Consider the following 56,830-nt stretch of genomic DNA (forward strand, 5'->3'; position numbering starts at 1 on the left):
TCGACTAAACGTGCAGCGTGCGCGGGCCCTCCCGACGGGAAACGAAAAAGCCCGGTTTAAAACCGGGCTCGAACAAACACGCCTATTGACAATGGCTTTCTCATATTAAAAGGGGAGGTGCCGGCTTTCGCAAGGCGCGAACCTACGAAAATCGCCGCACGGCAACGCGGGGCGATGAGCTCAGTCGGGGGATAGGGCCCGCTTCGCCCGCCGGCCCGTAAATTGTATCATCCAGTGTGGAACGAGAGCGCCCGTTTCCGTGTGCGACGGGCTTGCAATAAGAGGAGAGCCATGTCGAAGCAAGCGGTCGTTGGAATCTTGGCGCATGTCGATGCTGGCAAGACCACGCTGGCCGAGGCCATGCTGTTCAATGCGGGTCGCATTCGTAAGCGCGGCCGCGTGGACGATGGCGATTCGCATCTGGACACTAACGCGATCGAGCGCGAGCGCGGCATTACGATTTTCTCGTCGCAGGCCGTGCTCGACCACGGTGATACCCGCGTCATGCTCGTGGATGCACCGGGGCATGTCGATTTTTCTGCCGAGGCGGAGCGCACGCTGCGCGCACTCGATTACGCGATTTTAGTTGTGGGCGCCAACGACGGCGTGCAGGGGCACACCGAAACCCTGTGGCGCCTGCTTGCACGCTATGACATTCCGACGTTCATCTATATCAACAAAATCGATTTGGAGAATCCCGGCCGCGATGTTTTGCTGGCACAACTTGGGCGGCGTCTTTCCGAAGGCTGCCTGGATGCCAACGAACTGCTGGAGGGCGGCGCCGTTCAGGAGGACGCTGCAGCGTTGGACGAGGCGGCGCTCGAGGAGTTTCTTGAGGCAGGTGAGCTTTCCGTCGCAACGCTGTCGCGCATGGTTGCCGAGCGCAAGCTCTTTCCCTGCTTTGTCGGCTCGGCGCTCAAGGACCAGGGCGTGAGCGAGCTGCTGGATGGTATATGCGTGCTGATGCGCGAACAGATATGGCTTCCGGAGTTTGCCGCGCGCGTCTATCGTGTCAGCCGCGGGGATCGCGGCGAGCGCTTGGCATGGGTTAAAGTGACCGGCGGCACGCTGTGTGCAAAACAGATGATCAGCGGACGTTCCGGTGCCGAGGTATGGGAGCAGAAGGTCGATCAGGTGCGCATCTATAACGGTGAAAAGTATGAGCTTGCCCAAGAAGTTGCTGCTGGCGGTATTTGTGCCGTGACGGGTCTTGCGCACGTTCGCCCAGGGGACGCCTTGGGTGCGGAGCCCGTGTGTGATGCGCCCGTCATCGCTCCGGTCCTCACCTATACGGTGCTTCCGGGCGAACACGATGTCCATGCGGTGTTTAAAGCGCTGACTGAGTTGGCGGACGAAGACCCCATGCTCGGCGTAAGCTGGAATACTCATCTGGAGCAGATTCACCTGCAGCTGATGGGCGCCGTGCAACTCGAGGTCGTGCAGCGGGTGTTGGTCGATCGCTTTGGCCTTTCGATTTCGTTTGAGCCCGGCGGCATTCTCTATAAGGAGACTATTTCGCAGCCGGTCGAGGGCGTGGGCCACTTTGAGCCACTGCGCCACTATGCCGAGGTGCATCTGAGCCTGGAGCCGTTGCCAGCGGGTTCGGGCGTGCAGTTTGGCACCGTGACTTCGACCGACGAGCTCGATCTTAACTGGCAACGCCTGGCGCTTACAAACGCCATGGAGCGAGATCACCTGGGCGTGCTGACCGGCTCGCCCATCACCGATGTGCGCATTACGCTCACAGGTGGCCGTGCGCATGCCAAACACACCGAGGGCGGCGACTTTCGCCAGGCCACGTACCGCGCGATTCGCCAGGGGCTCATGCAGGCGCGTGAGGCCGGCGCGGCGGTGCTGTTGGAGCCGTGGTATCGCTTTGAGCTCGAGGTGCCGGGGGAGTGTGTGGGCAGGGCGTTGTCGACGCCACGCGCATGGGTGCCGAGTACGAGCCGCCGACAATGGCGGACGAACGGGCAAAGCTTGTGGGTCGCGTGCCGGCATCCGAGGTCCAGGATTATGCGCTGGAGGTGGCCGCCTACACGAGCGGTCGCGGGCATCTGTACCTGGAGTTTGCCGGTTATGCGGCATGCCATGATGCCGAGCGCGTCATCGAGACTGTCGCCTATGAGCCCGAGGCCGATCTACCCAACACGCCCGACTCGGTCTTTTGCTCTCACGGCGCCGGCTACACGGTCAAATGGTACGACGTGCCCGCCGCGGCGCACGTAAAGGTCGATCCCGCCACCTTCCGCCCCTGGCGAGCGGCGGACGTCGAGTTTTTCGGCCATAGGTGATGGAGGGTCAGTCTCTTTGTCGCATCCTGTTGGTATAACTCGGTATAAGTTGGTATAACTGTTACCAGGGTTTGCCAATCCGAGGAGGCCGACATGAATCCAAATCCCTTTAAGCCCACGGCTGGTAAGCGGCCTCCGATACTCATCGGCCGCGAGTCGGTCATCGAAGATTTCGAGGAAGGGCTCGATAACGGCGCCGGAGCTCCGGGCAGGCTCATGCTCATTACGGGAAACCGCGGCTATGGCAAAACGGTTCTCTTGCGGGAGCTGCAGCGTTTAGCTAGCGAGCGCGGATGGGCGGTTGTCTCTGATTCCGCCTCGCTTGGCCTATGCGACCGCCTGGCCGATGCGCTTCGCTCGAATATGTCGGTTGCGACGTCAATGGAGTTCGGGCCGTCACTTGGCCGGATGTCGGTCGAGGCGGCGCGGGCAAAAGGCGAGACGTTGCGCGGGTTAGTCAACGAACGCCTCGAGAAACTCGGGCCGGGAAAGGGCTTACTGTTTGCGATTGACGAGGCCCAATCGGCATCTATCGAGGAGCTGGCGGCGCTGGCCGTTCTCTATCAGCAGGTGCTCGGAGACCAGGATGCTACGGGCTTGCCCGATAGAGACCAGCACGGTCTTGCGCTGGTTTTTGCCGGCTTGCCCAGCATGGTTGATGACTTGCTCGAAGAGCCGATCGTAACGTTTTTGCGCCGCGCCCAGCAGCGTACGCTGGGTGCGATTTCTTTGCCCAAAGTGCGCGATTCATATATCCAGACGGTCAAAGGCACTGGTCTTTTCGTTGATGCGGAGACGGCGGACCTTGCGGCGCACAAGAGCATGGGGCATCCCTATATGGTTCAGCTGGTGGGATATTACATGTGGAGGTCTGCTGTCCGGCGTGACTCGCGGGTCATTGAAGTGTGCGATGTCGAGGCTGGCTACGCGGATGCCATCTCCGAGTTCTATGAAGCAGTGGACGCTCCCTTGTATTACGGGTTGCGCAGTCCGCAGCGCCTCTTTACCGAGGTCATGGCGGCTGATGGGGGCAAGCCGACGCGCATGGCGGCCATCATTGAGCGCTGCGACCCACCCAAAGCTGAGCGAGCAAATATCGCGCAAGCCTGATTCGCGAGCGCGTCATCGAGGCTGCCGGATACGGTCTCGTCCGGTTTACCGTGCCCATGCTGGGCGAGTGCATCCGCGACCGCGTTTTATGGCATGAGTAGGGTGATAAAGGTGACGGAACAGAAGATGAGCCCGCAGGCTATAGAGGTACGTGGCGCGCGTGTGCACAACCTCAAGGACATCGATATCGATATTCCGCTGGGAAAGCTCGTGGGTATTGCTGGCGTATCGGGTTCGGGCAAGAGTTCGCTGGCACTGGGCGTTCTTTACGCCGAGGGCTCGCGTCGCTACCTGGAGGCGCTTAGCACCTATACCCGCCGCCGTCTGACGCAGGCCGAACATGCCCAAGTGGACGAGGTGCTGCACGTACCGGCGGCGCTCGCATTGCATCAGCGCCCCAGCGTGCCGGGTGTGCGCTCGACCTTTGGTACCATGACCGAGCTCAACAATAGCCTGCGTCTGCTCTTTAGCCGTTGCGCCCATCACGTGTGCCCGCACTGCGGGGCGCGCGTGGAGCCGAGCCTTAACGTGGCCGCGGGTCTGTCGCTCACGTGCCCCGTGTGCGGCCGTGAGTTCTGCGCGCCGGGTGCCGAGGACCTTGCCTTTAACAGCGGCGGCGCGTGTCCCACCTGCGGCGGCACCGGTGTCATGCGCGAGGTGGACGAGGCGAGCCTGGTGCCCGACGAGTCCAAGACTATCAACGAAGGCGCGGTGCTTCCTTGGGGCACGCTCATGTGGGATCTGATGAAGCAAGTGGCAGGCGAGATGGGTGTGCGTACCGACGTGCCGTTTAACCAGCTCACGCCTCAAGAGCGCGACATTGTGTTTCACGGTCCGGCGGTTAAGAAGCACATTCTCTACGTTCCCAAAAACGGCGAGGGCGCCACGCCGCTCGACTTTACCTATTACAATGCCGTCTATACCGTCGAGAACGCGCTCGCCAAGGTTAAGGACGATAAGGGCTTAAAACGTGTGGCGCGCTTTTTGCGCGAGGGGCCATGTCGTGACTGTGGCGGCACGCGTCTCTCCGAGGCTGCGCGCCAGCCCCAGGTGCGCGGTATCAATCTGGCGCAGGCCGCGGCCATGACGCTTGGTGATGCGGTTGAGTGGGTGCGCGGGGTGCCCGCATCCTTGCCGGCCGAGATGCGGCCCATGGCGGCGGATATCTGCGATTCGTTTTTGAGCGCGGCCCGTCGCCTGGTCGATCTGGGTCTCGACTACCTTTCGCTCGATCGCGCTGGTGCCACGCTCTCCACGGGCGAGCGTCAGCGCGTGCAGCTCGCCCGCGTGGTGCGCAACCGATCGACGGGCGTGCTCTATGTGTTGGACGAGCCTTCGATTGGCTTGCATCCTGCCAATGTCGACGGCTTGGTGGGCGTGATGCGCGATCTGGTGGATGACGGCAACACCGTGGTTGTTGTCGACCACGATACACGTGTGCTGGCGGAAGCCGACTATCTGGTCGAGATGGGCCCCGTTGCCGGAGCTGGCGGCGGCAATGTGATTGCCGCTGGCACGGTGGACGAGGTCGAACAATCGAAGGGCAGCCGCATCGCCCCGTTTTTGAGCGCAGACCCCAAGCGTATGCGTCCGCAGGTGACTGACGACGAAATGTTCGACCAGGGCCACATCCGCATGGCAACCGATGCCATCCATACCGTCAAACCGCTCGAAGTCGATATACCGCGCGGTCGTCTCGTTGCGGTGACGGGCGTTTCGGGTTCGGGTAAGACGACGTTGGTGCTCGAGACACTCATCCCGGCGCTTAAGGCCCAGGCAGCTGGCGAGCGCGTGCCAAGCCATGTGCGCTGGGTCGACGCCGAGGGTATCGCACGCGCAAACCTGATTGACGCTACACCTATCGGCGCCAACGTGCGCTCGACGGTAGCGACCTATGCCGACATCCATGATGAGCTGCGTCGCGCTTTCGCCCGTACGCCCGAGGCCAAGGCAGCCGGCTACAAGGCGGGTGCCTTTAGCTACAACACTGGCGCCTTGCGCTGCCCTACATGCGATGGCACGGGCTCGATATCGCTCGACGTGCAATTTTTGCCCGACGTCGAGATCATCTGCCCAGCATGTCGAGGCTCGCGCTACGCCGAAGCCGCCTCGCATATCCATCGCGAGGGCAAGGACGGGAGCAAGCTTACGTTGCCGCAGCTCATGGACATGAGCGTGGACGAGGCTCTCGACGCCACGGTGGGGCTCAAGAAGGTTCAGGCGCGCTTGCTGACCTTGCACGACCTGGGCTTGGGCTATCTTACACTCGGTGAGCCCACGCCGGCGCTTTCGGGCGGCGAGGCGCAGCGTTTAAAGCTTGCGAGCGAGATGGGCCGCGTGCAGGACGATGCCGTATTCGTATTCGACGAGCCCACGATCGGCCTGCATCCGCTCGACGTTCAGGTGCTGCTGAACGTGTTTGACGGCCTCGTCGCCAAGGGCGCCACGGTTATCGTGATCGAGCACGATCTCGACCTTATCCGCAATGCCGATTATGTGATCGACATGGGGCCGGGCGGTGGCGATGCGGGCGGGCAAGTCGTCTGCGCCGGCACTCCGGCGGATATCGTTGCTTGCTCCAAGAGCATTACCGGCCGCTACCTATAACCGAATGTGACAAAGGGACAGTCCCTTTGTCACATGCCGGCAAAGCCTGTCAGCATCACGCTTTTCTTTTCTAGCCAATTCTAGTTAAAAGCAGTTAATTACCGTTAAAAGCTAGCATGTTGTCGACGTAGCACTTGAACAGCTTGTGTCCGAGGGCCAAAATGACCTCAGCCCATTCGCGAAATTTGCACGCCCTATAGTGAGTGGGTTCTCGCTTGAGCCGATGCTGCCAAGAGGCGGCCGATAGGGGCAATTATGGACAATCGAATCTTTGGGTATGTGCGTGTCTCTTCCGCGGACCAGAACTTGGACCGCCAGTTAGGCGCACTGGGAAGGTTTCCCGTTCAACAGGGTCAGATTTACGCTGACAAGGCAAGCGGTAAGAACTTTAGACGTCCCCAGTACCAGCGTCTTCTTCGCAGGTTGCGCGAGGGTGACGTTCTCGTGATCAAAAGTATCGACCGTTTAGGTCGCGATTATCGTGAAGTCCTCGATGAATGGCGACGCATCACGGTGGATAGGCGTGCTGCCATCGTGGTGCTTGATATGCCGTTACTCGATACGCGCGAGCAACCCGATGGCATCACGGGAACGTTCATGGCGGATCTGGTCCTTCAGATCTTGAGCTACGTGGCGCAGCTGGAGCGCGAGAACATAAAGCAGCGCCAGGCGGAGGGTATCGCGTCGGCGCGCCTGCGTGGCGTGAGATTTGGGAGGCCGGCGCTCGAACGCCCGGATGGCTATAACGATGTCATCAAATCATTCGAAGGGGATGAAGTTACGAGGCGAGAGGCCGCAACGCCCCTGAACGTCAGCGTATCGACGTTCGATCGTTGGAGACGGGCGGACACGAACTGATATGACCGTTCGCCGTCTGTCCGTCCTCTTTAACTAGACATTTTGAAGAGGGGAGTTTATTGCACAGAGCCACTCCTTCCCTCGATGTTTATCCAGTTCACGCCCTGGAACCAAATAGTGCCACCGTGTTGCCAATTCGTCTGCTTTTTGACGAGGGGTTATGAGCTGTAACGTCAATCGAAGGGAAATAGTCATGAAACGAAATATTACTAAAAAGATGCCCATGATGGGTTTGCTTGTTCTGCTCACCTGTTCTCTGGGGTTCATTTCGGCCTGTTCACAGAATGATGCAAACGCTGCAAAGTCGAAATATGTCGACGATAAGGCGATGAATGTTATCGCCGCCGGGTTCGAGAGAAGGTTCGACGTCATTGAATCTAATGCAAACGATGATGATCCTCATTCAACCGAGAACATCCAGGAAGCTATTGAGGCCGAAATCAAGAACGACAAGGAACTCAAGAACGCTAGGTTTAAGGATTCCAAGATGCAACAGGACGTAATCACATATCTGAATCTGCTTGATGACCAGCTTAAGGTGACCGAGGACTACTCGCAATCGTCTGCGGATTATTACGAAGAGTGGAATAAAGTCTACGATAAGCGGTCTGCGCAACTCAAGAAGCTTGTTGATAATTACGGGCTGGAAGTAGGGGAAAAATATAAGGATGATTTCAACGACTTAATTAAGAATGGAAAGTCCGTAACAGAGAAGACCTGCTATGAGGATGCCATCAACAGTTTGATTCAGGGAGCAAATTTCGAAAAATCGGATGACGGTTACGGTCTGTATACGTATACGGCGGTAGTTGAGAACACCTCTGGTATATCGTTCTCTAACGTCAGCCTGACACTTGCTCTCTATGATGCAGATGACATCAAAGCGGAGGAGACCTATGCGGACACTTCTTCGTGGGCGCCGGGTGAGAAAGTCAAGTTCGAGGCAATGTCCGATGTTGACGCTGCGCGCGTTGTCGCATCTGTTTCCAGCTACGATGTAAATAAATAAGTTCTGCACGGAAGGGGCGGGTTAATCGGCAATGAATGGTTGACCTGCCCGTTTTATGCCAAATATTGAGCAACAAGTGCTGCGAACGAATGTGTATTATTTCGGATTGCAAACAACTGCCCTCGTCTAAAGACATGCTGAAAACGACAATTAAGGCATGAGGTATAACCCACGGCAGTTTCTTAAATAACAGGGATTTTGAAAGGAATAGGGGATGGATGAGATGGAGGAAGGCATGGGGGCGCTGAAAGCGAAACTCGGGAGAATCCTGACAAAGCCCAAGGTATTCTTTGCGGGCCTGGCGCTTGGCGGAGTGATTGTGGCTGTACTTTTCATTACCATCTTTAGTAACGGCAAAGCTGCGGGCGCGAAAGAAACGACCCCCAATACGCTTTCCCCGTCGGTCGTGTTTGAACGCATCGCTTCCCAGAACGAGATGGTTTCTGCATCGCAGAACTATGCGATTGTCGATAAGGTGACGGATACCAAGAGGTTCTTCGATTGGTTTGATATCCCGTTTACGGAAAACAGCTTTTGGTACCGCTATGTGGGAACCATTAAGGCGGGTGTGAATCTCGAGACGGCAGAGATACATACAAACAAGAAAAAGCTGACCATTACGATGGATGAGCCTTATGTAATCTCGAACACGCCGGATATGAATAAGTCGGGTGCTCTCGAGGAACGCAACAACATCCTCAACCCCATTGAGGTCAAAGATGTCACGGCGTTTGAAGCGCAGTGCAAGGAGCGGAGTGAAAGCGAGGCCATCAAGGATGGCAAGCTGCTCGAAGAGGCTCGAGTGAACGCCGAAGCAAATATCCGTGCGATGTTCAACTCGGCATTTGGCGATGAATATACGGTTGATTTCGACTATCGGAAATAGGAGGTCACTATGGAGGATAAAGACGATCTAGCTGTTGTCGAAAGGGAGGAGCTGTCGCGACATAAGCAGAGCTTTGATATCCGTAAGGCCGCTGCCGGGTTGGTTGATGGCGCCGGAAGCGCGATGGCGGGCGCGGTTGCAACCGTACAGAAAGTTGCCGATGGTGTAATGTGTGCTGCAACTCCGATGGTCGATGACGCCTTGGCGGCTATTGCTGATGCGGCCGATGGTGCGGCAGGTGCTGCTGCGGATATCGGTGACGCCATCAACGATTGGGCATACCAGCAGCAGCTTAATAGATACAGGCCGGTAACCAAGGAGACCTATCAGAGTCCTTCATTTTATTTGCCGAATATGATTCGAATTGTTGACGGAAATGAGCGTCGTGGCATCGACGCCTGTAGGGATGCCATTGGTTGGCTGGATACCGTTAAGGGTACGCAGATTTTCAATCTGTACCGCGAGGCAATCGGGGATAGCGAATTGTCTTTCTACCCTAAACCATCTCTTTATTCCACATATTACATAGATGCTTTTGATCGGTCTCGCTTTGTTGATCTTGACTCTTATTTCGCAACCATGCAACAAGACAAGATGGCCGAGTTGAGACGGATTGCGTTCATGCTTGGCGCGAAGCGCTGCAAGTTGGAGGTGACGGAGTACGAGGAAACTCGGAGAGGCCACCAGGTTAAGGGAAATGCCAAAGCGGGAAAGAAGGGCTCGGCTCGAATCAACGGCTCTTTGAGCGATTTAACGAGAAATGAGAAGAAAATCCTGTTTACACAGGAATTTGAGGGAGACATGGTTCCACAGCGCCCTGAACTCCATTGGTATGCCCATGACTCTGACATTCTCTTGTTAATCGAAACGAGATGCGGTGGAGAGGATAAAAACAAGGCGAAGAGCTATCGGGTTGAATTGAAAAGCGAGACGACCATGACCATGTCCGTATCGCTTGCTATGGCTATCGATGAGGCATGCAGCAAGCTGAACATAAGGGCGAATTCGAGCCTGACAAGCCAAGCTAAGCGAGAACTTCGGCAGTCATTTGTATTTGAAGTTGAATTCTGACGTGAATTGCTAGCAGCCAAATGCGGCAAAGGGACTGTCCCTTTGCCGCATTTGATGTCAAAACCATTTTGTCAAGGACTAGAGAGTTTGAAAGTCTACCATTTCTGCCCCGTCCCCTAATGGCAGGTTTTTACATGCCGGCAAAGCCTGTTTGGCGCAGGGCTTCGTAGAGGACGATGGCGGCGCTGTTGGAGAGGTTGAGTGCGCTGATGCGGTAGTCGTCCGGATTGACGAAGTTGCCGCAGATATCCTGCCGAAGGATGGCCTCATGGCCGTTCTCGGTATGTCCGAGCGATTCCTCGTGGGCTTCCCAGGCCTCGGCGTTGTCGAGTGAGTCACAATCGCGCAGCATGGGGATGCGCTCGCAGCGCTCGGGCGCTGCGGCGAGCAGCCCTTCGGGAATCCCCGAGCTTTCGCTGCCAAAGACCAAATAGTCGCCGTCACGGTAAGTGCTTTGCGCATAGGTTCGGCGTGCCTTTTTGGTCAGCAGATGCAAGCGGTCGTCGGCGGGGGAGAGGTCATTGCGCGCAAGGAAATCCTCCCAGCTGGCATAGGTCGTCACGTCCAAGTTTTGCCAGTAGCCCAGGCCGGCGCGACGCACCGTTTTGTCGTCGAGCGAAAAGCCCAGTGGCTCCACCAGATGCAGGCGGGCGCCGGTGACCACGCAGGTACGGCCGATATTACCCGTATTGGCCGGAATCTCGGGAGCATACAGCACGATATTGAACATGAATCTCCTTGGCATAGAACGAAAAACCACCACGAAGGGTACCTTCGTGGTGGTTTGATGGTTACGTGGGCGGAAAACGCCCACTTGGATAACCTAAGCGCGGTGCCAGTCGGTCAGGCAGGCATCAAGGGCGGCGATGAGCGCATCCTTGTCCATGTGACGGCCGATGATGCACAGGCTCGTCATGCGGTCGCCCGTCTCGTCGTCCCAAATCTGCATGATCTCGGGGTTCTCGTCGATGATCTTCTGCTTCTCGCCCTCGGGCGCCGAGTCAACGAACAAGCCGTTCTCCATCAGGCGCATCTGGCGGCCGGCCTGCTCGAACATGTAGCACATGTCCGGATCGCCGGTCTGCCACAGCGGACCCTTGACGCGAATGACCTCGTCGGGCCACTCCTGCTCAACAAAATCGGTGAACTTCTGCAGGTCAAACGGCTTACGGCGCGAGTACACAAAGGTCTCGATGTCGTACTCGAGCACCTCGGGGTCGTCGTGCTCCTCGGGATGCTCCATGGCCTCGATCCAGGCGGCGGAGTTGTAGGCGCGCATAAAGTCGAAGCGATCGGTATCGAGCAGCTCCTCCATGGGGACCTCGCCGTTTTGAGCCTCGACAATCGCGGCGTCCTTCTGCAGACTGCGCACGATGGCCTTGAGCTCGGCGATCTGCTCAGGGCTCACGGTATCGGTCTTGTTGAGGATCAGCGTGGAGCAAAACTCGATCTGCTGGATGAGCAGGCTCTCGATGTCGTCCTCGTCGATATCCTCGGCCAGCAGGTCGCGACCGCCGTTGAACTCGTCGTACATGCGGGCGCAGTCGACCACGGCAACGATGTTGTCGAGCGCGAGCTTGGGTTCGCCGCCCACTTTGGCCTCGTCGCAGAAGCTCGAGATGGTGTAGGCGATGGGGATAGGCTCGCAAATACCGGAGGCCTCGATGATGATGTAGTCGAAATTGCCCGAATCGGCAATGCCCTGCAGCTGGTTGGCCAGGTCGTCCGAAAGCGTGCAGCAGATGCAGCCGTTGGTGAGCGGGATGAGGTCGTCGGTCTCGGAAAGGCCACCGTCGGCGATAAGGCTGGCGTCGACGTTGATCTCGCCGATATCGTTGACGATCACGGCGGCGCGGATACCGCCGTCGTTGGCGAGGATATGGTTGAGCAGCGTGGTCTTGCCGGCACCGAGGTATCCGGTAAGCATGATGATCTTCACGGGTTTGTTGGGCATGTGCCCTCCTTTGTTAGACATGGCTTACAGTAAAATCATATGCCAAACGCCTGCTCTTATACCCACGCGCCGGCAAATAACACAGGCTACTCCCAGGCTCCCCATACATCGGGGCAATAACCGACGGTGGCCTTTTTGCCGTTGCGCACGATGGGCTCGGCCAGTACCTGCTGATTCTCGAGCAGCTTATCAAAGCGCTGGCTGGGAGTGAGGTGCTGGATAAGTGCGAGTGTCTCCTCGTCCTTGGCTTTGGGGTTGAGCAGCTTGTCGATGCCGCCGACCGCCTGCATCACGCTCGTGAGCTCGCCTTTGCTCATCTCCTTTTCCTTAAGGTCAATAAACTGCACCTTAATGCGGCGCTCCTTAAAATAGCGCTGGGCCTTCTTGGTATCGAAGGACTTTTTGGTGCCGAAGATTTGCACGTTCATAGCATGTTCCGCCGTTCTAACGAACGGCGGTCACCTCGACGCTGCAAAGCCATCTGATGGGCAATCTGCCTTTCAATCGTCGGGCGCGGGCAACAGCCCAGCGCCCTCCTCTTTCAAGGCACCTTGCCTCATCAGCTGGCTTTTCGCTGACATTGATAGAACATCGAGGTGACCACCGCTGGACTTATCGAATGAAGTTGGTGCGCTCGCGATCGGCTTCGGGCGCGCTGATGCCGGCGGCCTGTCCTGCTTCGATACATTGCAGGAGCCAGGCCATGTTCTTGCCGATGTTGCGCATGGTGGCAAGGCCCTCGGCATCCCCATCGGCGTCGCCGGGTACGCGACCAAAGACGTTGTTCCAGTACGTGGAGGCGACCACGGGCATCTGGTTGATGGTGAAGTACTTGTTGAGCACATCGAAGGTGGTCGACGTGCCACCGCGACGGGCGACAGCGACCGCGGCGCCGGGTTTGTGCGCAAAGGCGTGCCCGCCCGCATAGAAGGCGCGATCGAGGGCCGAAAGGATGCGTCCGCTGGGGTGCGCATAGTAGACGGGTGAGCCAAAGACAAAGCCGTCTGCCTGCTCAGCGGCAGCGATGAGCTCGTTCACCACGTCGTCGTCAAAGGTGCAGCGACCGCCAAGCTTGCCGCACTGGCCGCAACCGATACAATCGCGAATGGGCTTGGCGCCCAGCTGAAACACCTCGGTATCAATGCCTTCGGCATTGAGCTGCTCGGCGACTTCGGCGAGTGCGCGGGCGGTGTTGCCGTTTGCCTTGGGACTGCCATTGACCAAAAGAACCTTCATCACAAACTCCCTCTGCTGTCGGTGACTTCTGCGGAGGATTATCGCACGAGAGGGGCAGATGGCGTGGGGAGCGATGTGAAACGGCTTGTGTTTCACATCGCTCCCCACGACGCTAGTCCAGCTTGGTGCCCGGTACTTGCGGCGCCTCTTCAAGCAGCGCTTTGAGCTCGTTCAAAATGGAAACGGGCTGTCGGTCGACAGCGTCTAGATGAAGTGTCGCCACACGAATGGGCGGCTGATATTCAAATGAGCCAAAGAGCACGGGCGACCCCAAGAATCGCTCGATTTCGTCTGCGATTGCGTCGGTCTCTTCGGGATCAAAGTCGTCGAAAAGCGCCACGAACATTGGTCCCGTCGAGCGGAACAGACGACCCTTGCCGCGCGAGCATTCCATAAGGCAGGCGGCACTTTCTGCCAAAACACGGTCGCCCGCATCAAAGCCAAAGCGGGCATTGACCTGAGCGATATCGTTGATTTTAATGGCAATAAAGCCTGCCTCGCGCGCCACGCGACGCATTTCACCAATGGCGTTGACCAGGGCGTGAATATCGCCCAGGCCAGTCACGGAATCTGTCGTATCTGCCAAGCTTCGGTTGATGATAATGCCCACATACATGCTGGGCTCGGTATCGGTGCCGTCCAAGCGGTAGCCCGTGCAGTCGCAAAGCGCGTATTTTCCGGTGGCATCCATTACGCGATACTGCATGTAATGGAAGTGCCACGTACCGTTTATCACCATGTCGAGCTCGGCGCGCACGTTGTCGCGGTCCTCGGGATGAACGCGGGCGAGCCACATGTCGAGTGAGTTAAAAGGGTGCTGGGAGGGCAGGTCAAAATCGCGCATGGCGTTAACCGACCATTGCGATTCTCCCGTATCGAGGTTAAGGATGAACGGATAGCGCGTCTCGGAGCTCATGGAGATCGCTTGGAACACCCGGTCGTTGCAGGGAAGCTGATCGACGATTGGGCGTTGCGGCGCATCATTGTCTTTCGGTTGCTGCACACGATGCATAAGCTTATAGCGATACATCTTGCGATCGGCATCCATCGTCATCTGGCGACGCGTGTCGCCGGCAAGCGGATCGACGCGCGAGCAGCCAAAGCTAAAGCTGGCGATCATGTGCGCCTTGCCACCTGAGCTCGCCTCGATCAGCCCGGCACGTACCTGCTCCAAGCGCTGCTCGAGTTCAGTCTCGTTTGCGGAGAGCGAGATAAGCACAAACTCGTCTCCACCGATACGGAACAGCATCTCATCGTGCTCCATGGTTTCGGAGAGTGTGCGGCAGATACTCAGAATATAGCGATTGCCTTCGGCGTGGCCAAACATATCGTTGCAATGCTTGAGATGGTCGATGTCAATATAGGCGCAGGTGAAGGGGTCGCCTTTGCGCCAGAGCTGCTCGACGTGACGGTCGAGTCCGCTGCGGTTGCCCAAGTTGGTGAGCGGATCGATATAGGCGTTGCGCTCAAGCAGCTGGCGCTCTTGTTGCAGGATGGCATACGTCTTTTGCAGTTGCTCACCAACGGCGCGTAGCCCAGCGGGCAGCGCGGCAACATCGAGTTCGGCGGTCGAGATGCCATTCGCAAGTCGCTGAAGATAGGCAATAATCGATTGCTCGCCCATGCGGTACGACTCGTTCATGATGGATAACCTCCTTGGGCAGGACAACGGTTTGTATCATATCCCCAATTCGGCTTGGATTGGGTATATGAGTTAGCCAATGGGGACAAATGCTTCCTTCGACGGTGGCGTTTTGCGCGCGAGCGTATCAGTTGTTATTGCTGCCATCGAGCAATGCCTCAAAATCCTTTGCCTGCATGGGTCGGTAGTAGAGGAAACCCTGAGCGTAGCGGGCGCCCATGTGGCGTAGCATGTTCGCCTGCTCATTTGTCTCGATGCCTTCGATTACAACGGGCAGATGGAGCGACTGCGCCATCTCGAGCATCGATGACACGATCCGCGCGCTGCGGCCTTGATCGCGGTCGGTGGGCACAAAGGTGCGGTCGAGCTTGATGACGTCAACATTCACGTTTCTGAGCATCGCGAGCGTGGACTGGCCGGTACCAAAATCGTCCATATAGGTCGAGAAGCCGCGGGTGTGCAGATCCGCGGTCAGCTTATCCACGGCCTCGGACTCTCCGGTATAGGCGGTCTCGGTGATCTCGATACGCATGAGCTCGGGCGGCAGGTTGTATTGGGCGGCGAGCGCCCCCATATGTTCGGCAACGTCGCAGGCAAGAATGTCCACGCGCGACACGTTGAGGGAGATCGGAACCACGCGAAGACCGCGATCGAGACGCTCGCGAAGCCATGTGGCAACGCCCTGCCAAACATATTTGTCGAGCGTTACCACAAAGCCGCTTTCCTCGAGAGCGGGGATAAAGGTGACAGGTGAAATGAGGGATCCATCCTTGTCAATCCAGCGTGTGAGCGCCTCGGCGCCAATGATCTCGCCGGTTTCCATATCGACCTGGGGCTGCAGGTAGTAAGTGATGCGGCCGTTTGAGAGCGCATACTGGAACTCGGTTAGCGTGTGGTGGAACGCAACCTCATGCTCGTATTCCTCGGGGCGGAAAACGGCAATGCGCTCCTTAAAGTCGTTTTTGGCGCGTCGATTGGTAAACATGGCCTTGGCCTGGGCATCAATGGTGATTTCCTCGCTCGCGTCGATGGGGCATACGCCCATGGACGGCCAAAAGCCTACGCCGTCGTCGTGCTTGGCTACAGCCTCGCGCACGCGCGCATAGACTCGGTGAACGAAATCGCGCTCAAAGGGTATGAGCAGACAAAAGTCGTCTTGCCCCCAGTATCCCGCGACACCCATGTCGGCGTTCTCGATATCCTTGAGCACCGTGCCCACATCGGCAAGCATACGGTCGCCTTCGGCCTGTCCATACCATTCGTTAAATAGGCGCATGTGGCCCATGTCGACGGTGGCGATACACCAAGCGCCGTCGCGCTTTGCCTTGATGAAGGCATTGGCACGGCGCATAAACTCGCTGGGTCGGCAGAGGCCGGTGAGCATATCGATGCGTTCGGCGATTGCGCTTTTGCGCTCGATCTCGGGTATAGGGAGGCTGTCGTTGGGGACAAGCCCGCCAGCCGTGCGAAGGCGACGGTCGAGTTCGCGCAAAACAGCAGATGTTTGGTAGTCCAGGCGCTCGTAAAAGACCGGGGCGACAATGCAAACGGGAGTGATGGTGTCGCCCGCGATCTGAACGGGGGCAAAAATGGTCTCTTTTAGACGATGGGTCAGGAGTTCAAATGCCCCGTGGTCCAAAGCGTTGCTGAGCACGACGAACTGGACACTTCGTGAACGGAAGACGCGACTCCTACCGCGGGTGATCGACAGCATACGGCTTGCGTATTCGGCAAGCATGCTGTCGACCGCCTCGGCTCCATAGAGCTCGTTGAGCTTCGTCGTGCCGCGAACGCGCACGGCGATGAGTCCTGTTTTGCAGCGGTCACGGCGACAGGCATCGATAGCGTTGACCAGCATACGCTGCGTTCCAAGCCCCGTGGCGGCGTCGACGGTCTCGGCAAGGGAATGATTGACGAGCTCGCCGACATAGAGCGAGGGCTCGTTTTCGCTCCCATCGATGCGAAAACCGCGAGCACGGCAGAGCACGTAGTCGCCTGTGGCGTTGCGTACACGATACTGCATGACTCGATGGTGCTTGGAGCCGTTATAGACTTGGTCGAAGTCGTCGGTAAAAGCCTCAAGGTCATCGGGATGGACGCGCTTTTTCCAGTAATCGCGACAGTTGTCTATGTGCTCTGAAGGAAGTCCGAGATCGCGCAAGGCACCTTGTGACCAAAGGGTGCGATGTTTGTCCAAGTTCTCGATAAAGAAATAACGACCTTCGTTGAGCATCGAAAAGGCGTCGAAAACACGGTCGCTTATTTCGAAGTCGTCGGTATGGACTTGCGTGATATTGCGTCGATCGAGGTGCAAGGCATGGCGTAGTTTGTAGTCGTACATGCGATGGTCGGCATCGAGCGTCATGCGATTGGGGGCTTCGCCCAGGGCGGGGTCGGCGTGGGACACTCCGTAACTAAACGAGTGGGGCATCCCGGAATCGTTGTTGTTGAGCAAGATTGTTCGGCAGTGTTCCAGACGATCGGCGAGGTCGTCCTCGGTTGCAATCGTAGAGAGGATGGCGAACTCATCGCCTCCCAGTCGAAACGCCGCCTCGTCCACCTTCATATACAGCTTGAGATAGAGGCTTACCTGCAAGATGTAGCGGTTGCCCTCGTCATGCCCAAAGACGTCGTTGCAGTGCTTAAGGTTATCGATGTCGATAAAAGCCATGGTGACGGGCAGTTCCTGCTCCCAGAGCTCCTCGAGGGAACGGACAAAGCCGCCGCGGTTGCCAAGTCCGGTAAGCTGGTCGGTAAAGGCGGTCCTGATCAGATCGTCCTGACGTTCAAGAAGGTCGCGGACGGTCTTTTCGAGCGTCTCGGTGTAATTGCTGACAGTATCCATGTCGTAAGCGGCTTTCTGAGGTCGGGCGAATTGCGTCGGGCGAGCTCGTTGTGCACACGCGTTGTTGTTCGGCGCTTTGCGTGTATCCAGGCCCCCGCCTCGCTGCGTTGTTGGGTTAATTTACCGGCTAATGTTTGCAGTTGATAACTGCTGAATAGTATAAACAACAGCGCAGAATTATATATGGGTGCCCATGCTGTGCGCGGCCATTATTCGCTAAACGGTACCGCAATGATGAGATGTCCGATAAAAATGCGACTGAGACGCTATATGTTGACGGGTATACTTGTCCCGGTTTTAAACGCAGGAACGGAGATGGTCGCATGGCACAGCCGGATACGACGCGCACGGTGGGGCTTGCGCTCGAGGGAGGCGGCTACCGCGGTATGTATACGGCGGGCGTACTCGATGTCTGGATGGAGCACGGCTTAACTTGTGACCATATGGTGGGTGTCTCGGCGGGTGCGGCGTTTGGGTACAATTTTAAGTCACGCCAGATCGGTCGCGCCATTCGGTATAACAAGGCCTATTGCGCCGACAAGCGCTATGCGAGCGTGACAAGCTGGTTGCGAACCGGTGACATGTTCAATGCCGATTTTGCCTATCATGAGGTGCCGCTTGAGCGCGATCCTGTCGACTTAGAGGCGTATCGTGCCTGTCCTATGCGGTTTACGTGTGTGTGCACCGATATCGAGACGGGTGAGGCCATCTATCACGACCTGCCGTATGGCGATGAGCGCGATATCGAGTGGATTCGGGCATCGTCGGCGATTCCCGTGGCGACCAAACCCGTTCGGATTGACGGACATCGATATCTGGATGGCGGCGTGGCCGATTCCATTCCCAGTGCGTGGTTATTCGAACAGGGGTATGACCGCAACATCGTGGTGCTGACGCAGCCGGCAGGCTTTGTAAAACAACCCAATAGCTTGATGCCTATGCTGCGCCGCGTGTTTCGCCGCTATCCAGAGTTTGTCGCGGCGCTTGAACGCCGGCACGAGGTATATAACGCTGCACTCGACGACCTGGCGCGTCGCGAGGCCAGCGGCGAGGTTTTCGTGGTGCGTCCGAGCGAATCGGTGAAGGTGCCATCGCTGTGTCGCGAGCCGGAGGAGCTCGAGCGCATCTACCAGGTCGGTCGTCGTGATGCGGCCGCGACCTTGTCGGCGTTGGAAGCATATCTGGCAGAGTAGGGCAAACTGCAGAGCTCTCGGCGGAAAGTGCGTCCCAGAATTTGCGTCTGGAATGGGATGCAGTTTCCCAATGGAGTCGCATGCGGAAAACGCATCCCAGAATGGAGGTCCAAACTGGGATGCGCTTTGCGCTATTGAAGATATGAGGCTGCGAATCAGCTGCTCGGCCTATGCCTATGCCTGCTGCCAGGTGTCGACAAGCTCCTTGGCTGCGGCGTGGGGGTCGTCAGCGCTGCAGACGGCGCTCACCACAAAGAAGCCCTCGACGCCGGTGGCCTTGAGCTGCGGCAGATCGGCTTTTTTGACGCCGCCGCCGACCACGATGGGAACGGGGCTTGCCGCATGGAGCGCGGCCAGGTCCTCAAAGCTCTTGGTGATGATGGAGCCATCTGCCGCGCGTCCACAGTCGCGCTTGGTCTCGGTCTCGTGGAGCGGGCCGATGCCCAGGTAGTCGACTAGGCTCATGTCGGCGGTCTTGACGTACTCGAGCATTTCCTCGCAACGGGCCGAAAGGCCCACGATGGCATCGGGGCCCAGAAGCTTGCGGCAGACCTCGACAGGAATATCGCTCTGGCCCACATGCACGCCGTCGACGGCGATACCCTGTTCGCGTGCGGCGAGTACGCAGTCCAGACGGTCGTCGATAAGCAGGGCGACCTTGCCGGTCTTGCCGGCGCGAGCGATTGCCTGCGCGGCGTCGCCCGTCAGCGCGATGATCTGGCGGGCACTTGCCACCTTGGAGCGCACCTGGATGCAGGTAAAGCCGGCATCGAGCGCCTGCGCTACCACATCGCCCACGGGACGTCCCAGCGTGTTTTCGGGGCCGAGTACCAGATAGGCCGAGATATCAAGGTTGTCGCGGATGCTCATCGTGCTTCCTCCTGCTTTTTGATCTGCGCTTCCATGCGCTCGAGTTTGCCGGTCATGGTGTCGGTAAAACCGGGTCGAATATCGGCTTTGAGCACGACTTCGGTGCGGATGCCCTTGCTTGCCAACACAAAGGTTGCATCGCGTACGACCTGCATGACCTCGTCCCAGTCGCCCTCGATCTCGGTGAACATCGAGGTGGTGCGGTTGGGAAGGCCGCTCTCGCGAATGACGCGCACGACCTCGGCGACCTCGGCGGACAGCTCGTCGCCTGTGCCGCACGGGGCGATGGCTACGGCGACGAGCGTGTTCATGTCGGCAGCGGTTGCGGGTTCGGACATGGCTTATGCCTCCTCGAGCTCGAGGTGGTTATTCGCAATATCCTGAGCGGTCGCGCGGTAGAGTTCGTCGATAAAGGCGACCTTAAAGCTTGCCGGGGCATCAGCGACAGCGGCGGCACGCGTGCCGGCAACGTTGTAGACAGCGGTACCGCAGATGGCTGCCGTAAACGGATCGGCGGCGCAAGCGTACACGGCCAGGACGCCGCCCTGCGAGCAGCCACAGCCGGTAATCTTGGACATGAGCGGGCTGCCGCCGTGGGACTTGGCCACGGTCGTGCCGTCGGTAATCAAGTCGACTTCGCCCGAGACCACTACGGCGCCGCGAGTGTAGCGGGCGAGTGCCACCGCAGCGCCGCGGGCGGCGTCGACCGTATCGGTGGTATCGACACCGCGCACGCGGCTCAGGTCAGCCGCCTCGCCTTCAAGACCCCACAGGCCGGCGAGCGCGATGATCTCGGAGGCGTTGCCGCGCACGATGGCGGGCTTGTACTGCTTGAGCTCGTTTACCAGCTGGGTGCGCAGGCTACCGATGCCCAGGCCCACCGGATCGAGCACCCAGGGTTTGCCGGCGTCGTGTGCCGCTTTGGCCGCACGGGGAATCGTCTGCTCGTAGATGGGGAAGAGCGTGCCCATGTTGAGATAGATGGCGCCGCCGCCGGCAACGAGCGCCTCGCCCTCGTCGGGCAGATAGACCATGGCGGCCGAACCGCCTACGGCGAGCTGCGCGTTGGCAACAAAGTCGATCGTCACCGTGTTGGTGATGGAGCCGGCCATCGGGTTGGTGGCGCGAATCTCCTCCACGGCCTTGACCACATTTTGTTTAAGCTGTTTCGAATCAATCACTGCACATGCCTCCTTGGCATAGAAAAGGGGCGCTGTGCATAGACAGCGCCCCTGTAAAGGCGGCATGCTCCCTACGCCAGCATTAACTGACAGGTTCAAAGGATTGGGCCCCATGCCCTCTCAGCCTTGTGGTTTGCACCGCCGGCACTCCCGCATCGAATCTGTTGTTCCCTATACTAGCGCACCTGCCAAAAAGGGACAGGTTTATTTTGGCAGGTGGCAACTGGGGCGTTGCATTTTCCCAGATAAAACCTGCCAAAATAAACCTGTCCCTTATTGGCAGGTCGCTACAATGGATACGGTGAAAATGACTGGGGGCCTTATGATTAAACTTGTGCTGACCGATATGGACGATACGTTGATTCCAGCCGGGCATGACGGCGCCAGCGACTACGCCATCGAGGGCATTCATGCCATGCAGGCGGCGGGCCTGCACTTTGGCCCGGTTTCGGGCCGTCAGCCTTCCGCGATGGGCTGGATGTTTCGTAATCGTTCCGAGTGCTTCTCGACCGGTGCGTTCTGCAACGGCCAGGTCATGTTTGTCGACGGCGAGGTGGTAGCCTCGCATGCGACCGATAACGCCGCCCTTATTCGCTTGGCTGACTACTTGGAGCAAGAGACCGATGATACCTATCTGAAGGTCTACAGCTTGGGTGATGACTTTTGGGATAATGACGCCTATTGCATGACGAGCGACCCCGAGCGCGTGCATCGCGCTATGGAGTCGGGCGGCAACGCGTGGCTCAAAGGCGAAGAGGCCCCGTGCCGTCCCGTTGTCGGTGACGCGCCGGTGTTCAAGGCGAATATCTGGAGTGCCCGTTCGCGTGAAGGGCTCGCGGAGCTACGCGAGCGCGTTGCCGCCGAGGTGCCGGAACTCTCGCTCGTGTTTCCCAACAACCGAGTGCGCCTTTTCGATATCTTGCCGGCTGGTTGGGACAAGGGCTGTGCCACGCTGGAGCTGGTGCGTGCTTTGGGCCTAACGCCCGACGAGGTGGCGGTGTTCGGCGATTCCGATAACGATCTGCCCATGATTAATGCCGTTCCCAACTCCGTTGCAGTCGCCAATGCCAATGAGGCCGTCACGGCTGCCGCGCGTTGGCATATCGGCGCTGCGGCAGACGATGCGGTTGCCGGGGCTCTGCATCAGATTGCCGCCTGCGCCGCGACGGGGGAGATGCCGTCGTTTATGCGCCAGATGGACGCGACGGGTCTTGGCGTCACGAACGTCTAGGGAGAAAGTCATGAAGCTTCAGCAGCTCAGGTATGTTGTTAAGGTTGCCGAATGCGGCAGCATCACCGAGGCCTCGCGCCGGCTCTTTGTGTCGCAGCCTTCGATTACCGCCTCGATTCGCGATCTCGAAAACGAGATGGGTGTGCACATCTTTGAGCGCACCAACAAGGGCGTCATTGTGTCCGAGGAAGGCGAGACATTCTTGGGCTACGCGCGCCAGGTACTCGATCAGGCCGATCTGCTCGAGGATAAGTACAAGGGTGCATCCGAGCAAGTGCCGCACTTTAGTGTGAGCTGTCAACATTATTCCTTTGCCGTTAATGCGTTTGTCGACGTGATCCGTGAGTTCGATGCCGCGCGCTACGACTTTACCCTGCGCGAGGAACAGACTCACGAGATCATCGAAGATGTCGCGCACATGAAGAGTGAACTGGGCATTCTGTACTTATCCGAACATAACCGCGAGGTTATCGAGCGCATGCTGGCGGCCAACGAGCTCGTATTCGAAGGACTCTTCTGCGCCACGCCGCACGTCTTTGTATGCGCCGACCATCCACTGGCGGACCACGCCAGCGTGACGCTCGAGGACTTGGAAGACTATCCGTTCCTATCCTATGAACAGGGCAGCTACAACTCGTTTTACTATTCCGAGGAACTGACCTCGACGTTTGAGCGCCGCAAGAATATCCGCGTGCGCGACCGTGCGACGTTGTTCAACCTAGCCATGGGTCTCAACGGCTACACGGTGTGTTCGGGCGTGATTAGCCACGAGCTTAATGGCCCCGGTATTATCTCGATTCCGCTCGATGTGGATGAATACATGGAGATTGGCATTATCACGCGCAAGAATACGACCCTCACGCGCTATGGACAGGCTTATGTCGAGGCCATCCGGAGGCATATCTAACCGGTAGCGTTTGATGTTGCTGTCTTGGGCTGTCGAAATTGCTATAGGAAAACTATATGGCAAACATATATAAACGCATATTTTACGATAACCAGGAGTGCGCTCATACTCTTGCTCGCCAAAGTATTCCATGCAAAAGGAGATTCCTATGAGCAATTCCACCCAGCTCAAAGCGCCGTTTCGCGCCGATATCGTCGGCAGTTTTCTTCGTCCGCAGGCCGTAAAGGACGCCCGCGCTGCCTATGCGGCAGGCGCGCTTGATGCCGAGGGACTTAAGGCAGTCGAGGACGAGGCCATTCGTGATTTGGTGGCAAAGCAAAAGGCCGCCGGCCTGCAGGTCATCACCGACGGCGAGTTCCGCCGCAGCTACTGGCACCTCGATTTTATGTGGGGTCTCAACGGCATCGAGCGCCGCACCTCGCGTACGGGCTATATGTTCCACGATGAGGAGACTACCGCCGACACCGCCGTGGTGACCGGACCTATTAGCGGCGAGAACCATCCGTTCGTCGAGCACTTCAAGTTTGTCAAGGCGCTTGAGGGCGAGGGCCAGGTTGCGCGGCAAACCATTCCGGCGCCGATCCAGACGTTCTCCGAAGTCACGCTCGACCGCTGCGATGGCCAGCAGGAGAGCCTGCGTGCCGTCTACAAGACCGACGAAGAGCTCGCCGATGCCATCACCGCAGCATACCGCACCGTGATTGCCGATCTGTATGCCGCGGGTTGCCGCAACATCCAATTTGATGACTGCACCTGGGGCATCTATTGCGATACTGACTTTGTGTCCAAGACCGGCATGAGCCCGGTTGACCTGCAAAAGGTGAGCGAGCTGGGCGTGGCGCTCAACAATGCTGCCATCGCGGGCAAGCCTGACGACTTGGTGATCAATACGCATGTATGCCGTGGCAACTACCACTCTACTTATGCCTTTGAGGGCGGCTATGATCCCATCGCCCCGTACCTGTTTGCGCATGAGGACGTTGACGCGTTCTATCTGGAGTTCGACACTCCGCGCGCCGGTGGTTTTGAGCCGCTCAAGTACGTTGCGCCCGGTAAGAAGGTCGTGTTGGGTCTGGTGACCACCAAGGCAGCCGAGCTCGAGGACGAGGACGCGACCGTCGAGCGTATTCATGAAGCAGCAAAGTACGTGCCGCTTGAGAATCTGTATCTGTCTCCGCAGTGTGGCTTTGCCAGCTGCGAGATTGGCAACAAGCTGACCGAAGGCGAGCAGTGGGCAAAGATCGCGCTGGTCAAGCGTATTGCCGAGCGTGTTTGGAAATAGCGGTACCGTTTGCAAGTGACGGCGCGTGCGAGACTTGGCGTATCGCGTACAATGGTTCGGACCGTATCGTTCGGGCAGGTTATCCGCTATGCCCGAGCGCCCTTCCATTCGAAAGGACATCCATGTCCCAGTCCTCGACGCCCGCCGTCACCGATGCCATCTACGACGCTTCGTCGCTCGGCCGCCCGCGCATGTTCCTGCTTGGTCTGCAGCACCTGTTTGCCATGTTTGGTGCCACGGTGCTGGTGCCCGTGCTCACCGGCCTTTCGGTATCGGCAACGCTTTTGTTTGCCGGCTTGGGCACGCTGCTATTCCACTTCCTGTCACGCGGTAAGGTCCCCGCATTTTTGGGCTCATCGTTTGCCTTTATTGCCGGCTATGCCGCAATCGCGCCCAACGGCGAGGCCGAGCTCTTGCCCTACGCTTGCCTGGGCGTTGCCTGCGCCGGTTTGCTCTACCCGGTGCTTGCGGCGCTCTTCCGCGCGTTTGGCGCCAAGCGCGTCATGCGCTTCTTCCCGCCGGTGGTGACTGGCCCCATTGTCATTTCGATCGGTCTGATCCTGGCGAGTTCCGCTATTGCCAACTGCCAGACTAACTGGCTCGTTGCCGTGGTTGCCGTCGCCGTAATCGTCATCTGCAATATTTGGGGTCGCGGCATGGTCAAGATCGTGCCGATTTTACTGGGCGTCGTGGTGAGCTATGCCGTTGCGGCTGCGCTGGGCGAGGTCGATTTCTCCGGCGTCGCAGCCGCTCCCTGGCTTGGCTTGCCTGTCGTGTGGGACAACACGGTGTTTGCACTCTTTGGGCCGCAGTTCGATAGTGGCCTTGCCACGACGGCCATCATCACCATCATGCCGCTGGCCTTTGCAACCATGATCGAGCATATCGGCGATATATCCGCTATTGGCTCCACCTGCGAGCGCAACTACATCGCCGATCCCGGCCTGCATCGCACGCTGCTCGGTGATGGTTTCGCCACGATTCTGGCTTCGCTCTTTGGCGCTCCGGCCAACACCACGTATGGCGAGAACACCGGCGTGCTCGCCCTGACGCGTGTGTTTGACCCGCGCGTGATTCGCATTGCCGCGTGCTGCGCCATCGTGCTTTCGTTCTGCCCCAAGTTCGCTGCCGTGATCGCCGCCATGCCGGCATGCGTTATCGGCGGCGTGTCGCTCGTGCTCTATGGCATGATCAGCGCCGTGGGCGTCCGTAACCTCATCGAGAACCAGGTCGATTTCCAGAACAACCGCAACGTGCTGGTGGCCGCTCTGGTTCTCGTGCTTTCACTCGGCATTGCCTACAGCGCCGCCGGTGCCATCGTGCTGGAGCTGGGCGGCGTGACGATTTCGCTTTCGGGCCTTGCCGTGGGCTCGCTGGTGGGCATCGTGCTCAACGCGATTCTGCCTGGCAACGACTTTGAGTTCGCCGTTTCTGAACTCGAGGAGGCTGTCGAGTAGTAGTTGTGTTCAGCTAAATCAAAAAAATGGCGCCCGTGCGTACGCGTGGGCGCCATTTTTAATGCGTCAGTATCCAGTGTATGCCGCGGGCCATGCGCAGACCGGTTTGGGCAAAGTGGTTACCGGGGTTGAGCTCGAAGGTCGCGGGGATGCCTCGGTCGCCGAGTAGTTTTTCCATTGCGCGTGTGTCGTCGAGTACGTGCCGCATCATGCGGTTGGGCGTCTTGGTCTCCTTTTTGCCGAGTGATAGATAGACGGCGTTGGGCGCGGCTGGCATCGTGTGCCCGTGTGCGTAATCGAGAAATCCGGGAAACCATAGGGACCCCGATGCGCTTGCGGCGCGGTCAAAGGCATCGGTCTGCCAGAGCGACCAAAGCGAAAAGAGGCCCGCCAATGAGTAACCGGCAATGCCGCGCCAGGTAGGCGGGCAGGGAAGTGATGGCTCGACCTCTGGGATTATCCGATTCAGCAGTTCATCGAGAAACTCGGACGCCTGTCCACCAAAGGGCTCGGCATCGTGCACGGTTCCGTCGCATTCCCAAGGGCTCAGCTCGCGATTCCAATCGAGCCCGCCAATGGCGACCAGGGTGAATGGCGGGCAATCAAGCTCAAGACAACGGCTATAGACCTCGGTGCCGTCACCCATGACCGCGGGAAGGTAAATGACGGGCGCGCTTCCGACATGCTTTGAATGAATGGTTATCTGCTTTTGACGCGCTTCCATGACAAGCTTCTCTCTGCATTTCGACATCTACAAATATGATTGTCGCACGTCGGCGTAGGGACCGTCGCTAAAAGAAAGGCGCAGAGCCGCTTGATGCGACTCTGCGCCTTGAGGTTTTGCTTTGGCAGCTTTGCCCTTACGCTACAAAGAAGTAGACGAGGAAGGCGAGTGCTGCGATCCACATGAGCGGCTTGATCTTGGAGGCCTCGCCCTTAAAGAGCGCGACGACCACGAAGGCGATAAAGCCCAGACCGATGCCGGCAGAGATGGAGTAGGTGAAGGGCACGCCGGCGACAATCATGAACGCTGGGAAACCCTGCGACACGTCGGACCAGTCGATCTCGGAGGCCTCGCTCATCATGAGGTAGCCGACGTAGACCAGAGCACCGCAGGTGGCGGCGCTGGAAACGATGGTGACGATGGGGGAGAAGAACGCGGCGAGAAGGAACAGCACGCCGGTGGTGACGGAGGTGAGGCCCGTGCGGCCACCGTCGGCAGCGCCAGAGGTGGACTCGACGAAGGTGGTGATGGAGGAGACGCCCATAAAGCCACCGGCAGCGGCGGCCACGGAGTCGACGACCAGGATGGGACGGATGTCCTCGACATTGCCGTCCTCGGTCAAGAACTCGCCCTGCTTGGCGACGGCCATCGCAGTGCCCATGGTGTCGAAGAAGTCACTCATGAGCAGCGAGAAGGCAACGACGAGCAGCATCGGGTCGGTCAGGACCTTCACGATGGCCATGTTGCCATCAGCAGTGCTGGCAAACGGGGCGCCAAAGGTCGAGAAGTCGAGCGGTGCGATGAGACCCTCGGGCGCATGGGTGACGCCCAGCGGGATACCGGCGATAACGGCGACGATGATGCCGATGAGCAGCGAGCCCGGCACGTTGCGGGAAGCAAGGGCAACCGTTACGACGATGGAGATGATGCCGACGATAAAGGTGGGGGAGGCGATGTCGCCCAGGCCGACGAGCGTACCGGTGCCAGCGGTGATGATGCCGGCGTCGCACAGGCCGATCATGGCGATAAACAGGCCCAGACCCACCGAGATTGCGTGGCGCAGGACCACGGGGATGGCGTCCATGATGGCCTCGCGCAGGCCGCAAAGGACGAGCAGCAAGATGATGATACCTTCGAGGAAGATAACACTCATGGCAACGTGCCAGTCACCGCCGCACATGGTGGCGGTGATGCCCGCAATCATGGCGTTGATGCCCAGGCCCGACGCACAGGCGAGCGGGCGGTTGGCGAAGATGCCCATGCAGATGGTCATGATGCCGGCGCCCAGACAGGTGGCGCAGGCGAGCGCTCCCGCATCGATGCCAGCGCCCGAGAGCACCGCAGGGTTGACGGCGATGATGTAGGCCATCGCCAGGAATGTTGTCAGTCCAGCGCGAAGTTCGGTCCCGATTGTGGACTTGCGCTCGCTGACGTGAAAAAGTTCGTCCATGCATACCCTTTCCTTGTTCGGCCCCGAGTTTAGGCCGATTGACACGAACTTACCTACTATATCGCCTTTGGAAGGTCGATGTTCCTCGCATGTTGAAGTTCGGCGCTTTGTAACAGGCGGACGGTATTTTTCGCATGAAAATGTGTAGGTACCGTATACTTAAGCAGTTACATTGAACTCTTTGGAGGAACGTATGATTAAAGAGCTCTGCCGCGACGAGGCTATCCTGTCCCAGCGTTGCGAGGTTGCGACTGTTGAGGACGAGTCGGTCGCACAGGACCTGATCGACACCATCAAGTCGCTCGAGGACGCCGGCTGCCTTGCCGCCAACCAGATTGGCGTCACCAAGAAGGTCTGCGTCTATCTGGACGACGCCGGCGAGCCCCACGTGCTCTACAACCCCCGTCTGGTGTTTGGCCTGGGCGCCAGCAAGATGGAGGAGAGCTGCCTGACGCACGACGAAATCACCAAGTCCACGCGCTATATCAAGTGCAAGGTTGCCTTTGACCAGATCGTCGACGGCAAGATGAAGGAGTGCCGCCGCGACTACACGGGCTTTGAGGCACAAATGATCCAGCATATGATCGATCACTGTCTTGGAAAGTTGGTCTAAGGGGACCAAAGCCCGCACCTTGCCGCTCAAGCGTCGCTCGCGTACCTTAAGTACGCTTCGCTCCTCTTTCGTGACAATCTGCGGTATTTTGACCCCTTAGACGACCTGCGAGGTTGACTTGGTTGAGTTTATCTTGCTTGTGTGGTCCGGACGTGACGTTATTGTCATGTCCGGACCTTTGTGTTTAGCGCCTATTTGTTTGGTAACAATGAGCTTAACAAGGACGTATGGCTAGGAGGCGCCATGTGCACGAGCATTCGATTTACCGATAATTCCGGCAACATGTATCTGGGTCGCAACCTCGACTGGAGCTTTAGCTACGGCCAACAGGTTCGCGTGATGCCCCGCGGGTTCCATATCCCGTATTCGTTTATCGACGATGCGTCGGCGGCACACGCGGTAATTGGCATGTGCATCGATTACAAGAACTATCCTATGTTTTTCGACTGTGGTAACGATGCGGGTCTGGCTGTGGCAGGGCTCAACTTTCCCGGTTATGCCGAGTATGCCGAGGACCCGGTTGATGGCAAGACCAATATCGCAGCCTATGAGTTTCCCCTGTGGGTGGCAGCGACGTTCTCGACGGTCGACGAGGTCGAGGCTGCGCTGCGCGACACGGTGATTGTTGCCAAATCTGCCGGAGAGGGGCTGGGTGTGTCGCTGCTCCATTGGATTATCGGCGACAGCCGACGCAGCATCGTGGTCGAGATGATGGCTGACGGTTTGCATGTATACGACGATCCGGTCGACACCCTTGCCAATCAACCGACCTTCCCGTGGCACATGGAAAACCTGCGCACCTATATCACCGCCACAAGCGATTTTCCTCAGACGGCGACATGGCGTGGCGCCGAGCTCAAGCCCTATGGCGCGGGTGCCGGCATGCGCGGTATTCCGGGTGACTGCTATTCGCCGAGCCGTTTTGTAAAGGCGGCATACCTCAATGCCAATTACCCGCAAAAAGACAGCGAGGCCGAGAACGTCATTCGCATGTTCCGCTCGCTCGAGGGGGTGGCGATGATCGAGGGTGCGTCCAAGATGGGTGACGGCAAGTTCGAGAAGACTATCTACACCGGATGCTTTAGCGCGCGCACGGGCAATTACTATTACTCAACGTATGAGGATCCGTCGATTCGCTACGTGAGCCTGATGGATGCTGAGGGCGCGAGCCCCGATAGGCTCGTGGTTCCCGAGCCGCGTCGTTCGTAGCCGGCGTTTTTACTGCAATGCAAAGCGGCCCTGCGCCTCCTGTGAGGCGCAGGGCCGCTGTCGTCGACGCGCGACGTCGTTAGAAGTTGGCGTCGTTGAGTTGTTCGCTCTCGAGGCCGTCGAGCTGTTGCTGTTCGGGCGTATCGGCGACGCTCCTGAGCAGCTCGGTGGGGTCGACGTTCATGTCCCTACCGGCTTCGTTGCCGTTGACAAGGTCGTTCGAGAAGATATCGACATCCATTTCCTCGGCTTCCTCGATCTGAACTTCGAGCTGGAGTTATGGGCGAGCAGCGCCGCGCCGCCGATCATGGCAGGTAGGATCAGCCACGGCGCCACTTTGCGCACCAGGCTAAACAGGGCGAAGATGCCGCTCTCGTTGTGGTTGTCGGCCTTCATGGCGATTACCACGTACTTGACCGTGCTGGTCTTGGAGGTTTGCCTCCAGTTTGGCGTGCGCCACGTGGACTCCCTTGGACATCCGGTTATCTGTCTTGGACAGATAACTTTTATGCCGTCTTTATACATACAAGAGCTGTTTGGCACATCGGGTAATTTTAGACAATAATCCCCATCTGGGGATTATTTATGTACGCAGGTAGCATTTCAAAACAGGGGCGCATCCGCTGTATGGCTTTGCTGCAATGTAATAACTGCGGACGCGCTCCTGCTTTGAAACTGAAGAGGGAACTTTTAGACGCGTGCTGCCTGAGCGATACCGGTCTTGGCGCCTGAGCGTTTACCGGCGAGTTCGCAAAAGATCGCGCCGCCGATGATAAGCACGGCGCCCATCAGGCGGACCGGTGTTATGACTTCGCCCAAAAGGGCGGACGAGAACACGACGGCCGAAAGCGGCTCGAGGTAGCCGACGACAGCGACGGTCTGCACGGGCAGTTTGGCGACGGCGCTAAAGTAGAGCAGGCAACCGATGCCGGTGTTGACGACGCCGAGCATAGCGACGGCGCGCCAATCGATGGTTGCGGCGATGCTGGCGGACAGGAATGAGGGGGTGCCTTGGGTGACGAGTGTAAGGACCAGCGCGGTCACAAAGGCGGCGCTCACCTGGAGCGCGGAGTTCTCGAGGCCTTCGATGTGCGGCGCGCCCTTGCTGGCGATGACCATCAATGCATAACAGAAGGCCGAGGCGATTCCGCAGACGATGCCCGCAATGGGCATATTGCCGCCTAGACCTTGCGCTGCAATGAGAAAAGCGCCGCAGGCGACTGCGATAAACCCGGCGATTTTGCCACCGGTTAGTTTTTCGCCAAAGATAAACGGCGAGAGAGCCATGACGATGATGGGACCGCAGTAGTACAGCAGCGAAGAAACGCCGACGCCGATCGTCTGATAAGCACGGAACAGAAAGATCCAGCTGGCGCCCAGCGCGGCTCCCGAGAGGAGGAGGGCTGCGGCTTCGCGGGGGCGAGAAGGCGCCTGCAGCTTATGGCGCTGGGTAATGGCGAGGATGGCGACAAGCGAAAGGGCTCCCAGAAAAGTGCGTAGCAGCACGATATCGGAGCTCGGGAGTGCGATGGCCGCAGCGATGATGCCGTTGGAGCCAAACAACAACAATGCTGCTAAATACGTAATCAATCCGTTGTTCATGCGCTGCCGCCCCCTCTATATCCGTGCATATTCACTATGGTTGAACTGGCTTTAGAAGAAAAGCGAATATAATGCATGGAAAACATGACAAAAACTCGTGCAAAGGTGGAGGCATGTCGTGGAAACGAATATTCAAAAGATGCAGGTGCTGCTGGAGACCGTGCGCGCTGGAAGCTTTACGCGTGCTGCCGAGCGCCTGAGCTACTCGCAATCGGGCGTGAGCCGCATGGTGGCCGATCTTGAGGCCGATTGGGGCTTTAAGGTACTCGACCGCAGTCGTGAAGGTGTTGCTCTTTCTGCCGACGGGCGGCAGGTCATGCCGGCTGTCGAGGCGCTCTGCGAGGAATTCGTTCGCTTGCAGCGACGGGTGGATGAGATGCGAGGGCTCATGCGCGGCAAAATCTGCATCGGTACGTTTTCGAGCGTGGCGACCCACGTGCTGCCGCCGGTGATTGCGCGTTTTCGTGCTGATCATCCAGACGTCGATTACGAGTTGCTGATGGGCGACTATTCAGAGATTGAACAATGGGTGGCAGAGGGTCGCTGCGATCTGGGCTTTATCCCTCGTGAGCCCCGAGAAAACGGCATGACATCGCTGCCTTTGGTGCGTGACGAGTTAATGGCGGTAGTGCCGTCAGGCTCGTTGTTTGCCACGGCGGAGGTCGTCTCTCTTGCCGACTTGGCCAACGAGCAGTTTATTCTGCTAGAACGCGGCACCGATGACGAGATTACGCCGCTGTTTCGTCGGGCGGGACTGGCAGTGCACTCAAAACTGTCGACCTGGGATGACTATGCGATTATGGCTATGGTCGAGGACGGCCTGGGTGTGAGCATACTTCCCGCTCTCATCATGCGCCGCTGTCAGTTCGATGTTGCCGTGCGTCCGCTCGAAGAGCATCCCCATCGGCAGATCAACGCCATATATCGAACGGCCGATGTTTCGCTTGCCGCCGCCCGTTTTCTCGAATACCTCTAAATGGGCGCACGTCGTTACCGCCTTGGGATAAATCTTGAGGTTCGGGTCATGTTATTTTTGAAATTGAACTTTTAGAAATAGCACGGCGCTATACTGCTTGCTAAATTGAACCTTGGTTCAATTCGTGTACTATAAATTGAACTTTGCCAGCAAGGAGGTTCCTGTGACCCAAGAGACGTTTAGCGATCGCCTGCGACAGGCTATGTCCGATCGCGACGTTCGCCAGTCGGACGTAATCCGCGCATCGGAGATGCTCGGCAAAAAACTCGGCAAGAGTCAGATGAGCCAATATGTGAGCGGCAAGACGATTCCGCGGCGCGATGTGGCAGAGCTGCTCGCCCGCATTTTGGAGGTCGATGTTACCTGGCTGCTCGCCGGTGACGCCGATCAAGGCGAGACATCATCGACCCACAACGTTTCCAAGCCCGAACCCCATCCCTCAGATCAAATTGCAAGGAGCACCACCATGCGTACTTTTTCTAAATCCACCAAACTCGAGAACGTTCTGTATGACGTGCGCGGCCCCGTTGTCGACGAGGCAGCCCGTATGGAGGACGAAGGCGAGTGCATCCTCAAGCTCAACATCGGTAATCCGGCGCCCTTTGGTTTCCGCACGCCCGATGAGGTCATTAAGGACATGCGCCAGCAGCTGCCCGACTGCGAAGGCTATTCCAACTCGCGCGGTCTGTTCTCTGCGCGCAAGGCGATCATGCAGTATTCGCAGATCAAGGGCCTGCCCAATGTTCAGATGGAACATATCTACACGGGCAACGGCGTGTCCGAGCTCATTCAGCTTTCGATGAACGCGCTGCTCGACAATGGCGACGAGATTCTGATTCCCAGCCCCGATTATCCGCTGTGGACGGCGTGCGCAACTCTTGCCGGTGGACATCCCGTGCACTATCTGTGTGATGAGCAGGCCGATTGGTATCCCGATCTGCAGGATATGGAGTCCAAGATCACGAGCGCGACCAAGGCCCTCGTCATCATCAACCCCAACAACCCCACGGGCTCTGTCTATCCGCGCGAGGTGCTCGAGGGCATCGTTGAGATCGCGCGCAGGCACCAGCTCATGATTTTTGCCGACGAGATCTATGACCGCCTGTGCATGGACGGCTACGAGCACGTCTCCATTGCATCGCTCGCCCCCGACCTGCCCTGCATTACGTTTAGCGGCCTGTCCAAGTCGCATATGATCGCGGGCTATCGCATTGGCTGGATGGTGCTTTCGGGCAACCAGCGCTGCATGAGCGACTTCATCATGGGCATCAACATGCTCTCCAACATGCGCCTGTGCTCCAACGTGCCGGCCCAGTCGATCGTCCAGACGGCGCTTGGCGGCCATCAGTCGGTTAACGACTACATCCGCCCCGGCGGTCGTGTCTACGAGCAGCGCAACTTTGTGTATGAGGCGCTCAGCAAGATCGACGGCATCTCGGTGGTCAAGCCGCGTGCGGCGTTTTATATCTTCCCCAAGATGGATGTTAAAAAGTTCAACATCACCGATGACGAGCAGTTTGCCCTCGACCTGCTGCACGAGAAGAAGATCCTCATCACGCGTGGCGGCGGCTTCAACTGGGCTGAGCCCGATCACTTCCGCATCGTGTACCTGCCGCGCATGGAAGTGCTCAAAGAGTCGCTCGAAGACCTCGCCGATTTCTTTGATCACTACCGCCAGTCCTAATTGGTTCCGCCGTTCTACCGAACGGCGGACCGCTTGACGCTACGCGAGCCGCATTCACGCCAATCTGACGTTCAATTTCGAGGGCGCGACCAGAAGGTCAGCGCCCTCTCATTTCACGTCACCTTGGCGCAAATGCGGCTCGCTCGCTGTCGTGTGCTCAGCCTGCGTCGTTACCATGATCCAAAGGGGACGGAGGAAAACAGATCATTTTCCTTGACTCGCGGAACTATATAACGACGCCGTTGCAGTGGTCGATTTCGTGCTGGATGATCTCGGCGGTGTAGCCCGAGAAGTTTTTGATGCGGTGGACGAAGTTCTCGTCCAAATACTCCACCTTAATGCGACGATAGCGGGTACAGGGACGCTCGCCGATCAGCGAGAGGCATCCTTCGCTGGTCTGATAGGCATTGACCTGCTCAAGAATTTGAGGGTTGTACATCAGGAGCGTCCTGTTGCCGTCCTTTACGCAGATGATGCGTTTGCGCACGCCGATCATGTTGGCGGCGAGCCCCACGCACTCGTGCTCATGCTCGTGGAGCGTATCCAGGAGGTCCTGCCCGATCACGGCATCGTCGGGCCCTGCGTCTTCGGAAGGCAGGCGCAAAAAGAACTCGGATTTCATGATGGGCTTAATCATGGCGGGCTCCTTAAGGTGGACACGTTTGGTTCAGGCCATGATACCGCGACATGTCGCATTAATGTGTGCACATAGATTCTGCAGCTAGATTGGATGGCGACACCATAAACTAAGGAACGTTTTGCCGAGAGGCATGAATGTTTAAAGCGCAAAGAGTGCGCGACGGGCCCCGCGAATGGGGCGATGATGCCCGAGAGGGCCAAGAAGGAGTCTCATGTCCGAGAACGAAGAGATCATGAACGAGACCGAGAACGAGACCATGGCTGCCGAGGTCGATGCAGTCGAGACCGTGGAGACCGAAGCTACCGAGGTTGAGGCTGCTGACGAGGTTTCCGCCGAGGAGGAGGCCGAGGTTGTCGAGGCCGCCGTTGATTACGATGACGAAGAGCTGATGGACAAGATGCAGAAGGCCGCCCGCCTGCTGCGTAGCCGTCGCTTTGCTATTTCCAAGGAGGAGGAGGCCAAGGCCGAGCGTATGGCGAACATCGAGCGCGCCATCAAGCTCCTTGACCTCAAGCCCAAGATGGAGCAGAAGGAAATGTCCGATCTGCTGGGCATGCGTCTTCGTGAGCTCGATGGCCTGATGGCCGAGGCCGAGGCTGCCGATCTGGTCGGCCGCATCGACAACGCCGAGGGCGATATGCGCAAGATCGTCGTCTTCGCTGCCGAGGATGCCGCTGAGGGCCTGGTCGAGCTTGCCAACAAGAAGGAGAAGCTCCTGCCCGAGCTTTCTTACGAGGAGGCCACCGAGCTGATGGCCGCGCTCGATAAGGTTATCGCTCCGCTCGTCGCCATGGGTCTGGACGAGGATCGCGGTCCTCGCGGCGGCCGTGACGACCGTGGTGGCCGTGGCGGCGACCGTGGCGGTCGCGGCGGCTTTGGCGACCGCGGTGGCCGTGGCGGCGACCGTGGTGGTCGCGGTGGCCGTGGCGGCTTTGGTGACCGTGGCGGCGATCGTGGCGGTCGCGGCGGCTTTGGCGGCAACCGTGGTGGCTATGGCGACCGCGGTGGCAACCGTGGCGGCTTCGGCGGCAACCGTGGCGGCGACCGCAGCGGTCGAGGCGGCGACCGTGGCGGCCGCAACGGCGGTGGCTTCCGCGGCAACCGTTTTTAGGGGTTACGCGGTTCTACGAACCGCGTAACTAGTTGACGCTGCGCGCCCACCAGAGCGACAACTTGTCATTCAAAGAGGACGGCATGACCAGAAGGTCTATGCCGTCCTCTTTTCATGCCAATTTATTCGCTCTGGTGGGCGCTCGCTGTCGGTGTCAAAACATCGGCGTCGCCTTGATTCAAACTTGCCAAAAAGGTAGTCATTGGGGACGTTCTTAAATGACTAGTCGTTGGGGACGTTCTTGTTTGACTAGTCGTTGAGAACGTCCCCAACGACTACATAGTATGAGAGTGGATAATCTCCCGGTTTGAGCCTGCATCCAAGCTCAAAGTGCGAGATTTCCACTCTCATTTGCTATGCGTCCGAAAATCCACGTTCGTTTGTTTTCTGCCTACATTTGGAGGAAGAGCTCGTGGAGGCGGGTGTCGTCGTCGAGCTCGGGGTGGAAGGTAACGCCGAGCTGATTGTCTTGACGGGCGGCGACGATGCGGCCATCGACTTCGGCTAGGGCCTTGGCATTGCCGTGCACCTCGACGATGCGGGGTGCACGGATAAACGTTAACGGCACTTCACCGTCGATACCGCCTACCTGCCCCTTGGTGCGAAAACTGCCGAGCTGCCTGCCATAGGCATTGCGCTCAACGAGTATATCCATGGTTGCCAAGCGCGGTGTCCCCTTGTCATCGTGGGCGGCAAGGTCGCGCGCCAACAGAATCAGACCGGCACAAGTTCCCAGTACAGGCATGCCTTCAACAATGCGGGTACGAAGATCCTCGAGCATATCGAGTTCGGCAAGTAGCTTGCCCTGAACGGTGGACTCGCCGCCGGGAAGTACCAGACGGTCAAAGTTCTGCTGCAAATCGGCCGCCTGCCTCAGCTCAATACAGTGTGCGCCCAGCTCGGATAGTCTTGCTTCGTGCTCGGCAAAAGCGCCTTGGACCGCCAGCACGGCGACCGTTTGGTCTGCATAATCGCTCATGGGCGATCCTTTCTGCCGGACTAGCGCCCGCGCTCCTCCATGATAATCTCGATCTCGTCGGCGTTGATGCCCACCATGGCCTCGCCCAGGTCCTCCGAAAGCTCGGCGATGAGTTTGGCATCGGTGAAGTTTGCCACGGCCTTGACGATGGCGGCGGCGCGCTTGGCCGGGTCGCCGCTCTTAAAGATGCCCGAGCCCACAAAGACGCCCTCGGCGCCCAGCTGCATCATCAGCGCGGCGTCGGCGGGAGTCGCTACGCCGCCGGCGGCAAAGTTCACGACGGGAAGCTTGCCCGTGGCATGGACCTCGCGCACCAGCTCGACCGGAACCTGCAGTTGCTTGGCTGCCTCAAAGAGCTCGTCATCGCGCAGGGCAACAACGTCGCGGATCTGCTTTTGGATCTTGCGCATGTGACGCACGGCCTGGACGACATCGCCCGTACCCGGCTCACCCTTGGTGCGAATCATCGTGGCGCCCTCGGCAACACGGCGCAGCGCCTCGCCCAGATCGCGGGCGCCGCAGACAAACGGCACGTCAAACTGGGTCTTGTCGATGTGATAGACGTCGTCGGCAGGGGAGAGAACCTCGGACTCGTCGATGTAATCGATCTCGATGGCCTGCAGGACCTGCGCCTCGACAATGTGGCCGATGCGGCACTTGGCCATAACGGGGATGGAGACGGCCTCTTGGATGCCCTTGATCATCTTGGGGTCGCTCATGCGTGAGACGCCGCCTGCGGCACGGATGTCGGCCGGGATGCGCTCGAGTGCCATGACGGCGCAGGCGCCCGCCTCTTCGGCGATGCGTGCCTGCTCGGGCGTGGTGACGTCCATGATGACGCCGCCCTTGAGCATCTGCGCGAGCTCGCGATTGAGTTTGACGCGATCTGCCTTGCTGGTCTGTTCTGCCATGGTTGCTCCCTTGGTTGGCATGTGCATTGCTTGACGGAACATCCTATCGGGGAGCTGGGTATGGCGAAATACTCAGTTTTCGAGATAATAATAAGGCCAGACTAATACCAGATTGAATGACTCAATAAGGTCAGGTGATAAACTCATGCTTGACTACAATTTGGAAAAACGCGGCGAAGCATCGCTCTATGAGTATATTTACCAGCAAATTCGAGATGATATCGTTGCTGGACGCATTGCGGCGGGGGAGCATCTTCCGTCTAAGCGCGCCTTTGCCAATCATCTGGGAATCAGTGTCATTACCATCGAGAATGCATATAGCCAGTTACTTGCCGAGGGCTATATTTGCTCAATGCCGCGTCGTGGTTACTACGCTTGCAAGCTTCCGGATGCACCGGTTTTGGCTTCGGCTGTAGAGGGCATCGACCGGGATGCCGTCTCTGCGGGTTCCGGCGCGCATGATGTCAACGGACAGGTCGAGCGATTCGATGCACTTTCTCCTTCTGCTTTGGAGGCGGCGCGGCTTTGGCAAAGCGCGCTGCGGGCGACGCTGGCATCCGAAGACGAGAGCGAAATCTTTTCGACCGCGCCGGCACAGGGCACCACTCGGCTACGACGCGCAATTGCCCACCATCTGCGCGGGACAAGGGGCATGAATGTCGACCCCAACAACGTTGTTATCGGCGCAGGCGCCCAGCTGCTCGATACCATGTTGGTTCAGTTGCTTGGAGCCGACAAGGTGTATGCTGTTGAGGACCCGGGCTATTTGCGCTTGACGCGCATCTATCAGGCTATGGGTTGCAAAGTTCGACATATCCCGTTGGATGATGAGGGTGTAGACTTGAGCGCTCTGCAGAAAACTGGGACCGATGTCCTTCACCTGATGCCGTCCCATCAGTATCCGACCGGCCTGGTGACGAGCATTGCGCGTCGTTATGCGCTGCTGAGCTGGGCCGCCGAGCGACCAGGTCGATATCTCATCGAAGATGACTTTGATTGCGAGTTTCGTCTGGCCGGCAAGCCGATTCCCGCGCTTGCTTCGATCGATGCCGCTCAATCGGTTATCTACACCAACACGTTTTCGAAGAGCCTTTCATCGGCGTTGCGTCTAGCGTACATGGTGTTGCCCGATAAGCTGATGAAGCGGTTTAGGTGCAACCTTGGTTTCTACGCCTCGTCGGTGAGCTCTGTCGACCAGGTCGCTTTGGCTCGTTTGCTGGAATCGGGTGATTACGAGCGACATGTGAACCGCATGCGCGTTCGTGCTCGTGAGGCGCGTGATGGCCTGGCGGCGCTTGTACGGGATGCGTTTCCAGCAGGAGAGGTTTCGATCGAGCATGCAGACGCAGGCCTTTACTGCACCGTGGTTGCGGAGCGGGGAACGGGCGGAAGCTCTTTTGCGCAGGCCCTCACGCGCTCGAGCATCCCTTTTATCGACATCAGTAACTGTTATTGGTGCGCCGATGGCGCATCTGTCCCTGAAAACTCAACTCAAATTCTTGTCCAGTATGACGACCTGAGTCCGGAGGTGCTTAATACCCTGGAATCGCAGCTAATGGGGCACTCTGTAACCTAAGTGAGTAGACTTTTGGCACTTTGGCGACCAGACAGTTTTGTAACAAGCTATCTACCTGTGGTTTTGAGAAGTGGGATCATCGGTCTGCTCGGGATGTTCCAAAAAGTCTACTCACTTGCCGCGCAAAGCTTCCGCATGAGAAAAAAAGTGGGGTTTCCAACAGGGCTTCGTCCAGTTCTCGGTAAGCTTTTGGCCAGTTGGGGAGGGCTGTTGAAAACTTTGCAGTTCGTTCGGAGCCATTTTTGGTGCGTTCGCCCCAATGAGAGACCGACTGGGTTGAAATTCGTGCTTTCCTGTGCCTATGAAGGATTTACTTTGTGACATATCGGCTTTTAGGTACTGGCGTTTGCCCCCTCAAGTCCGCGCTTTGTGTCCTCCGCTTCCGCGGCCGGATGAAGACCGGCAGCGATATGACCTCGTCCGCAACCCGACGGCTGCGGTCGCGCTCGGTTTTCCGTTGTATACATTGGTTCGGACGAGAAACAAACGGACTTGCCCTGCCAACATTAGGCAGCGGCTGTTTCTTGGTGAACTCCCCAGGGAATCCGTGCTGGAAACGGAGCATGGATTTTTGGTCACGTCTCCTCTACTGACGGCATTTATCATGTCTCGACATCTGACGGATCTCCAACTTCTGCTGGTATTGGCGGAGATGTGCGGCTTGTTTGCGGTATGCGCCCTGCCGGCGGCACTTGAGGTGGAGCTTTCGCGTGCAATTGATTCGGGTACGATTTTGACAACGTTGGGTTGGGTGCGCTGCCCGTCCGAGGGCGGCACCGCCTCAAATTTATGGCGTCGCGACGCTTTGGTTTTGGATGGGGACCTTGACCGTTTTTGTTCAGATGTTTGCGGGATGCGTTACGGCAATCGATTTATGGCGGTATCGCATCTCGTTCCATTGGGTGCCGCTTCGCCTTTTGAGGTCGAGGCGTATTTGTTGCTTGGACTGCCGCGAGCCCTGGGAGGTGAAGGGTTTTGCGGCATAGAGCTCAATGTCAAAGTGGTGCTAAGCACAAGTGCTCGAGCGATTGTAGGAAAGACCCGCGTATATATCGACCTACTTCTTTCCTCGCCGGACGGGAGGCGACAGGTGGCCATTGAATGTCAGGGAAAGGCCTCGCACGGGCGCGCGGGGGATGGCTTGCGTGACGCTGACCGCATGACGGCGCTTCAAGCCATGGGCTACGACGTGCTTCTCCTGACACACGGACAGATATCCGATGAGGATAGATTCCGTGCGATCGTTAAGGCTGTATGCAGGATGCTCGATGTTGAATATCGCGATAAAAGCTCGGATGAGCAAAGGGCTGAGGCATTACTCCGGTCTGAACTATTCGTTGACTGGACAAAATTGGGAGTAATCGACGGAAAGATGTCCATTGGACACAAAACAGCTCGATCGTGGACAGCGCGGATCTAAGTGAGTAGACTTTTGGCGTGATGGCGACCAGGCCGTTTTGCAACAAGTCATTTACCTGCTGCTTTATAGAGCAATATGGATGGTCTGCTCGGCAAGTTCCAAAAAGTCTACTCACTTAGTTTTTGACGAGAAGTCGATGCCGAAGGTGGCCCTATTTCAGGGCGTTAACGAGTTCATGAGACACGAAAAAAGGCCCGAACCATGCGGTTCGGGCCCTTTAAAGTTAGAGATTATCTCTCAGGCGGTTGGCTTAGCCAAAGTAGCGCTTGAGCAGGCCGGCGAAGGCCTTGCCGTGGCGGGCCTCGTCGCGAGCCATCTCGTGCACGGTATCGTGGATGGCATCGAGGCCAGCGGCCTTGGCGCGCTTGGCAAGATCGGTCTTGCCGGCGGTGGCGCCGTTCTCGGCCTCAACGCGCATCTCGAGGTTCTTCTTGGTGGAGTCGGTCACGACCTCGCCCAGGAGCTCGGCGAACTTGGCGGCGTGCTCGGCCTCCTCGTGGGCAGCCTTCTCCCAGTATAGGCCGATCTCGGGATAGCCCTCGCGATGGGCGACGCGAGCCATGGCCAGGTACATACCGACCTCAGAGCACTCGCCCTCAAAGTTGGCGCGCAGGTCGGCAACAATGTCCTCGGAGACGCCCTCCATCTTGGCGACGCCCACGACGTGCTCGGCAGCCCACTCGAGCTTGCCCTCCTCCTGCTTCAGGAAACGAGAACCGGGAACGCCGCACTGGGGGCACTTAAAATCCTCGGGCAGCTGGTCGCCGTCGAACTCTTCCACATAACCGCAAACGGGGCAAACAAATTTCATGATTCGATCCTTTCGATGGATGGCGATGGGGCGCTTGTCCGATCCCGTAAGGGCCCTCTCCGGACGTGCGTCTTGACGAGTTCTATTATCCATAAATGCAACAAAATGTGAAGCCTATTAGGAATGATTTTTGATAAAACAATTTTGAGAGATGAAGATGTTGATTGATTAACGATTGGCAGGCCGCCCGCGAGCTCTGATGAGTACAATCGGTCGAACAAATGTTGACCAATCAACAAATGAGGGAGTTTCCTTTATGCATCTAGCCCGCTGCGCCTGGTGCCGAACGTATCAAACGGTTTTTCGCATCGCATTGCCGGTGCTGCCCTATACCGAGCCACGCATTCTGGAGCATGCTGAGAGAGAGCGCCTGCCAGGCCATTATCGGCTTTGGCGGTGGCTCGGCCATGGACTGTGCCAAGGGCGTGGGAGCACGCATCGCGCAGCCAAACAAGCCCATCAACAAGATGCGCGGCCTGTTGCGCGCCCATCGTCTCCTGCCGCTGCTTATTGCGGTTCCCACTACCGCCGGCACGGGAAGCGAAGTCACGCTCGCGGCGGTTATCACCGATGACGAGACGCACCACAAGTACCCCATTAACGACTTTGTGCTTATCCCACGCTTTGCGGTGCACGACCCCGAGTTTACGCGCGGTCTGCCCGCCTCCATTACGGGGCAGACGGGCATGGACGCCCTGACGCATGCCGTCGAGGCCTCTATCGATTGGGTCGATCGAATGAACGCCGCCTTGGACATTCCCAAATATGTGCCGGGCATTCGCCGCTCCGACATTCCCGAGATGGCGGCGCCTGCCGATGCCGAGGCCAATCCGCTGTACCCCGTTCCACTTTTGATGGACCGTTTGGAGCTGATGCGCATGTACGAGGTCGTCGCGGGTGGTATGTTTGAGGGCGAGAACTAGGAGGGTCCATGAACACCGAGGAAATTGCGCGCATTGTCGGAGACCAGCGCGTCTACTTTAAGACGCACGCCACGTTTGATGTCGATGCTCGACGTCGTGCGCTCGTGAGTTTACGCGATGCGGTGCGGGCCCACGAGGCCGATATTGCCCATGCACTCAAGACCGATTTGGGAAAGTCGCATGACGAGGCGTATATGTGCGAGATCGGCACGTCGCTTTCCGAGATTCGTCATCAGATCGCGCATGTGGCTCGATGGAGTCGTCCGCGCCTGCGTCCGTGCGACCTTGCCAACGCCGTGAGTGTGTGCAAAACGCAAGCCGTGCCCTATGGCGTCACGCTCATCATGGCCCCGTGGAACTACCCGTTTTTGCTAACGCTCGAGCCGCTCGCCGGCGCCCTTGCCGCGGGCAATACTGTGGTCATCAAGCCGAGCGCCTATGCTCCAGCATCGAGTGCGGTGCTCAAGCAGATCTGCGAAGAAGCATTTGATCCGTGCCTGGTGACAGTTGTCGAGGGCGGGCGCGCCGAGAACGAAGCGCTGCTCGATGAGTGCTGGGACAAGATCTTCTTTACCGGTAGCGTTCCGGTCGGCAAGCTCGTCATGGAGCGCGCAAGTAAAAACCTTACGCCCGTGACGCTTGAGCTGGGTGGAAAGAGTCCCTGCATCGTGGATGCGACGGCAAACTTGAAGGTCGCGGCACGGCGTATCGCCTTTGGTAAATGGCTCAACGTGGGGCAGACCTGTGTGGCGCCCGACTACCTGCTGGTCGATACGCGCGTGCACGACGAGTTGCTGGGCCTCATCAAGGAAGAGGTGCGCCGTATGTTTGGCGAGCATCCGCTCGACAACGAGGATTACGGGCATATCGTCAATGCCAAGCATTTTGCGCGCGTGCACGACCTGATCGATCCCGATAAGGTCGTGCTTGGAGGTGCTGCGCGCGAGGCTTCGCTCAAGATTGAGCCGACAATTTTGGACGGCGTGGCCCCCGATGACGCCGTGATGCAGGAGGAGATTTTCGGTCCCATCTTGCCGGTGCTGACGTTTGAGAGCCTAGACGAGGCCGAGACGTTTATTACGGATCGTCCGACGCCGCTGGCCCTGTATATCTTTAGCCAGGACCGTGAGGTTCAGCAGCGCTTTGTGCGTTACGTGCCCTTTGGTGGCGGTTGCGTCAACGACACGATCATGCATCTGGCTACGAGCCATATGGGCTTTGGCGGCATGGGAGCGAGCGGTATGGGGCAGTATCATGGACGCGAGAGCTTCGATACGTTTAGCCACAAGAAGAGCATCGTGAACAAGGCAACGTGGCTGGACGTGCCATTCCGCTATGCCCCTTACGCAAACTGGAAGCACAAATTTGTGCGCATGTTTGTGCATTAGAATCAGATGGCGTAGGGACAAACGGTCGAAAAGACGCAGGCAGGATGAATTTGTGTCCGTACGGACCCGTAGACTTCTCGGTAAGGTTAAGCGCCGGTTTATCCGGCCGTTAGGGGAGTTGCCATGTACGAGCCTTCACGTGTTCTTCTGTCGTTTCACATTGCGGGATTTCAGTATGCCGACGGCGCTTTGGTCCTGGGCGATCTTAAAGCGGGCGATAAACTGACGCTGTGCGCCGAGCGCGATAATCCCCATGATCCCGAGGCGGTTGCGATCTACTACGGCAACACCAAGCTTGGCTATGTTCCGGGAAACGAGGTCGGTCCGCTGTCCTTGATGATGTATTACGGCCATGAGGACGTATTTGAGGCCCGCGTGCAGCAGGTTGCCCCCGAGCGTAGCCCGTGGCACCAGGTGCGCGTTGGCCTCTATGTGGTGGATGCCCGCTAATCGGTAAGGGAGGCTGCCATGTTTGATGACGATGACCTGTTCGATCTGACGGACGATTCGTTTGAGTGGGATATGCTACTCGACGACGATGAGCTGGAGCAGGACCGTAAGATGCGACAGGACAAGAAAACTCAGGGTGATGCGTCGAAAAAGAAAGACAAGCGCCGTCGCGGACTGTTTGGCGGGCTCTTTGGGTAACTGCCGCATCGCTGCGTCTGTATACTTAGCACGAGTTGGACGCGTTGCGAAATGAGGACTGAGACGATGATGTGGTTTACCGCCGACCTGCACCTGGGCGACACGAATATCTTGCACGACATGGACCGACCGTTTGGCTCGGTTGAGGAGATGAACCGCAAGGTCATCGATGCCATCAATGAGTGCGTGGCTGCGGACGACCGCCTCTATATTCTGGGTGACTTTACCTATCGTCTGCCCCTAGCGGATGCCGTGCGCCTGCGCGAGCGCATCGAATGCCAGAACGTGACGCTCATCCGTGGTAACCATGACGGCGACTGGGAAGATCCCGACGTGCCGCAGATTTGGGAAGACGTGCGTGATTACCTGGAGATTGCTCCCGGCTATGCCAAGGGTCATCGTCTGGTTATGAGCCACTACCCCATGCTCAGCTGGAATGGCAAGGCACGTGGCGCCATCATGCTGCACGGGCATATCCACAGCAGGGGAGACCGCACCAATGCGCGCAGCCGCGATCGCGAACGTCCTATCTTTCGCTACGATGTCGGCCTCGATGCCAACGAGTACAAGCCCGTAAGCCGTGACCAAATCCTAGGCTTCTTTGGACTGTAATTCTCGAACCGTCATACAAACCGCCACAAAGGGGACGGGCACCTTTGTGGCGGTTCTGGCGCCGTTGCCATTATGGCGGCGGCGCCTTTTTTGTCCGCGCAGCGCGGTAGAGTGTAGGCGGTTGAAATTTGCGTCCAGCGAGGAGCTGCTATGAACGAGATCAAGTGCCCGCATTGTGGCGAAGTATTTAAGGTCGATGCATCCGGCTATGCGGATATCGTCAAGCAAGTGCGCGATGCCGAGTTTTCGCGCGACCTGGATGAGCGTGTGAAGGCGGTCCAGCGCGAGGGCGAGCAAGCGCTGGAGCTTGAGCGCTCGCGTTCGATGGCTGCCTTGCAAAAGGCAGAGTCCCAGCGCAACGCTCAGCTTACCGAGCAGAAGAACGCTGCGGCTCAACAGCTGGCACAAGAGGTTGCCAAGCGCGATGCTGAGCTCGCCGAGCTGCGTGCCAAGCTCGAGGGCGCTGCCGCAGAGCGCGAGAGTGCAAGCCAGCGCGCGGCGGTAGAGGCACGAGCCAACGCTCAAAAGGAGAATGCCGAACTCCAGCGCGAGATCGACAATTTGCGTGCGCAGCTGGAGCGCAAAGATGACGAAGCCAAGCTCGTCGAGTCGGCGGCACGCAATGCCGCTCAAAACGATTTAGCTGCACGTGATGCTCAGATTGCCGAGCTGCAGGCCAGGCTTGCCGCGGCGGACAAGGCCCAGGAGATGGCGCTTGCCGCTGCCGCGGCAGAGTCGCAGCGTGAGCTCGATGCCGCTCGCAGCGAGGCCGAGCGCGCGCTTGCTGACTATCGCGCGAAGGTACAAGAGAAGTTTTCCGCCGCAAAGGCTCAGTCTGAGCGCGAGGCCGAGGGCCTTCGTGCACAGCTTCGTGAGCAAGAACTTTCTGCAAAAATGGAGCTGTCGAAGGCGGTCGCCGCGGCGGAGCGAGAGCGCGATGAGGCGCGTGCCAAACTGACGAGCGAGCTGGCGGTGCGCGATTCTCGCGAGGAACAGGTCAAGGCGGCACACGAGCTCGAGCTTGCGCAGGCCAAGCGCGCGAGCGATGACCTGATTCGCTACAAGGATGAAGAGATCGAGCGCCTTAAGGACATGAAGGTCCGTCTGTCCACCAAGATGGTGGGCGAGTCGCTCGAGCAGCACTGCGAGACCGAGTTTAACCGTCTGCGCATGACGGCATTTCCCAACGCGTACTTCGAGAAGGATAACGATGCGTCCGAGGGTACCAAGGGCGACTTTATCTTCCGCGAGTGCGACGCGAGCGGCAACGAGGTCATTTCGATTATGTTCGAGATGAAAAACGAGAACGACGAGACCGCGACCAAGCATAAAAACGAGGACTTCTTTAAGAAACTCGATCACGATCGTCGCCAGAAAGGCTGTGAGTACGCGGTGCTCTGCACGCTGCTCGAGCCCGAGAGCGAGCTCTATAACGTAGGGATAGTCGACGTGAGCTATCGCTACGAGAAGATGTACGTGATTCGCCCGCAGTTTTTCATTCCCATGATCACGCTCCTTCGCAACGCCGCCATGGGCTCACTGCGCTATAAGCAGGAGCTAGCGGAGTACAAACAGCAGAATATCGACGTCACGAACTTCGAAGCCAAGATGGAGAAGTTCAAGAATGATTTCGGTCGCAACTACGAGATCGCGAGTCGCAAGTTCCAAACGGCAATCGATGAGATCGACAAGACGATTAGCCATCTGCAGAAAACCAAGGAGGCATTGCTGTCCTCCGAGAACAATCTGCGCCTAGCCAACAAGAAGGCCGACGATCTTACCATTCGCAAGCTCACGTGGGGCAACAAGACCATGAAGGCGGCGTTTGATGAGGCGCGCGGGGCTGCGCCAGAGACAAACGATGAGCCAGCCGAGGCGGATTCGTATGAGGTCGAGGATACCGAGTAAGGCATAGCGTATAGTGCAAAAACGGGGCCGCTGGCGATATTGCCAACGGCCCCGCTTCGTTTCGTTCCAGTATGTTCGACTAGTCCTCGAGCAGGTCTTCGATAAAGCCGACGCGGTAGTTTTTGAAGATGACTTCACCGCCGTCTTGCGTGGCGTCCAGATCGACATCGCCCATGATGCCAAAGTCGTGGTCGCCGTCCTCGTCGGCAAAGATCTGGTGCACGTGCCATACGTGCGCGGTCTTCTCGTCGGACTCATCGATGGAAAACATCGCGGCGCTGCGGGCATCTCCGTCGGTGAGGATTTCCTCGTGCTGCTCATGGTAGGCATCGAGGGCCTTTTGCCAGCGGATCTCGCTCATGCCCCAGTCGTCGTCGAGCTCGCCCAGGTCGCGAACGTGCTCACGGGCGGCAAGGGTCACGCGGCGGAAGAGCGCATTGCGCACCAGCAGCGTGCAGCCGCGGCGGTCCGCCACGACCTCGTCGATGCCCTGTGGCGGCGCGGCATCGAGGGCTGCCGGGTTGCCGGCGTTCTCCCACTCGTCCACCAGGCTCGAGTCCACCGAGCGCACCACAAAGCCCAGCCACGAGATAATGTCGCGCAGGCGCTCGTCGCGCTTCTCGATGGGTACGGTGCGGTCGAGCGAACGGTAGGCCTCTGCCAGGTAGCGAAGCAAAATGCCCTCGGAGCGGGCGATGCCGAGCTTTTGAATGTAACCCTTAAAATCGCTCGCGCTTTCCAGCATATCGCGCAGGACACTCTTGGGAGAGAGCTGGTAGTCGTTTGCCCAGGGCACTTCCTGGCAGTACTTGTCAAAAGCGGCGTCGAGCAAATCCTCGAGCGGCTTTTCGTACGTGACGTCTTGAATGCGCTCCAAGCGTTCCTCATACTCGATGCCGTCGGCCTTCATCTCGGCCATAGCGCGATCGCGTGCGGCGCGCTCCTGTGCACGCAATACCTGCTTGGGGTCCTCGAGCGTGGCCTCGACCATCGAAATGAGATCCATGGTATAGGTCTCACTTTCGGGGTCGAGCAGCTCCAGCGCGGCAAGCAAAAAAGGCGAGAGCGGCTGGTCGAGCGCAAAGTCCTCGGGCAGGTCGACCGTCAGCGCGTAGTCGATGTCCGGCGCGGCGTCAACCGGAGCGTCGGGTGCGGGCGGCATCTCGGTGCGCACGACGACGCCGGAGTCGATGAGCGTGGCGAAGATCTCGTCGGCGCGAACCTCAAGCTTGGCCTTCTCTTCGGGGGTCTGCAGGCTTGTCTCGATGAGGTCATGTACGCGGGCTCGGGCATTGCCGCCCTGCTCGACCACACTAATCACCATAGAGTGCGTGATGCGCAGGCGTGGCTTGAGTGTTTCGGGTTGCGTCTCGATCAGGCGCTCAAAAGTTTGCTTGTTCCAGGAGACAAAGCCCTCGGGGGGCTTTTTCTTTTTAATCTTACGGAGTTTTTTGGGGTCGTCGCCCGCCTTGGCCATAAGCTTGGCATTCTCGATCTCGTGCTCGGGTGCCTCGGCGATTACCATGCCCTCGGTATCGAAGCCCGAGCGACCGGCGCGACCGGCAATTTGATGGAACTCGCGGGCGCGCAGACGACGCATTTTGTAACCATCGAACTTGGTGAGCGCGGTGAGCACCACGGTGTGGATGGGTACGTTGATGCCGACGCCGAGTGTGTCGGTGCCGCAAATGACGGGCAGCAGGCCCTGCTGCGCCAATCGCTCGACCAGCAGGCGATAGCGCGGCAACATGCCAGCATGGTGCACGCCGACGCCGCATCCAAGCAGGCGCTTGAGAATCTTGCCAAAGGCCGTGGAGAAGCTCGTTCCCTTTGCCGCTTCTTTGATGGCCTCGCGCTGCTCCTTGCTGGCGATGCCAAAATTGGCGAGCGATTGTGCCGTCGCAAGGGCGGCATCCTGGCTAAAGTGCACGATATAGAGCGGGGCCTCGCCACGGCGCATGGCGAGCTCGACCGTGCCCTCGAGGGAGGTCGTCACATAGTCGTAGCTCAGCGGAACAGGACGCGGGGCATCGACAACCAAGTCGCAAGCAGCGCCGGTGTGCTCCTCGAGCGAGGCGGCGATGGCGGTGACATCGCCGAGCGTGGCGCTCATGAGCATAAACTGCGTGTGGGGCAGGGTGAGCAGCGGTACCTGCCAGGCCCAGCCGCGGTCGGGGTCGGCAAAGTAGTGGAACTCGTCCATGGCGACGCAGCCAACATCGGCATCTTCGCCCTCGCGCAGCGCATCGTTGGCAAGGATTTCGGCCGTGCAGCAGATGACGGGCGCCTTGGTATTGATATGCGTATCGCCGGTGATCATGCCGACGTTATCGCGGCCGAGTACCTGTACCAGGTCGAAGAACTTCTCGCTGACCAGGGCTTTGATGGGGGCCGTGTAATAGCAGCGCTTGCCCTGAGCCATGCCCATAAAGAGCATGCCCAGCGCGACGAGCGATTTACCCGATCCGGTCGGTGTGCCTAAAATGACGTGATCGCCGGCGGCCAGGTCCATGAGGGCCTCTTCTTGGTGATCCCACAGCTCAATGCCACGGTCGCTCGTCCATTCAAAGAAGCGTTCGAAGGCCTGATCGGGCGTGAGCCATGGTTCGGGCTCGCTGCCGTCCTCGGGCTCCCACCAGGTGGGAGAGAGCGCGCCGAGCGAGCCAAACTCGGCTTCGGTTCCCGTGCCGCCCGAGAACGAGCTGGCGGCGCCGGCACCGGAGACGGTGCTGGCGGCGGTATCTGTCGTGGTCTGTGCCATGTGTTTGCTTTCTCTCGCGATTGTCCGCCAACTATTATGGCGTAGCGTCGCATCGATGCGTTCGCAGGCAAGAAAATGCAGGAAATGGGCGTTCTGCCCAGCTGTTTGGTGCAGTTGCCAGCTAAGTGAGTAGACTTTTTGCAATATCGCGAGCACATGGCTTTTGCACAAAGGCTCTACCTGCGGTTTTAGTATTGGTTATGCGGGTTGTGCTTGGCTATTGCAAAAAAGTCTACTCACTTAGATTTGAGGGTCGTTTGCTGGCGCCTATTTGCGCTTGTTTGCCGAAGCCGCGACCATCAGAGGCCCCTGGGACTCCTGCGGTAAGCGCTTCTTGCCCTTGCGGGCGCGGTTTTTAAAGTTCTCGACGGCCTCTTCCATGCCGAGGGGCACGTAGGTGAGCTCATCGAGATTGTCGGGCAGGTAGCACGCAAGGCTTTGCTCCTGCGCGCGCCCCGCCGTGAGCTGTTCATCGCTGGGCAGCGCGTCGGGAGTGGCGCAAATGCCATAGACGGCGGCACCCATCTCGCGCGTGCGGCGCTCGTATTCGGTCTCGGGATGCTCGGGATGGTCGCGGCGAACGTCGTCACTTACCCAAAGTGTGTCGTAGCCGGCCGCGGCAAACTGCCCCAGGGCGTAGTCGCGCAATGGCTTGCTGTCGGTGCGCAGCGTGACGGTGGCGCCGGCTGAAAAAAGCGGACGGTAGAGCATCAGATGGTCGACATGGACGAGTCGTTTTTTGGCGTACTTGGCCTTAGGCTGCGGCGTGGGAAAGTTGATGGTGATGGCATCGAGCTCGCCTGTGGCAAACAGCTGCGGCAACGATGCGGCGCCTCGGGGCAGGACGAGTGCGTTGGTCAGTTCCTGCTCGCAGATTTTCTGTGCGGCATAGGCGATGCAGATGGGCTCCTGGTCCATGCCGATAAAGAGCGTGTTTGGCTCGTGGGCCGCGCGCTCTACAAGGTACGTTCCCTTGCCGCAGCCAAGATCCAGGTGAAGGTGTTCGAAAGACTTGCTGCCTGCGGGCGCACAGGCCTCGCGCCAATCTCCGGCATAGATTTCAGGGTTCGTCTCAATCGCATCGGCGTAGCGCTCCAGGCGCTCTTCGAGCACAAAGTTCTTAGGCGTGCGAACGTGGACGGCTCCCATGAGGCTCCTTGGTCATAAGTATGGAACGCATAGCTGCGCGTTCCGTTAATGGGTTGAAAAAAGGGTAGGCATAGCTTGCCCGAAAGACGCGGTGCGGCTCGACGGCGAGTCGTCGGCGCCTACAGGCGCTTGAGAATCACGTAGCGGTTGAGCTCGCCACTGCGACCGTCGGCATGGAAGCGCTCAAGCTCGCGTACGGGGACCTCGCCGCTCTTGTAGAACGTGCGAACGCCGCGCACCAGGTCGGTGATCTGCTGATCGTCAAAGTGATGGCAATAGCGGTAGGCGTGGCGGTCGTTTTGCCAGCCAATGAGGTGGTCGCCGGCTTCAAACTGCGCTGAATCGTAACCCTCAAACGGCGGGGTGAGCTCGGCGCGGGCCTCGGCGCGAACGGCCTTGCGCGCCATGCGCTCGTCGTTCATAAACTCCCAAAAGCTAATGGCGATGATGCCGCCCGGGCGCGTCTGCCGCACCAGGGCGTCGAGCACGCGTACGCGGTACTCGCACGACGGCACGTGGTGCATAAAGCCAAAACAGACCGAGATGTCGGCGAGCGGGGCGTCGAAAAGCGCGTCGGGCGCCTCGGCGGGGTTGAGCTTCATGAGGGCATCGAGCACGTCGAGTTCCTGGAAGTGCAGGTTGGGAATGCGCAGGGCGTGACCGTGCGCATCGATAGCCAGGTCTTGGCACGAGTCGACGCCATAGAACTCAAACGGGCAGCTGGCATCTGCCGAGGAGTTTGCGCCGTCGACGCCCTTGGCGGCAAGTGCGCCGCCGGCGGCAAAGTTCTCGAATCGCATATTGCCGCAGGCGAGATCGAAGACGCGGACGGGATGCTCGATTGTGGCGACGTCGAGCTGCCCGAGCGCTATATCCATGGTGCGCACCCAGCCGGGCCACGGGGCCTGACGCGTATCGGAAAAGGAGGCGGAGTGCTCGCGATAGAACGTGTTGTTGAGCTGGATGAGCGATGAGGCGAAATCGCGGTTCACGGCGCGGGACTCCCTCCGTTGGCGGTGCGGAATTAACAGTACGACCATACTACCGTTAACGCCGCAACGGGGACAACCGGGCTAGGTGCCATTGCTTTGTTTGGACACATTTCCGCAGCTCACATGCACCCGCAACCGCCGGTTGTCAAAAATCTCACTAGAATAGGTGGCATGCTTTTGGCGGTGGCGGATAGATTTTTAACTGTGCAAGGCGCCTTAAGAACAAAAACGGTCCGGCGGCACGGCTGGCATCACATAGGAGGAACCATGAATGTAGAAACTGCGCAGCGGCTCGCCGACCTTCGCCGCAGCAAAGGCTTTAGTCAAGAAGGGCTGGCACGAAAGCTGGGACTGTCGCGCCAAGCGGTCAGCAAATGGGAACGCGCGGAGAGCTCGCCCGATACCGAGAACCTGATCTCGCTCGCCAAGCTCTATGGCGTGAGCCTGGACGAGCTGCTCAATCCGAGCGATGAGATCGAGGACGATATCGAGTTTGAGAACGAGGACCGCGCCCGCCAGCGCGAGGCCGAGGCCGCGGAGCGCGCACGCACCCATGAGGCGGCGGCACGTGCCACCGAGGCGGCAACACAGGCGAGTGATGCTGCGGCCAAGGCGGCGCAAGCGGCAAGCTGGAGTGCGCAGGCCGCCAATGCTGCTACGGCGCAGGCGACGAGTGGCGGCGCAGTTGGCTCGACTCCGGTGAAGGGCCCGTTCCAGTCGTTCCCGTATTGGGCCGTGTGCTGGCTGCTGTTCTTTTTGCTGATGTTCCCGTTTGGCGCCGGCCCCTTTGCCGCGCTGATCTTCTTTACGATTCCCATCTATCACTGGGTGGCGCGTGCGCTCGATGGCGATTGGGCGCGCGGTGATATTCAGGTTGGTCCGGCGCCGGTGACGGCTAGGGCTCGGAATGTTTCCGCTGCGGTTGATGCTGACGTGGCTACCGCGACCACCGCTGAGCCGATTGCCAAAGAGGGTGATGAATGATGAAGCTTTCGCATGAATCCAAGGTACGCTTGGGCGTTGGCGTCGGAGCGTTTGTGCTCATCATTGGGCTTGTCTTTGGCATTTCGCGGCTATTGGCTCATTCCGATATGGTGCGTACGACCGGTATTCTATCTGGCCATTTGTCTGATTTTGACGATATGTTTGACGAGGACGATTCCTTGAATAGCGGTAACTATTCCGCTCGGCCTCAGCAACTTTCGAGTGTGACTTTTGATGCCGATGAGTTCCGCTACCTCGATTTCGATATCAATGCGGCTTCGGTGGACGTCAAGGTTGTTGATGGCAACAAGGCTCGCGTTATAGAGCGGGGGCGCGTTGCCGAGGGTATGGATGCCTCCAAGGCCGCGACGCAAAACATCGCATCCGTCGAGGACTCGACGCTCAAGGTTTCCCAGTTTGGAAGTGATGACGGTAAGGCAATCGATCGCTCAGTTACGGTTGAGCTGCCACGCCGTGTTGCCGAACATCTGAAGGGAGTCAACGCGCACGTGGGCTCGGGTGATCTGCAGATTGCCGGTGTCATCTGTGATGGTTTCGACCTTTTCCTGGGTGCGGGAGATGTAGAGTTTTCGGGCAGCGTGACTGATGCGCTCAGCGCTGAGGTCGGTTCGGGCGATGTGACGTTCGAGCTTTACCAGGCCCCCGCGAAGTCGATGGACGTGAGTGTGGGCTCGGGCGATGTGGAGATGACGGTTCCGAACTCGACGGGCTTTAAGGCGAGCGTCACCTTGGGCAGCGGCGACTTCGAGAGCGATTTCCTTCCGCTTGGCTACGACGGCGAGACCATTTTGAATCTTGAATTCGATAACGGCGATAAGTCTGCCACGTATCGTTTTGAGGTCGGTTCGGGTGACATGTCGTTTGATCCGGAGTGACACGCGGTTTTCGGAGATCGGTACATATAGGCGTGCTCTTTGATGAAGGCGCCGGGGCCGTGACGGGCTCCGGCGCCTTTGCCTTTACAATGGGGGCATGGAACAGATTATCTTGAACATACTTAAAGCCTTGCGTCGCGGCGAGACCGTGGACGACAAGGCGCTCGTCAAATTGATACATGCCGAGGCACGCCGTGAGGGTGCCGACAAGCGCGATCTGGCCAAGCGCCGTCTGCTGCCGTTCTACCAGCGGGTTAAACGTGAGGATCCGGCTCGTTGGGCTGCGTGGAATGTCGATTCCGATCTGGAACGTCAACTGCTGCAGGTGCTACGCATGAAGCCGCGCCGCACGGCTTCGGGCGTAGCGACCATTACCGTCATCACCAAGCCGTGGCCGTGCTCGGGCGATTGCCTGTTTTGCCCCAACGACCTGCGTATGCCCAAAAGCTATTTGCATGCCGAGCCCGCGTGCGCCCGTGCGGAGCAAAATTGCTTCGATCCGTATCTGCAGGTGAGCGCTCGTTTGACCGCGCTTTCGCAGATGGGGCATGCGACCGATAAGATTGAGCTCATTGTGCTCGGTGGCACCTGGAGCGACTATCCGGAAGGCTATCAGACATGGTTTATGTCGGAGCTTTTCCGTGCGCTCAATGACGATGCCGTCGCCGGCGTGGCGGCCAACCCCATGTTGGCGCGTCCGGGCATCAGCCGTGCCGAGGCGGGGCGTCTGCTCGACGATGCACCCGCCGATGCCCTGCCGCCGGTGGTAGCGGAGCGCCGCGAGCGCTATCGGGCTGCCGGCATTGCGACAGACGAGGCCGAGCTCGCTGCCGGCGTTGCCGACGAGCAGGAGCGTGTGGATGCTGTCGTGGGCGGCTATAACCGTGCGGTGCGTCGTTTGTACGGCCCTGGTACGCCGTGGGGCGAGGTCACCGAGTGGCAGACGGCAACGATGGAGGAGCTCGAGCGTCAGCAGCGCATCAACGAGACGGCGAAGCATCGCGTGGTGGGACTCGTTATCGAGACGCGCCCCGATGCCATAACGCCGCAGGCGCTTACGCTCATCCGCCGCCTGGGCTGCACCAAGATCCAGATGGGCATCCAGAGCCTCGACCAGTACCTGCTCGATATCAACGAGCGTCGCATTTCGGTGGGGCAAATCGAGCGGGCGTTTTCGCTTGCGCGCCTGTTTGGCTTTAAGATCCACGCGCATTTTATGCTCAACTTGCTGGGCGCCACACCCGAGGGGGACAAGCGCGACTACGAGCGCTTTATGACCGAGGGGGCCTTTATGCCCGACGAGGTCAAGGTCTACCCGTGCGCGCTCATCGAGGGCTCGCGTCTGGTGGGCTGTTACGAGCGCGGCGAGTGGCGCCCCTATACCGAGGAGGAGCTACTCGACGTGCTAGCCGATGACATCGTGGTGACGCCGCCGTTCTGCCGTATCAGCCGCATGATCCGCGATTTTAGCTCCGATGACATTATGGTGGGCAACAAGAAGCCCAACCTGCGTCAGCTCGTCGAGAACCGCCTGGCTGCTCGGGGTGACGGTGCGACGGTGCGTGAGATTCGCTATCGCGAGATCAGCACGGCGGGTGCCGACTTGGATGAGCTGACCCTTGACGAGGATGTAGCGTACGAGACGCCGGTGACGCACGAGCGCTTTTTGCAGTGGGTGACGCCGCAGGGCAAGATTGCGGGCTTTTTGCGCCTGTCGCTGCCCGACCATTCGTTTGTTGCCGCGCATTCGGACGAGTTGCCGACGACGCCGGACGAGGCGATGATTCGCGAGGTGCACGTGTACGGCATGGCGGCGCGCGTGGGCGACCAGGGCCAGGCGGCGCAGCATCACGGGTTGGGGCGTTTGCTCGTAGAGCGTGCGTGCGAGATTGCCCGGGATGCGGGTTATACGCACATCAACGTGATCAGCGCGATTGGCACGCGCGAGTACTATCGCCATCTTGGATTTTATGACCATGGCCTTTATCTGCAAAAGGAGCTCTAGATGAACAAGCCGAGTGTTTCTGCCGGCGTTGTTGCCGGCGTTGCTCTGGGAGCCGCGGCGCTGGGCGCGGCTGCCGTCGCTGTTCGCGCTGCCTGCCTGCAGGTCGCGCGAACCCGCAATGGATTGGCGCGTGTGAAACGCGTGCACGATGAGGGCGGCGATGAAGTCCGCGTATTGGTGCAAGGCGGTGTCTACCAAAGCGCGAGTTACGTCGGCGAGCGCTGGGCGGAGCCCGTCTTTGCGTATTATCGCGCGTTTGACGACGTGTTTGAGGCCGAGGATGCGATGCGTGACGTTTATGGTCACGGTATCAGCCGTATGCTTATGCTAGGTGGCGGCGGGTTTGCCTATCCCAAATTTGCGCTGATGTCGCACGAGGGCCTGCGCATGGACGTTATCGAGTATGACGGAGAGATTACGCGCCTGGCGCGCCGCTGGTTCTACCTAGACGAGCTAGAGCGCGCGGCGGGCGATCGCCTGCGGGTGATAACCGCTGAGGCTCGCTCGTATCTGGGTGTGACGAGTGTGGGCCATCGTCGCTACGACGTGGTCGTGAGCGATTGCTTTGGCGGTGCCGAGCCCGTACGCGAGCTGGCGACGGTTGAGGCGTTGCGCTTAGTGCGGGGCAGCCTGAACCCCGGGGGTATCTACGTCGCCAATATCGTGAGCGCAAACGAGGGGGGCGATGTAACGTTCCTGCGCGACTGCGCTGCCACGGCACTCGAGGTATTCGCCCACGCCTGGGTGGTCCCCTGTGGCGATACAGAGTTCGGCGGCGAGGAAAACTACCTGCTCATCGCCAGCGACGGGAACTATGCCTTTGCCGAAGCCGTGCCCTTTGACGCCGACTTCCTCGGCGCCGTCCTTCACGACTAGCGCGTCTTTCTGCGACCAGTCTTTCTGGGACGGGGCTTTTTAGCTGCTTTCGGATGCCGGCTCGCTCCACATCGGGAGCAGTCAATTTGGGACGGGGCTATTTTAGCTATCCCTGCCACTAATCGGCCAAACCTTTCGCTTTACCTGCAAGGGCAGCTAAAATAGCCCCGTCCCAAATTGACTGCTCATATAGTCAGCCCCGTTTTATGCGTGGTCGCGCCAGCTGCGGACACGCTGCTTCATGCCATCTATGTCGAGCACGCCTTCGGCAAAGCCCTTACGCACGAGCTCTTCGGGAACGAACTCATCGTAACGATCAAAGTAAGGCACCTCGCCGGGATAGACGAGC

At 58.7% G+C, this 56,830-nt stretch carries 50 protein-coding genes, 2 pseudogenes and 1 riboswitch (1 of these 53 cut by a window edge); of the genes and pseudogenes, 30 read left to right on the top strand and 22 right to left on the bottom strand.

The features are described from left to right. Positions 1-291: 291 nt before the first annotated feature. The 8 genes and pseudogenes from ACTQ05_RS05590 to ACTQ05_RS05625 form a co-directional block, all read left to right on the top strand. A pseudogene (locus ACTQ05_RS05590) lies at positions 292-1,773 on the top strand (GTP-binding protein); the annotation flags it as partial. A 185-nt stretch (positions 1,774-1,958) separates the two neighbouring features. Beyond that, the gene (locus ACTQ05_RS05595) at positions 1,959-2,294 is read left to right on the top strand and encodes a hypothetical protein (RefSeq protein WP_441063679.1); all 336 of its coding nucleotides are present in this window, start codon (positions 1,959-1,961) and stop codon (positions 2,292-2,294) included. Positions 2,295-2,387: 93 nt separating this feature from the next. Then, a complete protein-coding gene (locus ACTQ05_RS05600; RefSeq protein ID WP_441016544.1) occupies positions 2,388-3,404 on the top strand; it encodes an AAA family ATPase in 1,017 nt (338 codons plus the stop codon). Positions 3,405-3,497: 93 nt separating this feature from the next. After that, the gene (locus ACTQ05_RS05605) at positions 3,498-6,011 is read left to right on the top strand and encodes an excinuclease ABC subunit UvrA (protein ID WP_441063681.1); all 2,514 of its coding nucleotides are present in this window, start codon (positions 3,498-3,500) and stop codon (positions 6,009-6,011) included. 255 nt (positions 6,012-6,266) lie between these two features. Continuing rightward, positions 6,267-6,869 carry a recombinase family protein gene (locus ACTQ05_RS05610; RefSeq protein ID WP_441063683.1) on the top strand — a complete coding sequence of 201 codons (603 nt, stop codon included), beginning with the start codon at positions 6,267-6,269 and terminating at the stop codon, positions 6,867-6,869. Positions 6,870-7,062: 193 nt separating this feature from the next. After that, positions 7,063-7,878, top strand: coding sequence for an FxLYD domain-containing protein (locus tag ACTQ05_RS05615; RefSeq protein WP_427794255.1), 816 nt, complete (start codon positions 7,063-7,065; stop codon positions 7,876-7,878). Between the two features lie 214 nt (positions 7,879-8,092). Next, positions 8,093-8,764 carry a DUF4230 domain-containing protein gene (locus ACTQ05_RS05620; protein WP_427794254.1) on the top strand — a complete coding sequence of 224 codons (672 nt, stop codon included), beginning with the start codon at positions 8,093-8,095 and terminating at the stop codon, positions 8,762-8,764. A gap of 9 nt (positions 8,765-8,773) precedes the next feature. Further along, a complete protein-coding gene (locus ACTQ05_RS05625) occupies positions 8,774-9,835 on the top strand; it encodes a hypothetical protein (protein WP_427794253.1) in 1,062 nt (353 codons plus the stop codon). Between the two features lie 130 nt (positions 9,836-9,965). On the opposite strand, the gene ACTQ05_RS05630 is transcribed toward ACTQ05_RS05625, so the two are convergent. The 6 genes from ACTQ05_RS05630 to ACTQ05_RS05655 all read right to left on the bottom strand — a co-directional run bounded on the left by ACTQ05_RS05630 (position 9,966) and on the right by ACTQ05_RS05655 (position 17,512). Beyond that, on the bottom strand, positions 9,966-10,565 hold the full coding sequence (locus ACTQ05_RS05630; RefSeq protein ID WP_427728310.1) for a tRNA (cytidine(34)-2'-O)-methyltransferase: 600 nt from the start codon (positions 10,563-10,565) through the stop codon (positions 9,966-9,968). Between the two features lie 93 nt (positions 10,566-10,658). Continuing rightward, on the bottom strand, positions 10,659-11,789 hold the full coding sequence (locus ACTQ05_RS05635) for a GTP-binding protein (RefSeq protein WP_441063686.1): 1,131 nt from the start codon (positions 11,787-11,789) through the stop codon (positions 10,659-10,661). 86 nt (positions 11,790-11,875) lie between these two features. After that, on the bottom strand, positions 11,876-12,217 hold the full coding sequence (locus ACTQ05_RS05640) for an arsenate reductase family protein (RefSeq protein ID WP_055252194.1): 342 nt from the start codon (positions 12,215-12,217) through the stop codon (positions 11,876-11,878). Between the two features lie 184 nt (positions 12,218-12,401). After that, positions 12,402-13,025: a flavodoxin family protein gene (locus ACTQ05_RS05645; protein ID WP_427728306.1), complete on the bottom strand. Its 624-nt coding sequence runs from the start codon at positions 13,023-13,025 to the stop codon at positions 12,402-12,404. A gap of 112 nt (positions 13,026-13,137) precedes the next feature. After that, the gene (locus ACTQ05_RS05650) at positions 13,138-14,667 is read right to left on the bottom strand and encodes a diguanylate cyclase domain-containing protein (protein WP_441063688.1); all 1,530 of its coding nucleotides are present in this window, start codon (positions 14,665-14,667) and stop codon (positions 13,138-13,140) included. 127 nt (positions 14,668-14,794) lie between these two features. Continuing rightward, positions 14,795-17,512: an EAL domain-containing protein gene (locus ACTQ05_RS05655; protein ID WP_441063690.1), complete on the bottom strand. Its 2,718-nt coding sequence runs from the start codon at positions 17,510-17,512 to the stop codon at positions 14,795-14,797. Positions 17,513-17,835: 323 nt separating this feature from the next. Here ACTQ05_RS05655 and ACTQ05_RS05660 point away from each other — a divergent pair, with 323 nt between their 5' ends. Next, on the top strand, positions 17,836-18,705 hold the full coding sequence (locus ACTQ05_RS05660) for a patatin-like phospholipase family protein (protein WP_441063692.1): 870 nt from the start codon (positions 17,836-17,838) through the stop codon (positions 18,703-18,705). A 174-nt stretch (positions 18,706-18,879) separates the two neighbouring features. Here the strand turns inward: ACTQ05_RS05660 and ACTQ05_RS05665 are convergent, their stop codons facing one another. The 3 genes from ACTQ05_RS05665 to thiM are packed head-to-tail and all read right to left on the bottom strand — an operon-like array spanning position 18,880 to position 20,756. After that, a complete protein-coding gene (locus ACTQ05_RS05665; RefSeq protein ID WP_441063693.1) occupies positions 18,880-19,575 on the bottom strand; it encodes a thiamine phosphate synthase in 696 nt (231 codons plus the stop codon). Then, positions 19,572-19,913, bottom strand: coding sequence for a thiamine-binding protein (locus ACTQ05_RS05670; protein WP_427719764.1), 342 nt, complete (start codon positions 19,911-19,913; stop codon positions 19,572-19,574). Before ACTQ05_RS05670 ends, ACTQ05_RS05665 begins: the two co-directional genes overlap by 4 nt. Before the next feature lie 3 nt (positions 19,914-19,916). Further along, complete coding sequence (gene thiM, locus ACTQ05_RS05675; protein WP_441063694.1) at positions 19,917-20,756, bottom strand: hydroxyethylthiazole kinase; 840 nt, start codon at positions 20,754-20,756, stop codon at positions 19,917-19,919. Between the two features lie 51 nt (positions 20,757-20,807). After that, positions 20,808-20,918: riboswitch (TPP riboswitch) on the bottom strand. Between the two features lie 160 nt (positions 20,919-21,078). On the opposite strand from thiM, the gene ACTQ05_RS05680 reads away from it, so the two are divergent. The 4 genes from ACTQ05_RS05680 to ACTQ05_RS05695 all read left to right on the top strand — a co-directional run bounded on the left by ACTQ05_RS05680 (position 21,079) and on the right by ACTQ05_RS05695 (position 25,633). Then, complete coding sequence (locus ACTQ05_RS05680; RefSeq protein ID WP_441063696.1) at positions 21,079-21,987, top strand: HAD-IIB family hydrolase; 909 nt, start codon at positions 21,079-21,081, stop codon at positions 21,985-21,987. 10 nt (positions 21,988-21,997) lie between these two features. After that, positions 21,998-22,894, top strand: a complete 897-nt coding sequence (locus ACTQ05_RS05685) for a LysR family transcriptional regulator (protein WP_427747880.1) — start codon at positions 21,998-22,000, stop codon at positions 22,892-22,894. A 148-nt stretch (positions 22,895-23,042) separates the two neighbouring features. Continuing rightward, positions 23,043-24,176 (top strand): 5-methyltetrahydropteroyltriglutamate--homocysteine S-methyltransferase, encoded by a 1,134-nt coding sequence (locus ACTQ05_RS05690; RefSeq protein WP_441063698.1) that lies wholly within the window; start codon positions 23,043-23,045, stop codon positions 24,174-24,176. Positions 24,177-24,298: 122 nt separating this feature from the next. Then, positions 24,299-25,633, top strand: a complete 1,335-nt coding sequence (locus ACTQ05_RS05695) for a uracil-xanthine permease family protein (RefSeq protein WP_441063700.1) — start codon at positions 24,299-24,301, stop codon at positions 25,631-25,633. Positions 25,634-25,691: 58 nt separating this feature from the next. On the opposite strand, the gene ACTQ05_RS05700 is transcribed toward ACTQ05_RS05695, so the two are convergent. Continuing rightward, positions 25,692-26,357, bottom strand: a complete 666-nt coding sequence (locus tag ACTQ05_RS05700; RefSeq protein ID WP_441063702.1) for an alpha/beta hydrolase — start codon at positions 26,355-26,357, stop codon at positions 25,692-25,694. A 136-nt stretch (positions 26,358-26,493) separates the two neighbouring features. After that, positions 26,494-27,807, bottom strand: coding sequence for an NCS2 family permease (locus ACTQ05_RS05705; RefSeq protein WP_441063704.1), 1,314 nt, complete (start codon positions 27,805-27,807; stop codon positions 26,494-26,496). A gap of 193 nt (positions 27,808-28,000) precedes the next feature. Between ACTQ05_RS05705 and ACTQ05_RS05710 the strand changes: the two genes are divergently transcribed. Beyond that, on the top strand, positions 28,001-28,420 hold the full coding sequence (locus tag ACTQ05_RS05710) for a peptide deformylase (RefSeq protein WP_154517060.1): 420 nt from the start codon (positions 28,001-28,003) through the stop codon (positions 28,418-28,420). Positions 28,421-28,663: 243 nt separating this feature from the next. Beyond that, a complete protein-coding gene (gene bsh / locus ACTQ05_RS05715) occupies positions 28,664-29,629 on the top strand; it encodes a choloylglycine hydrolase (RefSeq protein WP_427719772.1) in 966 nt (321 codons plus the stop codon). Positions 29,630-29,708: 79 nt separating this feature from the next. Here the strand turns inward: bsh and ACTQ05_RS05720 are convergent, their stop codons facing one another. From ACTQ05_RS05720 to ACTQ05_RS05730, 3 genes and pseudogenes are all read right to left on the bottom strand, one after another. Then, positions 29,709-29,870 carry a hypothetical protein gene (locus ACTQ05_RS05720; protein WP_441041849.1) on the bottom strand — a complete coding sequence of 54 codons (162 nt, stop codon included), beginning with the start codon at positions 29,868-29,870 and terminating at the stop codon, positions 29,709-29,711. Between the two features lie 41 nt (positions 29,871-29,911). Continuing rightward, positions 29,912-30,052 (bottom strand): annotated as a pseudogene (locus tag ACTQ05_RS05725) (KUP/HAK/KT family potassium transporter); the annotation flags it as partial. A 267-nt stretch (positions 30,053-30,319) separates the two neighbouring features. Then, positions 30,320-31,231, bottom strand: coding sequence for a DMT family transporter (locus ACTQ05_RS05730; protein WP_427747886.1), 912 nt, complete (start codon positions 31,229-31,231; stop codon positions 30,320-30,322). Between the two features lie 118 nt (positions 31,232-31,349). Here ACTQ05_RS05730 and ACTQ05_RS05735 point away from each other — a divergent pair, with 118 nt between their 5' ends. Both ACTQ05_RS05735 and ACTQ05_RS05740 read left to right on the top strand, forming a co-directional pair. After that, positions 31,350-32,207, top strand: a complete 858-nt coding sequence (locus tag ACTQ05_RS05735; RefSeq protein ID WP_441063706.1) for a LysR family transcriptional regulator — start codon at positions 31,350-31,352, stop codon at positions 32,205-32,207. A gap of 202 nt (positions 32,208-32,409) precedes the next feature. Then, positions 32,410-33,891 (top strand): aminotransferase class I/II-fold pyridoxal phosphate-dependent enzyme, encoded by a 1,482-nt coding sequence (locus ACTQ05_RS05740; RefSeq protein WP_427747912.1) that lies wholly within the window; start codon positions 32,410-32,412, stop codon positions 33,889-33,891. 226 nt (positions 33,892-34,117) lie between these two features. On the opposite strand, the gene ACTQ05_RS05745 is transcribed toward ACTQ05_RS05740, so the two are convergent. Then, positions 34,118-34,528: a peptide deformylase gene (locus tag ACTQ05_RS05745; RefSeq protein WP_154517072.1), complete on the bottom strand. Its 411-nt coding sequence runs from the start codon at positions 34,526-34,528 to the stop codon at positions 34,118-34,120. Positions 34,529-34,742: 214 nt separating this feature from the next. Here ACTQ05_RS05745 and ACTQ05_RS05750 point away from each other — a divergent pair, with 214 nt between their 5' ends. Further along, the gene (locus ACTQ05_RS05750; protein WP_441063707.1) at positions 34,743-35,642 is read left to right on the top strand and encodes a hypothetical protein; all 900 of its coding nucleotides are present in this window, start codon (positions 34,743-34,745) and stop codon (positions 35,640-35,642) included. A gap of 391 nt (positions 35,643-36,033) precedes the next feature. On the opposite strand, the gene pdxT is transcribed toward ACTQ05_RS05750, so the two are convergent. Together pdxT and pdxS are read right to left on the bottom strand one after the other, a co-directional pair. After that, positions 36,034-36,621: a pyridoxal 5'-phosphate synthase glutaminase subunit PdxT gene (gene pdxT, locus ACTQ05_RS05755; RefSeq protein WP_441048504.1), complete on the bottom strand. Its 588-nt coding sequence runs from the start codon at positions 36,619-36,621 to the stop codon at positions 36,034-36,036. 20 nt (positions 36,622-36,641) lie between these two features. Further along, positions 36,642-37,532: a pyridoxal 5'-phosphate synthase lyase subunit PdxS gene (pdxS, locus tag ACTQ05_RS05760; protein ID WP_022094325.1), complete on the bottom strand. Its 891-nt coding sequence runs from the start codon at positions 37,530-37,532 to the stop codon at positions 36,642-36,644. 145 nt (positions 37,533-37,677) lie between these two features. On the opposite strand from pdxS, the gene pdxR reads away from it, so the two are divergent. Beyond that, positions 37,678-39,108: a MocR-like pyridoxine biosynthesis transcription factor PdxR gene (gene pdxR, locus ACTQ05_RS05765; protein ID WP_441063708.1), complete on the top strand. Its 1,431-nt coding sequence runs from the start codon at positions 37,678-37,680 to the stop codon at positions 39,106-39,108. 547 nt (positions 39,109-39,655) lie between these two features. Next, positions 39,656-40,528 carry a hypothetical protein gene (locus ACTQ05_RS05770; RefSeq protein ID WP_441538281.1) on the top strand — a complete coding sequence of 291 codons (873 nt, stop codon included), beginning with the start codon at positions 39,656-39,658 and terminating at the stop codon, positions 40,526-40,528. Between the two features lie 250 nt (positions 40,529-40,778). Here ACTQ05_RS05770 and ACTQ05_RS05775 read toward each other — a convergent pair whose 3' ends face one another. Beyond that, on the bottom strand, positions 40,779-41,339 hold the full coding sequence (locus tag ACTQ05_RS05775) for a ferritin family protein (protein ID WP_154517090.1): 561 nt from the start codon (positions 41,337-41,339) through the stop codon (positions 40,779-40,781). A gap of 353 nt (positions 41,340-41,692) precedes the next feature. Here ACTQ05_RS05775 and ACTQ05_RS05780 point away from each other — a divergent pair, with 353 nt between their 5' ends. The 6 genes from ACTQ05_RS05780 to ACTQ05_RS05805 all read left to right on the top strand — a co-directional run bounded on the left by ACTQ05_RS05780 (position 41,693) and on the right by ACTQ05_RS05805 (position 46,818). Further along, on the top strand, positions 41,693-42,262 hold the full coding sequence (locus ACTQ05_RS05780) for an iron-containing alcohol dehydrogenase (protein WP_441538283.1): 570 nt from the start codon (positions 41,693-41,695) through the stop codon (positions 42,260-42,262). An 8-nt stretch (positions 42,263-42,270) separates the two neighbouring features. Further along, entirely contained in the window at positions 42,271-43,650 is a 1,380-nt protein-coding gene (locus ACTQ05_RS05785; RefSeq protein WP_441538285.1) for an aldehyde dehydrogenase, read from the top strand. Between the two features lie 123 nt (positions 43,651-43,773). Continuing rightward, positions 43,774-44,100, top strand: a complete 327-nt coding sequence (locus tag ACTQ05_RS05790; protein WP_117655201.1) for an HIRAN domain-containing protein — start codon at positions 43,774-43,776, stop codon at positions 44,098-44,100. Between the two features lie 18 nt (positions 44,101-44,118). Next, complete coding sequence (locus tag ACTQ05_RS05795) at positions 44,119-44,298, top strand: hypothetical protein (RefSeq protein ID WP_154517096.1); 180 nt, start codon at positions 44,119-44,121, stop codon at positions 44,296-44,298. Positions 44,299-44,364: 66 nt separating this feature from the next. Next, complete coding sequence (locus ACTQ05_RS05800; RefSeq protein ID WP_441538287.1) at positions 44,365-44,910, top strand: metallophosphoesterase; 546 nt, start codon at positions 44,365-44,367, stop codon at positions 44,908-44,910. Between the two features lie 150 nt (positions 44,911-45,060). Beyond that, positions 45,061-46,818 carry a DUF2130 domain-containing protein gene (locus ACTQ05_RS05805; protein ID WP_441063714.1) on the top strand — a complete coding sequence of 586 codons (1,758 nt, stop codon included), beginning with the start codon at positions 45,061-45,063 and terminating at the stop codon, positions 46,816-46,818. A 79-nt stretch (positions 46,819-46,897) separates the two neighbouring features. On the opposite strand, the gene ACTQ05_RS05810 is transcribed toward ACTQ05_RS05805, so the two are convergent. The 3 genes from ACTQ05_RS05810 to ACTQ05_RS05820 all read right to left on the bottom strand — a co-directional run bounded on the left by ACTQ05_RS05810 (position 46,898) and on the right by ACTQ05_RS05820 (position 51,720). After that, complete coding sequence (locus ACTQ05_RS05810) at positions 46,898-49,579, bottom strand: DEAD/DEAH box helicase (RefSeq protein WP_441063716.1); 2,682 nt, start codon at positions 49,577-49,579, stop codon at positions 46,898-46,900. A gap of 267 nt (positions 49,580-49,846) precedes the next feature. Further along, positions 49,847-50,728 carry a tRNA (guanine(46)-N(7))-methyltransferase TrmB gene (gene trmB, locus ACTQ05_RS05815; RefSeq protein ID WP_154517108.1) on the bottom strand — a complete coding sequence of 294 codons (882 nt, stop codon included), beginning with the start codon at positions 50,726-50,728 and terminating at the stop codon, positions 49,847-49,849. A gap of 119 nt (positions 50,729-50,847) precedes the next feature. Further along, positions 50,848-51,720, bottom strand: coding sequence for a class I SAM-dependent methyltransferase (locus tag ACTQ05_RS05820; protein WP_441044870.1), 873 nt, complete (start codon positions 51,718-51,720; stop codon positions 50,848-50,850). A gap of 267 nt (positions 51,721-51,987) precedes the next feature. Here ACTQ05_RS05820 and ACTQ05_RS05825 point away from each other — a divergent pair, with 267 nt between their 5' ends. The 4 genes from ACTQ05_RS05825 (at position 51,988) to ACTQ05_RS05840 (ending at position 56,481) form a co-directional block, all read left to right on the top strand. Continuing rightward, on the top strand, positions 51,988-52,704 hold the full coding sequence (locus ACTQ05_RS05825; RefSeq protein ID WP_441063717.1) for a helix-turn-helix domain-containing protein: 717 nt from the start codon (positions 51,988-51,990) through the stop codon (positions 52,702-52,704). Continuing rightward, positions 52,704-53,600 carry a DUF4097 family beta strand repeat-containing protein gene (locus ACTQ05_RS05830; RefSeq protein ID WP_195838579.1) on the top strand — a complete coding sequence of 299 codons (897 nt, stop codon included), beginning with the start codon at positions 52,704-52,706 and terminating at the stop codon, positions 53,598-53,600. The genes ACTQ05_RS05825 and ACTQ05_RS05830 overlap by 1 nt, the downstream gene beginning before the upstream one ends. Positions 53,601-53,697: 97 nt before the next feature. After that, positions 53,698-55,605, top strand: a complete 1,908-nt coding sequence (locus ACTQ05_RS05835) for an elongator complex protein 3 (protein WP_441538290.1) — start codon at positions 53,698-53,700, stop codon at positions 55,603-55,605. Beyond that, positions 55,606-56,481 carry a spermidine synthase gene (locus tag ACTQ05_RS05840; RefSeq protein ID WP_441538292.1) on the top strand — a complete coding sequence of 292 codons (876 nt, stop codon included), beginning with the start codon at positions 55,606-55,608 and terminating at the stop codon, positions 56,479-56,481. Between the two features lie 204 nt (positions 56,482-56,685). Here ACTQ05_RS05840 and ACTQ05_RS05845 read toward each other — a convergent pair whose 3' ends face one another. Then, positions 56,686-56,830 carry the end of a DEAD/DEAH box helicase gene (locus ACTQ05_RS05845; RefSeq protein ID WP_441538294.1) on the bottom strand. It continues 2,300 nt past the right edge of the window, so only the last 145 of its 2,445 coding nucleotides appear in the window; its start codon lies off the right edge, out of view — the gene reads right to left on this strand; it ends in the stop codon at positions 56,686-56,688.

Source organism: Collinsella sp. LCP21S3_A9, from assembly GCF_052118785.1.
In the GTDB taxonomy this organism is placed as follows: Bacteria; Actinomycetota; Coriobacteriia; order Coriobacteriales; family Coriobacteriaceae; genus Collinsella.

What these genes read in the sequence shown, in the direction of transcription:
- ACTQ05_RS05595 (WP_441063679.1), top strand. Translation starts at nt 1,959, where the DNA reads ATGGCGGACGAACGGGCAAAGCTTGTGGGTCGCGTGCCGGCATCCGAG.
- ACTQ05_RS05600 (WP_441016544.1), top strand. Translation starts at nt 2,388, where the DNA reads ATGAATCCAAATCCCTTTAAGCCCACGGCTGGTAAGCGGCCTCCGATA.
- ACTQ05_RS05605 (WP_441063681.1), top strand. Translation starts at nt 3,498, where the DNA reads ATGAGTAGGGTGATAAAGGTGACGGAACAGAAGATGAGCCCGCAGGCT.
- ACTQ05_RS05610 (WP_441063683.1), top strand. Translation starts at nt 6,267, where the DNA reads ATGGACAATCGAATCTTTGGGTATGTGCGTGTCTCTTCCGCGGACCAG.
- ACTQ05_RS05615 (WP_427794255.1), top strand. Translation starts at nt 7,063, where the DNA reads ATGAAACGAAATATTACTAAAAAGATGCCCATGATGGGTTTGCTTGTT.
- ACTQ05_RS05620 (WP_427794254.1), top strand. Translation starts at nt 8,093, where the DNA reads ATGGATGAGATGGAGGAAGGCATGGGGGCGCTGAAAGCGAAACTCGGG.
- ACTQ05_RS05625 (WP_427794253.1), top strand. Translation starts at nt 8,774, where the DNA reads ATGGAGGATAAAGACGATCTAGCTGTTGTCGAAAGGGAGGAGCTGTCG.
- ACTQ05_RS05630 (WP_427728310.1), bottom strand. Translation starts at nt 10,565, where the DNA reads ATGTTCAATATCGTGCTGTATGCTCCCGAGATTCCGGCCAATACGGGT.
- ACTQ05_RS05635 (WP_441063686.1), bottom strand. Translation starts at nt 11,789, where the DNA reads ATGCCCAACAAACCCGTGAAGATCATCATGCTTACCGGATACCTCGGT.
- ACTQ05_RS05640 (WP_055252194.1), bottom strand. Translation starts at nt 12,217, where the DNA reads ATGAACGTGCAAATCTTCGGCACCAAAAAGTCCTTCGATACCAAGAAG.
- ACTQ05_RS05645 (WP_427728306.1), bottom strand. Translation starts at nt 13,025, where the DNA reads ATGAAGGTTCTTTTGGTCAATGGCAGTCCCAAGGCAAACGGCAACACC.
- ACTQ05_RS05650 (WP_441063688.1), bottom strand. Translation starts at nt 14,667, where the DNA reads ATGAACGAGTCGTACCGCATGGGCGAGCAATCGATTATTGCCTATCTT.
- ACTQ05_RS05655 (WP_441063690.1), bottom strand. Translation starts at nt 17,512, where the DNA reads ATGGATACTGTCAGCAATTACACCGAGACGCTCGAAAAGACCGTCCGC.
- ACTQ05_RS05660 (WP_441063692.1), top strand. Translation starts at nt 17,836, where the DNA reads ATGGCACAGCCGGATACGACGCGCACGGTGGGGCTTGCGCTCGAGGGA.
- ACTQ05_RS05665 (WP_441063693.1), bottom strand. Translation starts at nt 19,575, where the DNA reads ATGAGCATCCGCGACAACCTTGATATCTCGGCCTATCTGGTACTCGGC.
- ACTQ05_RS05670 (WP_427719764.1), bottom strand. Translation starts at nt 19,913, where the DNA reads ATGTCCGAACCCGCAACCGCTGCCGACATGAACACGCTCGTCGCCGTA.
- ACTQ05_RS05680 (WP_441063696.1), top strand. Translation starts at nt 21,079, where the DNA reads ATGATTAAACTTGTGCTGACCGATATGGACGATACGTTGATTCCAGCC.
- ACTQ05_RS05685 (WP_427747880.1), top strand. Translation starts at nt 21,998, where the DNA reads ATGAAGCTTCAGCAGCTCAGGTATGTTGTTAAGGTTGCCGAATGCGGC.
- ACTQ05_RS05690 (WP_441063698.1), top strand. Translation starts at nt 23,043, where the DNA reads ATGAGCAATTCCACCCAGCTCAAAGCGCCGTTTCGCGCCGATATCGTC.
- ACTQ05_RS05695 (WP_441063700.1), top strand. Translation starts at nt 24,299, where the DNA reads ATGTCCCAGTCCTCGACGCCCGCCGTCACCGATGCCATCTACGACGCT.
- ACTQ05_RS05700 (WP_441063702.1), bottom strand. Translation starts at nt 26,357, where the DNA reads ATGGAAGCGCGTCAAAAGCAGATAACCATTCATTCAAAGCATGTCGGA.
- ACTQ05_RS05705 (WP_441063704.1), bottom strand. Translation starts at nt 27,807, where the DNA reads ATGGACGAACTTTTTCACGTCAGCGAGCGCAAGTCCACAATCGGGACC.
- ACTQ05_RS05710 (WP_154517060.1), top strand. Translation starts at nt 28,001, where the DNA reads ATGATTAAAGAGCTCTGCCGCGACGAGGCTATCCTGTCCCAGCGTTGC.
- bsh (WP_427719772.1), top strand. Translation starts at nt 28,664, where the DNA reads ATGTGCACGAGCATTCGATTTACCGATAATTCCGGCAACATGTATCTG.
- ACTQ05_RS05720 (WP_441041849.1), bottom strand. Translation starts at nt 29,870, where the DNA reads ATGGATGTCGATATCTTCTCGAACGACCTTGTCAACGGCAACGAAGCC.
- ACTQ05_RS05730 (WP_427747886.1), bottom strand. Translation starts at nt 31,231, where the DNA reads ATGAACAACGGATTGATTACGTATTTAGCAGCATTGTTGTTGTTTGGC.
- ACTQ05_RS05740 (WP_427747912.1), top strand. Translation starts at nt 32,410, where the DNA reads ATGTCCGATCGCGACGTTCGCCAGTCGGACGTAATCCGCGCATCGGAG.
- ACTQ05_RS05745 (WP_154517072.1), bottom strand. Translation starts at nt 34,528, where the DNA reads ATGATTAAGCCCATCATGAAATCCGAGTTCTTTTTGCGCCTGCCTTCC.
- ACTQ05_RS05750 (WP_441063707.1), top strand. Translation starts at nt 34,743, where the DNA reads ATGTCCGAGAACGAAGAGATCATGAACGAGACCGAGAACGAGACCATG.
- pdxT (WP_441048504.1), bottom strand. Translation starts at nt 36,621, where the DNA reads ATGAGCGATTATGCAGACCAAACGGTCGCCGTGCTGGCGGTCCAAGGC.
- pdxS (WP_022094325.1), bottom strand. Translation starts at nt 37,532, where the DNA reads ATGGCAGAACAGACCAGCAAGGCAGATCGCGTCAAACTCAATCGCGAG.
- pdxR (WP_441063708.1), top strand. Translation starts at nt 37,678, where the DNA reads ATGCTTGACTACAATTTGGAAAAACGCGGCGAAGCATCGCTCTATGAG.
- ACTQ05_RS05775 (WP_154517090.1), bottom strand. Translation starts at nt 41,339, where the DNA reads ATGAAATTTGTTTGCCCCGTTTGCGGTTATGTGGAAGAGTTCGACGGC.
- ACTQ05_RS05780 (WP_441538283.1), top strand. Translation starts at nt 41,693, where the DNA reads ATGCTGAGAGAGAGCGCCTGCCAGGCCATTATCGGCTTTGGCGGTGGC.
- ACTQ05_RS05785 (WP_441538285.1), top strand. Translation starts at nt 42,271, where the DNA reads ATGAACACCGAGGAAATTGCGCGCATTGTCGGAGACCAGCGCGTCTAC.
- ACTQ05_RS05790 (WP_117655201.1), top strand. Translation starts at nt 43,774, where the DNA reads ATGTACGAGCCTTCACGTGTTCTTCTGTCGTTTCACATTGCGGGATTT.
- ACTQ05_RS05795 (WP_154517096.1), top strand. Translation starts at nt 44,119, where the DNA reads ATGTTTGATGACGATGACCTGTTCGATCTGACGGACGATTCGTTTGAG.
- ACTQ05_RS05800 (WP_441538287.1), top strand. Translation starts at nt 44,365, where the DNA reads ATGATGTGGTTTACCGCCGACCTGCACCTGGGCGACACGAATATCTTG.
- ACTQ05_RS05805 (WP_441063714.1), top strand. Translation starts at nt 45,061, where the DNA reads ATGAACGAGATCAAGTGCCCGCATTGTGGCGAAGTATTTAAGGTCGAT.
- ACTQ05_RS05810 (WP_441063716.1), bottom strand. Translation starts at nt 49,579, where the DNA reads ATGGCACAGACCACGACAGATACCGCCGCCAGCACCGTCTCCGGTGCC.
- trmB (WP_154517108.1), bottom strand. Translation starts at nt 50,728, where the DNA reads ATGGGAGCCGTCCACGTTCGCACGCCTAAGAACTTTGTGCTCGAAGAG.
- ACTQ05_RS05825 (WP_441063717.1), top strand. Translation starts at nt 51,988, where the DNA reads ATGAATGTAGAAACTGCGCAGCGGCTCGCCGACCTTCGCCGCAGCAAA.
- ACTQ05_RS05830 (WP_195838579.1), top strand. Translation starts at nt 52,704, where the DNA reads ATGAAGCTTTCGCATGAATCCAAGGTACGCTTGGGCGTTGGCGTCGGA.
- ACTQ05_RS05835 (WP_441538290.1), top strand. Translation starts at nt 53,698, where the DNA reads ATGGAACAGATTATCTTGAACATACTTAAAGCCTTGCGTCGCGGCGAG.
- ACTQ05_RS05840 (WP_441538292.1), top strand. Translation starts at nt 55,606, where the DNA reads ATGAACAAGCCGAGTGTTTCTGCCGGCGTTGTTGCCGGCGTTGCTCTG.